Below are 56,285 nucleotides of genomic sequence, written 5' to 3' on the forward strand. Positions count from 1 at the left end.
GTCGGGAAGTCTCGGGAACAGCGTCCCCGCCGCCAGCGACGTTGCCGCCGTCGATGAACAGGCTTATACGCAGCTCCCCTGCCCCCGTCAACAACCTTCTGTCCGATTTTTTTGCAGCCGCTGATTATTTTTGCGGCTCCCGTGTGGATAAGCTGGCTTACAGGCCCGCAAAAGCCGCAGAAATCAGCCACGAAACGGGAAAAATGTTTATCAACAGGCACTTGCCGCGCCGCGAAAAATTCTTCGCAGGCGCATTCAAGCCCGTGTGGACTGCAGAAACAACGCCGTTCCGAGCCCTCCGGCGGCGGCAATCGCAGCCAGTCCTATGCCCTTGCGCGGCCCCCTGGCGAGGATATGGGCGAGCCGCACCGCCAGGATGGCGCCGGATGCGCCAATGGGATGACCACGTGCGAGCGCCCCGCCGCCCTGATTGACGCGCAGATCATCAAAGCCAAGGCCGAGTGCCCTGCGGCTCACCATCGCCTGAACGGCGAAGGCCTCCATCAGCTCCACAACAGAGATGTCTTCAAGGCTCATGCCGGTGCGGCGGAAGAGCTCCAGTGCCGCCTCATGCGCCCCCGCTGCCGGATTGCCCGGATCACCGCCGGTCATCACCCCCTGCCCCACGGCAGCCAGAGGCATCAGACCCCGGCGCTCTGCTTCCTTGCGGCGCATGATCACAAGGATCGCAGCTGCATCGGCTTCCACGGCGATGGTCGATGCTGTCAGCCCATGGGCGTTCCCACCCGCAAGCACGGGAAGCCGGGACTGCAGCCTTGCATCAAGCGGACGCGTGAAGGCATCCGCGTCAGGGCCCGCCAGCGCAACGGTTTCGGCTGCAAGGTCTCCGGCCGCCTGAGCCCGCAAGGCGGCCTGATGGCTGGCACGGGCATAGGCTTCCTGTGCTTCACGGCTGATTTGCATATGCAGCGCCAGCCTGGCTGCGGCCTCTGCCGGGTCCGGATCCGGAAACGGCGGCGGGGCAAAGGCCGGGCGGTCATAGGTGACAGGCACGCCGTCCTTCTGCAGCGGGCGGTGCACGCGGACCGGAGCGCGGGAGAAGCTTTCAACGCCGCCCGCAATGACCACATCCGCCTCCCCGGCCCGGATGGCGCGGGCCGCGAGGATCACCGCATCAAGCCCGGAGCAGCATTGCCGGTCCACGGTCATGGCACTGACGGTGTGCGGCAGGCCCGCGGCCAGGGCCACCAGCCGGGCAGGATTGCCGCCCGCGCCGAGCGCATTGCCAAGGATCACCTCATCCACCGCCTCCACGGGAAGCCCGGCATCAGTGAGGGCTGCCTGCAGCACGGGCGCGCCCAGTTGCGCCAGGTCCAGCCGCGCAAGGGCGCCGCCGCGCGGGGCCACGGGCGAGCGCCGGGCAGCCACAATCACGGGGTCATGCGCCGTTGTGCCGGTCATGGCCTCACCTCGTCTGCAGCCGGGCTCGAACGGCTTTTTCCAGCGCCGGAAGATCCGTCTTGCCGCCCGGCGTCAGGGGGAAGGCCTCGAACAGGAGAAAGGCACGCGGACAACGGGCACGGCCAAGGGCCGTCAGCACGGCGCGCCGCAGCAGGCTGCCGTCCTTCAGACGGTCAGCGGCTTCCGGTTCCGGCCAGATGGCGGCCACCAGTCTTTGCCCGCGCAGGCGGTCCGGCGCGCCGAAGACGGCGGCAGCCGTTACCCCGGGCACGGCGCGCAGCACCTTCTCCACCTCTTCGGGAAAGATATTGAGGCCGGAGCTGTTGATCATCCGCTTGTCGCGGCCGGCGAGATAGAGAAAGCCCGTCTCATCAAGCCAGCCCCGGTCACCGATGGTCAGCCAGCCGTCCTGCCAGCGCACTTCTTCCCCGCCGCCGCAGATATAGCGGTCGAACAGCAGCGGGCTGCGCACCCACAGATGCCCGGTCTCGCCACTCGGCAGAACGTGGCCCTGCCCATCGCGGATCTCGACCTCCACTCCGGGAAAGGGGCGCCCGACGGACGCTTCCGGCGCCGTGCCCTCCTGCAGGGAGATGAAGCTCATTTCGGAGGCGCCGTAGAACTCACAAGTCCGCACGCCGGGCAGACGGCGGGTCAGCACCTGCCGGTCCTCCGGCTGCAGCTTGGCGCCGCTCGACAGGACAAGCCGCAAGGACGGTGCGGCCTCCACTTCGCGCAAGATCAGCTGCAGTTGGGTCGGCGTCGCATAGAGTATGGTGGTGCCGCCTTGCGCCAGGCGGCGGGCCACGGCCCTCGGCTGGAAGCGCGGCATGACCTCAACACCCGCTCCGGCGCAAAGCCCTTCGACCGCCGCATAGAGATGCAGCGAATGCACCAGCCCGCCGCAGACCAGCACCTTGTCCTGAGGTGACGTGCCGAAGGCGGCAGCGCTCAGGCGGAAACTTTCCGTCCAGGAGCGGTGGGTGCGGGCAAAGCCCTTGGGCACACCCGTCGAGCCGGAGGTGAAGCCGGCATAGAAAAGATCTTCCGGCGCGGGAAAGGGCAGCGGCGTCCCTGCCGTTTCCTTCCGTTCCTCCGCCCCTGCCGTCAGCGCCGGAAAAGCGGCAGCATCAATGACAAGATCAGGCGCAGAGGCGGCGAGGATCTGAGCGCGCAGGGCATCGGGCCATGTGGTGTCGAGCATGAGGGCAATGCCCCCGGCCCGGCCTGCAGCAAAGAAGGCCAGCAGGGCCTGCAAGGGATCTTCCAGAAAGATACCAATGCGCGGCTGACGGGAGGATGCAGCAGGCAGGCACCGGTGCAGCTGAAGGGCCAGCGCTTCGACCCGGGCTTGCAGCGCGGCGAAAGTAAGACTTGCCCCCCCGCAGACAAGCGCGGTCTGGCCGGGGCGGGTGGCCGCGTGATGCGCCAGCGCCGCCCCGGTGAAACTCATGGCCGGCTCAACAGGGCGCGCGGCAGGCCGCGGGCAACCGTCTGCGCCACCACGGCGGTGATCGCGACCTTGATGAGATCACCCGGCAGATAAATGGCCGTGCCGGCCAAGGCCTTGGCGAAGGGCAGATCGGCCAGGATCATCAGGCCCGGAATGCCGAAGAGATAGACAACGCCAACGCCGCCCACAGCTGCCGAGAGGGCAGCGGCGGCAAGCACCGGCAGATTGCGGCTGCGCTCCATGATGAAGCCCGCGACGAAGGCGCCGATGGGCCAGCCGATGAGGAAGCCTGCGGAAGGTCCGGCAAAGACGGCAAGCCCGCCGCGCCCGCCAGCCAAAAGCGGTGCGCCCAGCGCCACGACGAAGAGGAAGAGCAGCATGGACAGGCCGCCGCGCACGGAGCCCAGCATCACACCGGCCAGCATCACGCCAAGGGTCTGCGCGGTGATGGGCACACCTGCCAGGAACGGAATGGCGAAGGGCGGAAACTGCCCCAGCACCGCAATCAGCGCCGCATAAAAGGCGATCTGCACCAATGCATAGTCTTTGCTTGCCATGATCCTGGCTCCTCTGCCCGTCAAAACTGCTTATTCACTCACCACCCAGTGACGGGCTTTTTAATGCGGCGGCGGCGCCAGTGCAAATCCGCAGAAGAGAGGATTGCATGCCGGAGGATGAGGAACGCTCACAAAAAAGCCCGGGGCACGTGCCCCGGGCTTGAGGTTTGGCCATATGGCCTGCTCCTGGGAGAGCTGGTCCGGATCAGAGGCGCTGGGAGCCCTGACCGAATTCCGGATAGGCTTCGACGCCGATTTCCACCTTGTCGAGGCCAAGAGCCTCTTCCTCGGGGCTGACGCGGATGCCGACGGTGGCCTTGAGGATCACCCACAGGACCAGCGAGGCAACGAAGGCGAAGGCACCGTAGGCGGCAACGCCGATCAGCTGCGTCACATAGGAGGTCTCGCCATTGGACAGCGGCACAACGAGAGTGCCCCAGATGCCGCAGACGAGGTGGACCGGGATGGCGCCGACAACGTCGTCGATCTTCAGCTTGTCGAGCAGCGGCACCACGAAGACGACCAGCGCGCCGCCGACGGCACCGATGAAGATCGCCTGTGCAACAGTCGGGTTCAGCGGCTCGGCGGTGATGGACACGAGACCGGCCAGCGCACCGTTGAGGGCCATGGTGACGTCGACCTTCTTGTAGAGGATCTGGGTCAGGGCCATGGCGGCGACCACACCACCGGCAGCAGCCATGTTGGTGTTGGCGAAGATGCGGGAGATGTCGGTCACGTCACCGATGGTGCCCATGGCGAGCTGCGAAGCACCGTTGAAGCCGAACCAGCCGAGCCACAGGATGAAGGTGCCGAGGGTGGCCAGCGGAATGGACGAGCCCGGCATCGGGATGACCTGGCCGCTGGAGGTGTACTTGCCCTTGCGTGCGCCGAGGACGATGGCACCGGCGAGAGCCGCCCAGCCGCCGACGGAATGCACCAGCGTGGAACCGGCAAAGTCGGAGAAGCCCATCACCGACAGCCAGCCGCCGCCCCACTGCCAGGATCCGGCAATCGGATAGATCAGGCCGGTCAGGACGACCGTGAACAGCAGGAAGGGCCACAGCTTGATGCGTTCGGCCAGGGTGCCGGAGACAATCGAGGCAGCGGTGGCGACGAAGACCATCTGGAAGAACCAGTCGGAGGCCGTCGAATAACCGGTGTCCAGCGCATTGCCGCCGACCGGATCGAAGGAATAGGGGCCGAAGGAACCCATGAAACCGCCGTCGACGCCGGTGTACATGAGGTTGTAGCCGGTGAGCCAGAACAGGATGCCGGCGATGGAATAGAGCGCAATGTTCTTCAGGCACTGCATCGACACGTTCTTGGACCGCACGAGGCCCGCTTCCAGCATGGCAAAGCCGGCCGCCATCCACATGACGAGGAAGCCGCCCAGAAGGAACAGCAGCGTGTTGAAGATATAGGCCGTGTCGGCGGCCAGGGCATAAGCCGGCGCCTCGGCGGCAGCAGCGGCGGTTTCAGTGGCAGCTTCTGCAGCCGGTGCAGCGGTCTGGGCCAGGCCCGGATCGGCCATCAGACCGAGGACCGCCATGCCGATTGCGGCATAAGCGAAAGACTTCTTCATGTTACTCACCCCTCAAAGCGCTTCTGTGTCGGTTTCGCCGGTGCGGATGCGAACCACCTGATCGATCGAATAGACGAAGATCTTGCCGTCGCCGATCTGGCCGGTCTTGGCGGCGCCGGAGATGACTTCCACGACCTTGTCGACGGACTCGCTGGAAACAGCGACTTCGATCTTGAGCTTCGGCAGGAAGCTCACCGCATATTCGGTGCCGCGGTAGATCTCGGTGTGGCCCTTCTGGCGGCCGTAGCCCTTGACCTCGGTGACGGTGAGTCCCTGGATGCCGATGCTCGTGAGGGCGTCACGCACCTCGTCGAGCTTGAACGGCTTGATGATGGCCATCACAATTTTCATGCTCGTTACCCGTTTCCCCTGCTTGTCACCGGTCCGGGACTGGACCGGTCTGGCCACCTGGCCCGCATCCTCTGCGCTTCAGGTGGAACCTGCGCTGAGGGCGGACCGGGCCGGCTTTCCCCTTCTCTTAAACAAGGACCGTGCCAACTTTGGCCGGGGGCAGGAAAATGCCCGATTTCCGCCAGATTCATGGAAGGGGACGCGGGGGAGACGGGCAGTTGACCGTTCAGGAGGCAATTGCAGAACGGCAGAGTTGCCTATTTTCTATTCAAATCTCAAAATTTGCACATAATGTAATCAAAACTGAAAATCAGAAACGCCACCGCTGCTTTTTAAGGCAGCGGTGGCGTCCTGTTTGAGGAGAAGACCCTTGGATGGAAGCAGAAAGACGTGTGCTGATCTCAGGCCGAAAAGCCGCCATCGGCCAGATAGGCGGCCTCTTCCGCCGTCGTCTCACGCTCGAGCACATGGTTGCGGTGCGGGAAGCGGCCAAAGCGGCGGATCACGTCGAGATGGACGAGGGCATAGAGATAGAACTCCTTGTCCCCGAGGCGGCGGAACAGATCGACGGATTTCTCCTGCCCGGCCATATCTTCCGCATGTTCGAACGGCAGGTAGAAGAAGGCGCGGGCATCCTTGGGAAAGGCTTTGTCGAAGCCCCTGGCCAATGCGGCCGTGGCAATGATCTGCGCTTTTGCATCGGTTGCGAAAGCGCGCTTGTCCTGCCGGTAGACGTTGCGCGGGAACTGGTCGAGCAAAAGCAGAAGCGCCAGCGTGCCATGCGGCGTTTCCTGCCAGTGATCCAGCGCGCCCGAGGCCGCATCATCCATCAGCGGCACGAAATGGCTGCGTATCTCCGCGTCAAAAGCATCACTGCGGGTGAACCAGGCCTCGCTGCCGGCCTCCCACCAGAAGTCAAGAACGGTGAGCGGATCAGCGGCGGAGGCTTGGGTGGGAGTGGGGGCGCCGGTCACGGGTGGTTTCCTTCTTGTTTGCAATCTTTCAGGTCTCTTCCAATGTCGGCCATTTCGGCGGTGTTTCAAGCCTTTGCGGCTTGACGCAGTGTTCACAGCAGGACAAGAGCTGAAGCCGGACGAAAAACCGCGCAGGGCATCATGACGGCACCAGACACATCGGAACCGGGACAGCATCTTGACCTCAGGGGCCTCAAGTGCCCGCTGCCGGTGCTGCGCAGCCGCAAGGTGCTGGCGGGTTTGAAGCCCGGCGCAGTGCTTGTGGTCGAGGCAAGCGACCCGATGTCGGTGATCGACATTCCGCATATGTGCAACGAGGATGGGCACGCGCTGCTGGCCCAGGAAAAGCATGATGACGCCCTGCGCTTCACCATCCGCCGGGGCGCACAGAAAAACGCCGGCTGATCAGGTCATCCGCGCGGCGATACGGTCCATTTCCGTGGCCAGCGCAATGTCCAGCGCCGTCAGCCCGCCTGCATCGTGGGTGGACAGTGTCACCTCCACCGTGCGGTAGACGTTCGACCATTCCGGGTGATGGTTCATCCGCTCGGCAGCCAGCGCCACCTGCGCCATGAAGCCGAAAGCTTCGACGAAACCGGCAAAGACAAAGCGGCGGGTGATGGCGTCGCGCCCCTCCACCAGCCGCCACCCGGTGAGCTGGGCCAGCGCTTTCCCGCGCTCCCCGTCCGTCAGACGTGCCGCCATCTGCATCTCCCGTCTTGAAATCCGCCGCGTCACGGGCATTTTCTCCCGCGTCCAACCGAATATAGGCCGGACGGCAACTCTGGCCAGCATTGCATCACACCAAGGCTCAGACGCCGCACGGGCTTGACCGGATCCCGATCTGTCAGGCTCATCAGAATCTGGATCACACAGGAGCCCAGCCATGACCTCTGTCCTCTTCGTCTGCCTTGGCAACATCTGCCGCTCACCGCTGGCAGAAGGCGCGTTCCGCAAGGTCGTGGAGGATCTGGGTGCGGGCGGACGGGTGCTGATCGATTCGGCCGGAACCGGTGGCTGGCATCAGGGTGAGGCGCCGGACCCGCGCTCCATCGCCGTGGCGGCCCGCAACGGCATCGACATTTCCACCCAGCGTGCAAGGCAGGTGGTGAAGGCCGATTTCAGCCGCTTCGAGCACATCCTCGCCATGGACAACAGCAATCTCACCCATCTGCGCAAGCTGAGCCCGGCAGAGGCCCCTGCCCGCCTCCGGCTGTTTCTGGAAGCAGAGGGAATGGATGTGCCGGACCCCTATTACGGCGGTCAGGCCGGATTCGAGACCGTCTTCCGCATGGTGATGAAAGGCGCGGAGGATCTTGCGGCAGAACTGGGGCTTGGGCGCAGGCGCTGACGCGCGTCAGCGGAACTTCGCCACAAAAGCCCGCAGCGCCCGGCCAATCCCGGCCAGAAGCGGCGGCACGGCGCGGCGCAGGCGCAAGCCGGCCGCAGACAGTCCGGCATCAAGCTGTGCGTCGCCTGCCCAGCGCGGCGTCTTCACATAGAGCAGCCAGTAGACCGACAGGAGCACCAGGAAGGTCAGCCCCCAGGCCAGCAGCGTGTCGGAGAGAAAGTGACCGCCGAAGGCCACCCGGTTCACCGACAACGCCAGCATCAGCGGCAGAATGGTCAAGACCACCGCCGGGCGCCAGCTTTTCGGCACCACGAAGGCCAGCGCCATCAGCCACATGCTGGCCGAGCCCTCGCCCGAGACAAAGGAACAGTTGGTGCTGCACCAGTCCGTCTTGAGCCACACCGGCATGAAGGGCAGGTCTCCGCCGAACTGCTCCACCATCACCGGGCGCGGACGGCCCCAGTTGTTCTTCAGGATGGTGTTGACCAGGATGCCCGGGCCCAGCACCAGCGTGGAGAGCAGAAAGACCGGCTTGCGCAGCGGCATCAGCGGCGGCAGCTCCGGCAGCAGCAGCTTGAGAAGCAGCACAAACCCGCAGATGACGGCCACCGTCTGCACCAGATAGGGGCCGAGATAACGAAGCTTCTGCAGGAAGGGCGAGGACGCCGCCGTAAAGCCTTCGCCGGGCGTGTAGAACAGGCCGCTGGCCAGAAGATCGAGCCCCGGCACGGCCAGAAACACCAGCGACACCACACCAATGAACGTGAAGGCTGCCGCAAACGGATGGGTACGGCACCAGCGCACACTGGTGCAGATCAGAGTGCGGGCACGGGCGAGGCCAGAAGGAGCGGCGTAATCAGTCATTCGGGCTCTCTAGCCTATTTTCTCAAGCTCGGCCAATATCTGCGTAACGGCGGGCGCTGTGAACGGACCAGATGTCATACCAACTCTCGATGAGCTTGCCTCATCAAGAGTTGGTCAAGCCTGTGCGGCGCCTGAGCAATTTCAAGGCGTGATACGTCAGCATCTCAACGCCTTGATATAAGAGGAATTTTCCATGCAGCAACGGCCGAGGCTCGATTTCTGGTTCGAATTTGCCTCCACCTACAGCTACCTCACCGCCATGCGCATCGAGACTGTGGCCAAGGACCGGGGCATCGATCTGGTCTGGCGGCCGTTTCTGCTTGGCCCCATCTTTGCCCGGCAGGGCTGGGACACGTCACCATTCAACCTGTTTCCGGCCAAGGGCCGCTATATGTGGCGCGAGATGGAGCGGATGTGCGAGGACATGGGCCTGCCGCTGACCGTGCCCGATCCCTTTCCGCAGAACGGCCTGATGGCGGCCCGCATTGCCCATGCCGGGCGGCTGGAACCCTGGATCGGCAGCTTCGTGCGCGCTGTTTACATGGCGGAATTTGGCGAGGGCCGCGATATCAGCGACGAAGGTCTTCTCGCCGGCATCCTCTTGGATCTGGGACTGGATGCAAAGGCCCTGCTTGCCAAGGCCCAGAGCATCGAGGTGAAGATCGGCCTGCGTGCAGCGGTTGCCGAAGCTGAGGCGGCCGATGTTTTCGGCGCCCCCAGTTTCGTCACCGGAGACGGGGAGCTTTACTGGGGCAACGACCGGCTGGAAGATGCCGTCGAATGCGCCCTGCGCCTCACCCGCTAACCTTCAGAGAACCACGATGCCCGAGTGCTTGGCCTTGTGCTCGGGCTCCACATGGATCGTCACCCTGGCGCCGGGCAGCGACTTGCCGATGGCCTGTTCGATCCGGTCACAGATGTCATGGGCGGCATCGACGCTCATTTCCCCCGGCACCACCAGATGGAAATCCACGAAGGTCAGCCGCCCCGCCAGCCGGGTGCGCAGGTCATGGGCCTCGATGGCCCCTTCCCCGTGTTCGGAGATCAGCCCGCGCAGCATGTCCTGCACATCGGTGGAGGCCGCTTCATCCATCAGGCCGCTGACGGAGGCTTTCATCAGGGTCCAGCCGGACCACAGCACGTTGAGACCGACAAGCCCCGCCAGCAGCGAATCCAGCTGCCGCCAGCCGGTCAGAAACACGAGAATCACGCCTACGAGAACGCCCACGGATGTCACCACATCCGTCATCAGATGCTGGCCGTCAGCCTCAAGCGCCGGGGAGCCGTTCTTGCGGCCAAAACGGATCAGCAGCACGGCCCAGCCGCAGTTGAGCACGCTGGCAAGACCGTTCACGGCCAGGCCCTTCACCGTGTAATCGGGCATTTCTGTCGCGTGATAGCCTTCCCAGGCCGCATTGAAGATCGACAGCGCCGCCAGCACGATCATCACGCCCACAAGAACCGCAGCGAAATACTCCGCCTTGTCATGGCCATAGGGGTGATTGGAATCGGCCGGCTTGGACGCATACCAGACGGCCAAAAGGGTGGCGAAGGAGGAGGCCACATTGACGATGGATTCCAGCGCATCCGAATAGAGCGCCACGGACCCGGTCAGCACAAAGGCCAGATACTTCAGCCCCAGAACGGCGGCCCCAACGATGACGCTGCCGAAGGCAACGCGCAGACGCAGGCTCATGGCTACCTCACGGATTGAGGGCGCGGCACTCCGCACGCCCGGTCAGGAGGCGGCGGCCTGGCTGGCGCGCCGTCCCGTTCGGGCAAGGCCTTAGGCATGTTTCAAGCTGAACGCAAGGGCAGTGCGCGAGGAGAAGCGCTAGATTCCCGTATCCCACAGGTTGGAGGCGGCGCCGATGATGCGCCCCGGCCCGCTGTCATCCTCCAGCTGAACAATGACCGCGCAGCGCTTTCCGCCCTTTTTCATCGGATGCTGCGGCAGGTTCAGCTCCAGCTGTCCGCCGGACCACATGCCCACCGCTTCCAGCCGCTTCACCACATTGACATAGGTGACCTGCCGCCCCTCATTCTCACCGCGGCCGACCTCCACTGTCTTGGAAGGCATGACATGGAGCAGGTAGACGGTCGCCATCTTCGCCCCTTCGGGCAATGCTCCGTCGATGGTGACTTCCAGCATGTCCGGCGTGGAATGAAGCGTCACCGAGGCCGTCATCTTCGTGGCGCGGCCAAGAGCGGCCTTCACCGCCGGCTCGTCGCCCCCCACCACATGCTCGCCACCGTTGATGATGATCTGCGGTGTATAGACCGATCTGTCGCCGCGGCGGGCGGAGTACAGCCGCTGGCGCTCGGAGTTTTCCGGAGTGGCAAGCGTGTCCTTCCAGCCCAGGTAATCCCAGTAGTCGACCGGCAGGGAAAGCGCGAGGACGCCGGTGTCCTTTGAAAGGTCCTGCAGCAGCTTGTCGGCTGGCGGACAGGATGAGCAGCCCTGACTGGTAAAGAGCTCCACCACGACCGGCGGCGCCTTGCCATCCGTGGCAGCCGCTGCCACCGGCAGAGCCATGACGGCAAGGCAAACCGCAGCCGCCAGCCGTGAAATCAGCATTCGCACAGGGCCCATGGCCGGGGAACTCACTCTTGTCTTCCGGATCTTGCTCTCGTCCAAAATACATATTCTGCGCCGCCGCGCGAGTCACGTCGCGGTGAGACAGAACAGCTGCGGAACGTGTCCTCAGCCGGAAAATGATGCCAATTGGCTTTGACCGGCGGGAAACAATGCCATTTTGACAGATGATGGCACGCAGCTATAAAATATCACGACATTTCATGAAGAGCAGAACATGCGCGGACAGCGTGCACCGCTGCCGGAAGAGGAAACGTCGGAAGATGGCGCGTGCACCCAAAGGCTCCGGACAGACCGGTGACGTGGAGCCCGATCAGGCGAAGCGGCGCAATTCGGTCAATCTGTTTGAACTGGCCTATGAGCGGCTGGAAGACCTGATTGTCAGATGCGAACTGAGCCCCGGCCGGTTTCTGTCGATCCAGGACCTGCAGACCCTGACGGGCATCAGCCGGACACCCGTGCATCAGGCCGTTGGCCGCCTGGCCGAAGATACGCTGATCCACATCCGCCCGCGCCATGGTCTTCAGATTGCGCCCATTGATCTGGCTCGCGAGCGGGTGCTTCTCCGGCTGCGGCGGGATCTGGAGCGGTTCGTCATCAAGCTTGCGGCAGAGAATGCCTCCCCGGCACAGCGAAACCAGATGCTGCATCTGGCCAAGGTCATCCGGGAGCGCCGTGCGACGATTTCGATCGATGACTTCAACACATTCGACCGGCGCATCGACACGCTCATTCTGGCCGCAGGCAACGAGCCTTTTCTCGTCCACACCCTGAGGCCCCTGCATACGATCTTCCGGCGGATCGGCTGGATTCATCACAATCACACCTCAGGCAGCCTTAGTCTCGATGGAACGGTTGACCACCATCTTGCGGTGCTCAATGCCGTGGCAAACCGCCATGTCGAACAGGCGGTGGCCGCCTCTGACGCGCTCATCGAATTCGTCAATTCGATGTTTGACGTGATGGAAAAGGAAATTGATCCCACCCTGCTCGACTGCAGCATCGAGCCGCTCATACCTGCGTAATATCAAGGCACTGAGATACCGGCGCACCACGCCTTGAAAAGGCCCAGGCCCCGCATGGGATTTGGCATAAGACAACTGCCCCCTTTCCTTCGCCCCGCCTTCCCGGCCATCTCTGGCGCTGGATGCCGGTCACTGCGGCGGACAGGTGGCAGACCCTTTCCAGACGCGGCAGCCCTGCAGCAGGAAGAAGACATAGCTTAATATTTTCAACTACTTGAACCGGCCTCTGGATACAGTTTGGCCGGAACCGGATCTGCAGATTGCAGCATTTGAAATTTTGTGATATTTCACGACATATCAATCAGACCTCCGGGAGGGAGGTCTTGTTGAAATGGGAGGAAATCAAATGACTATTTTCCGCACCGGTCTTGCCGGAGCAGTTGCGCTTGGCCTCACCGTAATAGCGCCAGCAGCCAGCCAGGCCGCAGACGCCACGACACTGCAATTCCAGACGCACCACAGTGCATCATCGCTTCAGGGCCAGGCGCTGCTGCGCTTCGCCGACCTTGCAAACAAGATGTCCGGCGGCACACTGCAGGTTAACATGCTCACGGACTCCTCCGTGGTGAAGGCATCGGAAGCCTTCGAGGCAGCGGCAACCGGCATTATCGACGGAGATGCAACCGGCGCCGGCTATGTCACCGGCAAGAACCCCGCATTCCAGTTTTATGGCGACGTGATGGGCGGCTATTCCACGCCCTACCAGATCCTCGGCTGGTACAAGAATGCCGGCGGGCTGGAGCTTGCCAACGAGCTCTACGAACAGTTCAACATGCATCTGATCGGCACCTTCGTCGCCACGCCGGAGTCGCTGGGCTCGACCACATCGCTCGCCGGCATTGAAGATCTGAAGGGCTGGAAGTTCCGCTCGCCCCCGGGCATGGAATCGGAAATCTTCCAGAAGCTGGGCGCCGCTCCCGTGGTCATGCCATTCGGTGAAGTGTTCACCGCCATGACCTCGGGCACCGTGTCCGGTGCCGATGCCTCGACCCTGGCCGTCAACAAGGGGCTCGGCCTCTATGATGTCGGCAAATTCGCAACCTACCCCGGCTTCCATTCCATGCCGATCGAGCATGTGACGATCAATCTCGACAAGTGGAACTCCCTGACGGACGAGCAGAAGCAGATCCTTCAGTCGGCAATCGACACGATTGCCATCGAGGTGGCAACCCAGTCGGAAATCAATGACAAGAAGGCCGCTGCCGAACTCACGGCCGCCGGGGTCACCCTTCAGGACTGGAGCGAAACCGACCGGCTGGCCTTCCGCAAGGTGGCTCAGGAAGTCTGGGCAGACTGGGCAACCCGCAGCCCGGAAGCTCAGGCTGCATATGATTCCCACGTGGCCTACATGAAGTCGCTCGGCATCCTCGACTGATCCGCCGCTGACTGCCTCAGAAGAAGCGGGCTGGCGGTTTCACAGTTGCCTCCCAGCCCGCCTCATCCGGTTCTGCCCGGGCCTTGCACAGGCTCAGGCAGATCTTTGCGGCCGCTCTTTGCCTTCAGCCAGACGAGGATATCATGCCGGCTCCATCCGAAAATCCTGATCCAAAGTTCTCCCCGAAGGCGGCGCTGCTGGCCTCTCCCCTTCTCGTGATCGTTGCCATCACGCTTTACGAGGTGGCGGCGCGCTATCTCTTCGGCAGTCCCACGGCCTGGGTCAATGAAATGGCCCTGTTCCTGTCCGCGCTCGTCTATCTGGTGGCGGGTGTCTACGTCATGGCGCTGGATGACCATTTGCGGATCTCGGTCATCTATGACGCCGTTCCGCGCCCCGTCCGCCGCGTCTTCGATGTCATCACCCTGGCCGCAACTCTGGTCTTCTGCGGTGGCCTTGCCTATTTCGGCGCACCGACGGCCTGGCGGGCCCTCGTCACCTTCGAGCGGTTCGGCACCGCCTGGAACCCGCCCATTCCGGCCATCGTCAAACCCTTTGTCGTCGTCGCGGCGGCCCTGATGGCTGTCCTTGCAATCATCAACTTCCTGCGCGCCAGCCGGCACCCCCGGCCCGGCAGCGGCCGGATCGATTGAGGCTGCCATGACCATTCTGACAATCTCGATCATCCTGCTCCTTGGCATCTTCGCTCTGATGGCCGTGGGCGTGCCGCTGGCCTTTGCCGCCGGCTCGCTGGCCATGGTGGTTGCCTATCTCAAGTTCGGCCTGCCGGTGCTCGCCATTGCGCACAAGACCGTCTACGGCCTTGCGACCGAATACAGTTTCCTCTCCGTGCCGATGTTCATCCTGATGGCATCGCTGCTGGAACGGTCCCGGCTGGCGCGCGATCTCTATGATGCGCTGAACAGTATTTTCGGCCGGATCCGCGGCGGCATCGGCTATGTCACTCTGGTGATTTCCGTCCTTCTGGCGGCGATCAGCGGCATCATCGGCGGCGAGATCGTGCTGCTCGGGCTTGTTGCCCTGCCGCAGATGCTCCGCCTCAAATACGACCGCAACCTTGCCATCGGTATCGTTTGCGCGGGCGGATCACTCGGCACCATGATCCCGCCGTCGATTGTGCTGATCGTCTACGGACTGACCGCGAATGTTTCGGTTCACCAGCTCTTCCTTGGGTCATTCCTGCCCGGCTTCCTGCTGGCGGCCTTTTATCTCGTCTATATCGCCATCCGCTGCTGGCTGGATCCTTCAGCAGCGCCCAAGCCCTCCGAAACCAGACAGGTTCCGTTCTCCTGGCCTGTCTTCCTGCGCGGCGTCCTGCCTACCGCCATCCTCATCTTCACCGTCTTCGGCTGCATCTACGGCGGCATCACCTCGATCACCGAGGCGGCAAACATTGCCGTTGGCATGACGCTGGTGATCATTGCGGTGCGCGGAGAACTGAGCCTGCCCATGCTGGCGCAAGCCCTCACCCAGACGCTGCGCGCCTGCGGCATCATCCTCTGGGTCACCTTTGGCGCCGCCGTCATGGTCGCGATCTACAATCTGTCCGGCGGGCAGAGGTTCGTGACGGAGCTGATCCTTGGGCTGAACATCTCCCCGCTTCTCACCATCCTGCTGATGATGACGATCTTCATCGTGCTCGGCATGTTCATGGACTGGATCGGCATCCTGCTGCTGTGCATGCCCATCTTCGTGCCAATCGTTGCTGCGCTCGGCTACGATCTGGTGTGGTTCGGCGTGCTCTTCTCCGTCACCATGCAGGTATCGTTCCTGTCTCCCCCCTTCGGGCCGGCCGCCTTCTATCTGCGCAGTGTCGCTCCCCCCGGCATCACCCTCCCCGTGATCTACAGGGCTCTGTGGCCGTTCATCCTGATCCAGCTGTTCATGCTGGGCCTGCTGCTGGCCTTCCCCGGGATCTCGCTTCTCCTTCCCAATCTCGCACGCTGATGTGCTCCGGAGCTTTCCGATGAAAATAACTGCAATCAAGACATACCGCCTCGAAGAGTTTGCCAACGTCCTGTGGGTTCATGTCGAAACGGATGCGGGCATCACCGGCCTGGGTGAAACCTTCTATGGCGCGGGTGCCGTCGAAGCCCATATTCACGACACCCTGGCCGGCCGCCTGCTCGGCAAAAACCCGCTGCACATCGAAGCCCTGCACAAGGAAATGGTGTCGCTGCCGATGGCCCAGTCCTCGACCGGCGCCGAATACCGGGCAGCCTCCGCCATCGACATTGCCCTGTGGGACATCTTCGGCAAGGTCTGCGGCCTGCCGGTGCACCAGATGCTGGGCGGGCAGTGCTGGGACAAGATCCGTGTCTACAACACCTGCGCCGGCTACCGCTATGTGCGGACCAACAACATCAAGCCGGTCTCCAACTGGAACCTTGGCGATGACGAAGGCCCCTATGAGGATCTCGTCGGCTTCATGACCCGGGCGGACGCCCTGGCGGAGAACCTGCTGGAACAGGGCATCACCGCCATGAAGATCTGGCCGTTCGATCCCCATGCCCAGGAAACCCGCGGCCAGTACATCACCGCCGAACAGATGAAAACCGCCATCGAGCCCTTCGAGAAGATCCGCAAGGCCGTTGGCGACAAGATGGAGATCATGGTCGAGTTCCATTCGCTGTGGAACCTGCCCACCGCCAAGAAGATCGCCAAGGCGCTCGAGCCCTATTCCCCGACCTGGTACGAAGACCCGATCCGGATGAACTCGGCCCAGGCGCTCGGCGAGTTTGCCGCCTCGACGGATGTCTGGACCTGCGCCAGCGAGACCCTCGGCTCACGCTGGCCCTACAAGGACATGCTCGACCAGAACGCCACTCACGTGGTCATGGTGGATCTGTGCTGGACGGGCGGCCTGACGGAAGGCCGCAAGATCGCGGCACTGGCCGAAACCTGGCACCGCCCCTTCGCCCCGCATGACTGCATCGGCCCGGTTGGCTTCGCGGCGGCCATTCACATGTCCTTCAGCCAGCCCAACACGCTCATTCAGGAGTCCGTGCGCGCCTTCTACCGCGGCTGGTACAACGAGCTCGTCACCGCCGTGCCGAAAATCGAAAACGGCTATGTCTATCCGATGGAAGGACCAGGGCTTGGCGTCGAGCTGCTGCCCTCCTTCTTCAACCGCCCGGATCTGAGCGGCCGCACCTCGGTCCTCTGAGCCTGACTGCCAGCGTTGCAACACGGAACCTGCCATGACCCTTTTTGACCTGACCGGGCGTACAGCCCTCGTCACCGGCTCTTCCCGCGGCCTCGGGCTCGCCATCGCAACCGGCCTCGCGCAGGCCGGCGCTTCGCTGATCCTGAACGGCGTCGATACGGGCCGCCTTGAGGCCACCGCCGAAACGCTGCGGGCCGCCGGGCACTCTGTCCGCACGGCCGCATTCGATGTCACGGATGAGGCAGCCGTCACCGCTGCCTTCGAGCCCTTCGACCGGGACGGGATTGCGATAGACATTCTCGTCAACAATGCCGGCATCCAGCTGCGCAAGCCGATCGTCGAGCTCTCCACGGCGGAATGGCAGAAGGTGATGGACACCAACCTCACCAGCGCCTTCGTGGTGGGCCGGGAAGCGGCAAAACGCATGATCACGCGCAAGAGCGGCAAGATCATCAACATTGGCTCGCTGACCAGCGAGCTGGCCCGGGCAACCGTTGCCCCCTACACGGTGGCCAAGGGCGGCATCAAGATGCTGACCCGCGCCATGACGGCGGAATGGGCCGAACACGGCATTCAGGTCAATGCCATCGGCCCGGGCTACATGCTCACCGACATGAACGAGGCCCTGATCAACAACCCGCAATTCGACGGCTGGGTGAAGGGCCGCACCCCGGCCCGCCGCTGGGGCAAGCCCGAGGAGCTGGCCGGCACCGCCGTCTATCTGGCGTCTGCTGCTTCCAACTACGTCAGCGGCCAGATCATCTATGTCGATGGCGGCATGATCTCGGTCCTCTAGAGCCAGGAAAATCATCATGCGCGCTATCGTCGCTCATCAGCCCCATGACCTTCGCATCGAGGAGCGGCCTGCCGCAGCAAGGCCTGGACCGGGCGAAGTTCGGGTGCAGATCACCCGGGGCGGCATCTGCGGCTCCGACCTGCATTATTATCACCATGCCGGGTTCGGAACGGTCCGGCTGAAGGAACCGATGATCCTCGGCCACGAGGTTGCCGGGCGCATCGTGGAGACAGGCAGCGGGATTACCTGCGTGGCGGCGGGTGATCAGGTGGCGGTCAATCCCAGCATGCCTTGCGGGCATTGCCACTTCTGCCTGAGGGATCAGCGCAACCAGTGCCTCGACATGCGGTTCTTCGGCAGCGCCATGCGCTTCCCGCATATGCAGGGGCTTTTTCGCGATGAAGTGACGCTGCCGGTAGAGCAGGTCTTCAAGGTTCCGGCAGCGCTCGACCCCGGCCTTGCCGCCTGTGCCGAACCGTTTGCCGTCTGCCTGCATGCGGTCGCAGGCGCCGGATCGCTCCTCGGCAAATCCGTGCTCGTCTCCGGCTGCGGCCCGATCGGCAATCTGGTGATTGCCGCCGCAAGGCATGCCGGAGCGGCAGAAATCACGGCTGCGGACCTTGCCGGTGCCCCGCTCGCCATTGCCGCAAGTCTTGGCGCCAGCCGGACCTTGAACCTTGCCGAAGCACCGGAGGCTCTCGCCCCATTTGCCGAGCGCAAGGGCCTGTTCGATGTGGTGTTCGAATGCTCCGGCAGCGCCCGGGCGCTGGCCACGGCGCTGGAGGTTGTCCGTCCCGGTGGAACCCTCATCGCCGTGGGCCTTGGCGGCGATATCCCGCTGCCGCTCAACCTCGTTGTGGCCAAGGAAGTCATCCTCAAGGGCAGCTTCCGCTTTGATGCGGAATTTGCCTGGGCCGTGCAGCTCATCTCCAGCGGCGCGGTCGATCTGTCCCCGCTGATTTCCGCAACACTTCCCGCCGGAGAGGCCGATGCCGCCTTCAGACTGGCCTCCGACCGCAGTCAGTCGATGAAAGTGCAACTGGCTTTCAACAACTGACCAGCCCCTTGCCACTGCCTATCCGCCCAGAATGGACCCTTCCCATGAAAATCGTGTTCCACGGCCAGAATGCCTGCAGCTTCGTCCCGGGCTTTACCAATTTACTCTCTGAAACGCATGAGATCATCCAGCTGCCGGATTCTCTGGCCGCAGAGCAGGACCGGCAGGCTTATGCCTCTGCCGATGTGATCATCGGTGTGCAACTGACGGCGGACATGCCGGTTCCGGCATCGCTGAAGCTCTATCAGCTGCCGGGCGCAGGCTATGACGGCATCGATCTGAGCCATATTCCGGAAGGCGCGGCCCTGTGCAATTGCTTCGGTCACGATGCGGCCATCGCGGAATATGTAATGGCTGCCCTGCTGCTGCGCCATGTGCCGCTGGCCGATGCGGACCAGCGTTTGCGCAAGGGGGACTGGGCCTACCGCTCCGGCGGGACAGATGCGCTGCGCACCGAGCTCGGCGATCAGACCATCGGCCTGATCGGCTTCGGCCACATCGGCAAGACGATTGCCGCCCGCGCCAAGGCTTTCGGCATGGAGGTCATCGTCGCCAACCGGTCCACACCGCAGGACACGGACCTGTTCGACCGCCACTATCCCCTGTCCGCCTTGGCTGAGTTTGCAGGCGCGGCGGATGTGATCGTCAACACCCTGCCCTTCACACCGCAGACGGCGGGTCTGGTCGACGCGTCCGTCATCGGCGCGATGCGGCCGGAGGGAGTGATCGTCAACGTCGGGCGCGGCCCGGTCATTGACGAAAAGGCTCTCTATGACGCCCTCGCGGAACGGCGAATTGGCGGCGCCATCATCGACACATGGTATGTCTATCCGGACGGCAGCACGCCCAATCCACACCCCTCTGCCTATCCGTTCCATGAGCTGGCTAACGTGGTGATGACGCCGCACATGTCCGGCTGGACCCATGGCACGGTCAACCGCCGCCGCGTGGCCATGGCAGACAACATCAACCGGCTGACCGCAGGCAAGCCGCTGGAAAACACCATCCCTATACGGTGAGACAGAGGCAGCAGAACCTGCGTTCCCCGCCGCGGACACACCAACGCCGCCCCTGCTAACCGGCAGCGGGCGGCGTTCTTGTAATCAGAACCCTGAAATCAGCTGCCGCCGGCCAGAACCCGTTCCAGCTGCGGCAGGAACACGCGTTCGTAGCTTTCGGGCGAAAGCGGGCCGATGAACTTGTAGCGGATCACGCCCTTGCCATCGACCACATAGGTCTCCGGCACACCATAGACGCCCCATTCGATGGCCGCGCGGCCACCGGCATCGGCGCCCACCTTGTCGTAAGGGTTGCCGAGCGCGCCGAGGAAGCGGCGGGCGTTTTCGGGCTGATCCTTGTAGTTGATCCCATACATGCGGAAGCGGCCGTCCTTCGCCATTTCCTCCAGCACCGGATGCTCCTGACGGCAGGGCACGCACCAGGAGGCGAAGACATTGACCACGGACACGCCGCCATCCAGATCAGCCGCCGCGATGCCGGGCACGGGCACGCCCTTGTCCATCAGGCCTTCCACCGCAGGAAGCTCCATGCGGGGGGCAGGCTTGTTGAGCAGGGCCGAAGGCAGTTCGGACGGATCGCGCCCGAAGAACATCTGGAACAGGAACAGCACCGCCAGCGCGGCGAAGATCACCAGCGGCAGCAGTGCGAAAACGGGAATGCGGCGGCGCGCGCCTGCATCCGGCTTGGCGGTGGAAGACTGGTCCGGCGCGCTCATTGGCCCTGCGTCCCTGCTGCCGTGCGGCGGCGCACCCCTTGCGCCTCCAGCGCCCTGAGATCCGCATTCAGCCGCCGCCGGTCCAGCCACACCCAGCCGGTCAGGCCGAGCACGACGCCAAGGCAAATGGCGAAGGAGGCAATGATGAAGCCCGCGTGGGGGCCAAGGTCGAAGGCAGCCATGCTCACCTCACTCTGCCGCGACAGGGGTTGCGGCGCTGGCGCCCGCCGGGCGCACGGCGGCAGCCCGCATGCGCAGCGCCCGCACCCGCCGCCGCAGGATTTCGTTGATCATCGCATGGGCATGCAGCACCAGGAACAACAGCGTGAAGGCCGCCGCCATCACCATCAGGGGCCATAGCAGATCCGGGTGGATCGTCGGCCCGTCCATGCGGATGACGCTGGCCGGCTGATGCAGCGTGTTCCACCAGTCGACGGAGAATTTGATGATGGGCAGGTTGATGACCCCGGCCAGCGTCAGCACGGCCGCCGCCTTGCCCGCCCGGATCGGGTCATCCATCGTCCGCCACAGGGCCATGAGGCCCAGATACATGATGAAAAGCACCAGAACCGAGGTCAGGCGCGCATCCCACACCCAATAGGTGCCCCACATGGGCTTACCCCAGAGCGAACCGGTGATCAGCGCCATGAAGGTGAAGGCAGCCCCCAGCGGCGCTGCCGCCTTGGCCGAGACATCGGCCAGCGGATGCTTCCACACCAGCGTGCCAAGAGAAGACAGGGCCATGACCGAATAGCACATCATCGACAGCCAGGCGGCCGGTACGTGGATATACATGATCCGCACCGTGTCGCCCTGCTGGTAATCCTCCGGCGCCACGAAGAAGGTCATGTAGAGCCCGATGGCAAACAGCAGCACACACAGGCCCGTTGCCCAGGGCAGGATGGCCCGGGCAAGGCTCATGAAACGGGTCGGGTTCGCCAGATCAACAAGTGCCATGGAATGGTTCTAATCCCTCTCACCCGCCGCTGCAATGCAAGGCCGCAGGTCCGCTCTCTATGCCTCAAGGGTTTTCGCATTGCCTTGCGCTGGGTCAAGCCCCCATCTGACCGCAATCACGAAAGCGTCATGCCCTGACGGGTTCAATCCGCCGCAAAGCGCAGCGCGGCCGCAGCCGCCACCGGCCCGAGAACGGCGGAGAACAGCGTCAGCGCGCAGAGAATGAGGAAGGGCGTCATGAAGGGCACCGGGTCATTCACGGCAGCATCCGCCGCGCTCACGCCGAAGATCAGCACCGGGATCGTCAGCGGCACCACCAGCACCGCGAGCAGCAGCCCGCCCCGGCGCAGCGACACGGTCAGCGCCGCGCCGATTGCCCCGATCAGCGTCAGAGCGGGAGTGCCAACCAGCAGCGTCAGCGTCACCGCCCCCATGGCCACCGGCCCGAGATTGAGGAAAACGGCCAGCACGGGCGCAGCCAGCACCAGCGGCAGGCCGGTCGCCACCCAATGGGCAAGGCACTTGCCCAACACCACCAGTTCCAGCGGCTGGCCGGCCATCAGCATCAGATCGAGCGAACCGTCATCCCGGTCGGCCTGAAACAGCCGGTCGAGCCCCAACAGCGCCGACAGCAGCGCCCCGATCCACAGGATCGCCGGGCCGATGCGGGACAGGAGATTGAGATCGGGCCCGACGCCAAAGGGAATGACCGTGACCACGGCCAGAAAGAACAGCACGCCGATCAGCGCCCCGCCGCCAACCCGGATGGCCAGGCGGAATTCGCGGGCAACGAGGGCAAGGAACCAGCCGTTCATGCCTCATCTCCCTCATCTTCAACCTCATCTCCCTGCTCTGGCGCAGCCAGATGCAGCGCATCGGCGGGATGCAGCGCAAGTTCGGAGTGGGTGGCGGTGATGATCTGACCGCCTGCGGCCAGATGCGCGTTCATGAAACCGAGAAGCTGCGCTTCGGAGGCCTTGTCGAGGGCCGAGGTCGGCTCATCCATCAGCCAGATGGGGCGCGGCGTCACGAACAGCCGCGCCAGCGCCAGCCGCCGGGTCTGGCCCGCCGACAGATAGGCCGCGGGCAGGTTCGCCGTATGGCCGATGCCGAGTCTGTCCAGAATATCCAGCGGCTGCAGCACCTCGCCGTCAAAGCCCTCCGGCCGGGCCGGGGCCATGAAACTGCGCCAGAACTCAAGGTTTTCCAGCACGCTCAGGGCGCGCTTCACCGCGCTTTCATGGCCGAAATAATGCGCGTGTTCGGCAAGGCTGCGCTCGCTGGCGCCGCCTTCCAGCGTCAGCTTGCCCTCGCTCACCGGCACAAGGCCCGCCAGTGTGCGCAGCAGTGTCGACTTGCCGACACCATTGGCCCCGGTGATGACCAGCGCCCGGCCCGCCTCAAGCTCAAAGCCCAACCCGGCAAACACCCGGCGCCCGCCCCGGTCCACGGCAAGTTTGTCGGCAATCAGTTTCAGGGGACAGCTCCGCGCTTCATTCCGGTCCTTGTTAGGATGCCCCCCGGACGATGGCAAGCAGCTAGAACTGCGTAGAGGCGGTCTGCATCATTCATCACCCTCAACTCTCGCAGGCCGTGTTTACATGGGAACCATAAGTCCGGCCCCAGTTCCTCTCCCCCCTTGAGGGGGAGATGCCCCCGGCAGGGGGCAGAGGGGGGTAGCGGATCATCCGTTTATAGGAGAGTTCCAGCCGTACTGAGGCACTGCCACCCCCCTCTGTCTGCTGACGCAGACATCTCCCCCTCAAGGGGGGAGAGGGGCGCTGCGACCAAATGCGGGTGCCTTTCCCAGCTGAAATCGGGGCAAGTTGCAGCCTGTTTCGTGCACGTGCCAAAAGAAGGAAAGAGTCGGAAACTCTCACGAAAAACACAACGGCCGCCCGTCCGGGTCAGATCCGATAGGATCCTCACCGGACGGGCGGCCGCTGAAAGTCAGGCCATCAGAGGCTCAGATGCCTCTGGCGGCTCAGAAGTGAACCGAGCGCGCCGTTGCCAGCTTTTCGACCGGCGGGGAGAACTTGGTCAGGTCAATCCCTTCCACGGCCTGCTTGTACTCGTCCACATTGGGCGTGCGGCCCAGAACGGCGGCGAGCACCACCACGGGGGTGGAGGCGAGCAGGGATTCACCCTTCTTCTCGGTGCTGTCTTCCACCACGCGGCCCTGGAACAGGCGGGTGGAGGTGGCCAGAACCGTGTCACCCTTCTCGGCCTTTTCCTGGTTGCCCATGCAGAGGTTGCAGCCCGGACGCTCCAGATAAAGGATGTTTTCGTACTGGGTACGGGCCTTGCTCTTCGGCGCGCTGTCGTCGAATTCGAAGCCGGAGTACTTCTGCAGCACTTCCCAGTCGCCTTCGGCCTTCAGCTCGTCGATGATGTTGTAGGTCGGGGCTGCCACCACGAGCGGAGCCTTGAACTCGACGGTGCCATGCACCTTTTCGAGGTTCTTCAGCATCTGCGCGACGATCTTGATGTCGCCCTTGTGCACCATGCAGGAACCGACGAAGCCCAGATCGACCTTCTTCTCCCCCCCGTAATAGGACACGGGGCGGATGGCATCGTGGGTGTAGCGCTTGGACACATCCGGGTTGTTGACATCCGGGTCGGCGATCATCGGCTCATCGATCTGGTCGAGATCGACAACGACTTCGGCGAAGTACTTGGCGTTCTCGTCCGGAGCCAGCGCCGGCTTTTCGCCGGAGCGGATTTCGGCGATGCGCTTGTCGGCCTTGGCGATCAGGCCCTTCAGAACCTGGGCGTCATTGTCCATGCCCTTGTCGATCATCACCTGGATGCGCGACTTGGCCAGTTCCAGCGAGCCGATCAGCGTCTCGTCATCGGAGATGCAGATGGAGGCCTTGGCCTTCATTTCTGCGGTCCAGTCGGTGAAGGTGAAGGCCTGATCGGCCAGCAGCGTGCCGATATGCACTTCGATGACGCGGCCCTGGAAGACGTTGTCGCCGAACTGGCTCAGCATCTGGGCCTGGGTGGCATGCACCACATCGCGGAAGTCGACGTGATCCTTCATGGAGCCCTTGAAGGTCACCTTGACGGAATCGGGGATCGGCATGGTGGCTTCGCCGGTGGCAAGAGCCAGCGCCACGGTGCCCGAGTCAGCGCCGAAGGCGACGCCCTTGGACATGCGGGTGTGGCTGTCGCCGCCGATGATGATGTCCCAGTCATCCACGGTGATGTCGTTCAGCACCTTGTGGATCACGTCCGTCATGGAGTGATAGACGCCCTTCGGGTCACGGCCGGTGATCAGGCCGAACTTGTGCATGAAGCTCATCAGTTTCGGGATGTTGGCCTGTGCCTTCAGATCCCAGACCGAAGCCGTGTGGCAGCCGGACTGATAGGCGCCGTCCACCAGCGGCGAAATGACGGTGGCCGCCATCGCTTCCAGTTCCTGCGCGGTCATCAGACCGGTGGTGTCCTGCGAGCCGACGATGTTGACGCGCACGCGCACGTCGGAACCGGCATGCAGCACCTTGCCCGGCGCAACGCCAACCGCATTGCGGTTGAAGATCTTCTCCACCGCCGTCAGGCCCTGGCCCGGATGGGAGACTTCCTTGGCCGGAGAGAACACCAGCGGCGCTTCAACGCCCAGCGTTTCGGCCGCAAAGGTCTGCAGCTTCTTGCCGAAAACGATGGCATAGGAGCCACCGGCACGCATGGATTCCATCTTCTGCGGACGGAAGGAGGCGGACAGATCGGCCAGCTCTTCCTTGCCGTCTTCGCTGTAGAGCTTCTTGGCCTTGCTGTTGATCTTCAGCACGGTGCCGGTGTCGACCGAGTACTTCTGCACCAGAATCGGGTTGCCGGCGTTGTCGATGACCGGCTTGCCCTCGTCATCCAGCTTCTTGACCCAGTTCTTCAGGTCGACGCCGATGCCGCCCGTCACGTCGACGGTGGTCAGGAAGATCGGCGAGATGCCGTTGGTGCCGGCCACGATCGGGGCAATGTTGACGAAGGGAACGTAGGGGCTCGCCTGCTTGCCGGTCCACAGCGCCACGTTGTTGACGCCCGACATGCGGGAGGAGCCGACGCCCATCGTGCCCTTTTCGGCGATCATCATGACGCGCTTGTCCGGATGCTGCGCCTGCAGGGCGCGGATCTCGGCCTGGGCGGCTTCGGAGATCATGCACTTGCCGTGCAGCTCGCGGTCCGAGCGCGAATGCGCCTGGTTGCCCGGCGACAGCAGGTCGGTGGAGATATCGCCTTCTGCGGCAATATAGGTGACGACCTTGATCTCTTCCTCGACCTCGGGAAGCTTGGTGAAGAACTCGGCCTTGACGTAGCTCTCCAGAATGTCCTTGGCGACCGGATTGCCGGCCTCGAAGGCGGCCTTCAGACGGTCGGTGTCGGCGGCATAGAGGAAGACCTGGGTCTTCAGAACTTCGGCAGCGTCACGGGCGATGGAGGCATCTTCGCCCAGCGCCAGATCCAGAAGCACCGCGATGGACGGGCCACCCTTCATGTGGGACAGCAGCTCGAAGGCGAAGGCGCGGGAGATTTCCGGCACCACCTCGGTTCCCAGGATGATCTCCTTCAGGAACCGGGACTTTTCGCCAGCGGCGCTCGTCGTGCCGGGAATGGTGTTGTAGATGAAGAACTGCAGCGAATCGGCGCGATGCGCGCTGCCCGTGTCCTTGATATTGGCAATCACTTCGGCGAGGAGCGCGGCATCCTCGATCGGCTTGGGGTGAAGGCCCTGACCCTTGCGGGCTTCGATCTCGGCGAGATAGTCGGTGTAAAGGCTCATGGTGATCCCGGAATCCCTTGTTGGTCAGTGCCAACCTCCGGATCGCGGTCACTTCTGGCGGGCCGGGGCAAGCGGGCTGAGTGTTATTTTTCAGCGCGGTATACAATAGTATGCAATGTCATTCAAGCGCTTTCCATCACCCATAAACTGAATGCGGGCCTTTGTCCTTGACCCCTGTTGCCCTTTGAAAAATAAACCCAATATCTGATGTCAAAGCCTTTCACTGCGAGGCGTCCCGAAGGCCGGCCCAAAAGGTTGAAACAACGCCTGCAGACCGGTTCCAGTTGCAGATGCTGCGGGCATGACTCGCCGCAAAAGCCAAAACCGGCTATAGGGGCAGCATACAGCAGCCTCCGGCCTGCCCGCCTGCGGGCAGCGGCGGGGACTGTGCGGCACCAAAGGCGAGGCCCGGCAAGAGGCCAGTCAGATCCGGCAGCGGCCGGGACCAGAGATCTTTAATCCTCCGGGCAGGCACCATCCCCCTCGCCGCGCCCGGTCTTGAGAGGAGAGTGCTCGACGTGACCCAATCCCTCGACAGCTTCAAGTCCAGGAAAACCCTTGAAGTCAACGGCCAGACCTACACCTATTTCTCCATTCCGGACGCCGAGAAGAACGGCCTTGAAGGCGTCTCCCGCCTGCCGAATTCGCTGAAGGTGGTGCTGGAGAACCTGCTGCGCTTTGAAGACAACCGCACGGTGACCGCTGATGACATCCGCGCGGTGGCCAAGTGGCTCGTCACCCGCACCTCCGAACACGAAATCTCCTACCGCCCGGCCCGCGTGCTGATGCAGGACTTCACCGGCGTTCCGGCCGTGGTCGATCTTGCCGCCATGCGCGATGCAGCGGTGAAGCTCGGCGGTGATCCGAAGAAGATCAACCCGCTGGTGCCGGTGGATCTCGTCATCGACCACTCGGTGATGATCGACTATTTCGGCACAAAGGATGCCTTCTCGAAGAACGTGGAGCTGGAATACCAGCGCAACGGCGAGCGCTATGAATTCCTGCGCTGGGGCCAGTCGGCCTTCGACAATTTCCGCGCCGTGCCGCCCGGCACCGGCATCTGCCATCAGGTGAACCTCGAATATCTGGCCCAGACCGTCTGGATCAGGGAAGAGAACGGCGAAACCATCGCCTATCCGGACACGCTGGTGGGCACCGATTCCCACACCACCATGGTCAACGGCCTTGCGGTCCTCGGCTGGGGCGTCGGCGGCATCGAGGCGGAAGCGGCCATGCTCGGCCAGCCGATTTCCATGCTGATCCCGGAAGTCATCGGCTTCAAGCTGACCGGCAAGCTCAATGACGGCATCACCGCGACCGACCTTGTGCTGCGTGTCACCGAGATGCTGCGCAAGAAGGGCGTGGTCGGCAAGTTCGTGGAATTCTACGGCCCCGGCCTCGACAACCTCAGCCTTGAGGATGCCGCCACCATCGCCAACATGGCCCCGGAATATGGCGCGACCTGCGGCTTCTTCCCCGTCGACCGCGAGACCCTTGCCTATCTGAAGGCCACCGGCCGCGATCCGCAGCGCGTTGCTCTTGTCGAGGCCTATTCGAAGGCACAGGGCATGTTCCGCGATGCAGCTTCCCCCGATCCGGTCTTCACCGATACGCTGGAACTCGACATCTCCACCGTCGTGCCCGCTCTCTCCGGCCCCAAGCGCCCGCAGGACCGCATCAACCTCGATGCCGTCGCCGCAGGCTTTGCCAAGACCATGGCCGACGAGTTCAAGAAGGCGGACGAGCTGTCGCGCCGCGTGCCCGTCGAAGGCCGCAGCCATGACCTTGGTCATGGCGATGTGGTCATCGCCGCCATCACCTCCTGCACCAACACCTCGAACCCGAGCGTGCTGATCGGCGCGGGCCTCGTCGCCCGCAACGCCCGCAGAAAGGGCCTCAAGGTCAAGCCCTGGGTGAAGACCTCGCTGGCACCCGGCTCGCAGGTGGTGACGGATTACCTCCTCAAGGCCGGGCTTCAGGACGATCTCGACGCCCTCGGCTTCACCCTCGCCGGCTATGGCTGCACCACCTGCATCGGCAACTCCGGGCCGCTGGCGCCGGAACTGTCGAAGGCGATCTCCGACAATGACCTCGTCGTCAGCGCCGTGCTCTCGGGCAACCGCAACTTCGAGGGCCGTGTCAACCCGGATGTGCGCGCCAACTATCTGGCCTCGCCGCCGCTGGTCGTCGCCTATGCCATCGCGGGCAACATGAACGTCAATGTTGCCACGGACCCGCTGGGCGAGGATCAGGACGGCAAGCCGGTCTACCTCAAGGACATCTGGCCCTCGACGGAAGAAATCACCCAGATCATCCGTTCCTCGATCGACGATGACATGTTCCGCAAGCGCTATTCGGACGTGTTCAAGGGCGACGAGCACTGGCAGGCAATCAAGGTGGAAGGCGGCATGACCTACAAGTGGCCGGTCTCCTCCACCTACGTGGCCAATCCGCCCTATTTCGAGGGCATGACCATGGAGCCCAAGCCCCTGACGGATATCGAGGGCGCCGCCGTGATGGGCCTGTTCCTCGATTCCATCACCACCGACCACATCTCCCCGGCCGGCAACATCAAGGCCAGCAGTCCGGCAGGCACCTATCTGTCCGAGCATCAGGTTGCCGTTACCGACTTCAACTCCTACGGCGCACGGCGCGGCAATCACCAGGTGATGATGCGCGGCACCTTCGCCAACATCCGCATCAAGAACCAGATGGTTCCGGGCGTGGAAGGCGGCGTCACCATGAAGGACGGCCAGCAGAAGTGGATCTATGACGCCTGCATGGAATATCAGGAAGCCGGCATCCCGCTGGTGATCTTCGCGGGCAAGGAATATGGCACCGGCTCGTCCCGTGACTGGGCCGCCAAGGGCACCACACTGCTCGGCGTGCGCGCCGTCATCGCCCAGTCCTTCGAGCGCATCCACCGCTCCAATCTTGTCGGCATGGGAGTCATTCCGCTGACCTTCAAGGAGGGCGAGAGCTGGCAGTCCCATGGCATCACCGGCAAGGAGCGGGTGACGATCAAGGGCATCGCAGACATCACCCCGCGCCAGATGATGAACGTGGAAGTGACCTACGAGGACGGCACGGTGAAAAACATCGAGTGCCTGTGCCGTGTCGATACGCTGGACGAGCTGGAATACATCAAGGCCGGCGGCATCCTGCACTACGTCCTGCGCAACCTCGTGCGCAGCTGACCATTTTTAAACGCAAAACGGAAAGGGCCGCTCCGCATGGGGCGGCCCTTATCTTTGCGCCGCCCCTCCATCGTCATACCGGACGCAGCGAAGCGGAGATCCGGTACCGGTGAGTCGAGGCCTACCGGTTCGAACGCAAACTTGGATGCGAACACCTTATGCGGTGAAAGGCTCAACCCGCCAGCCAAGCCAACTTGCACCCCGGCTCACCGGTCCCGGCTCGCGCTTCGCTTGGCCGGGATGACGAAGGAGAGAAATGGTACCACTCCCCCCTACCCCGCCCTCTCCTCCAGCCGCAGCTTATGGCGGGTGCGGGCGAGGTTGAGGGTCTGGTAGAGCTGCGAGGGGGAGATGGGCTTGGGCAGCACGTCATCGAACCCGGCCTGCCGCAGCTTGCGGTCGCCCACCGATTCCAGCGCGGCCGTTACGGCGATCAGCGGCAGACGCGCGCCATCCGGCCCGAGGCGCAGGGCGGCGGCGGTTTCGATGCCGTCCATGCCGGGCATGTGCAGATCCAGCAGCACCCCGTCATAGGCGGTTGCTGCCGCCATGTTCACGGCCTGCTGGCCGGTGCCGGCCGCATCACTGGTCATGGCAAAGGATTCCAGCAGCGCGGCCAGCAGGCGCCGGTTGGTTTCGTTGTCATCGACGATCAGCACATGCGGCCCCGGCTGGGCAGTGCCGCCCTCCGGCGTCCCGCTCCCGCCCGGCAGCGGCAGATGCACGGAGAAACGGCAGCCGCCGCCCGGCGCATCGTCCAGATCCAGCCGCCCGCCAGCTGCCTTCACCACCTCCGCAGCCCCCCAAAGGCCAAGGCCCGAGCTGCTGCCATCCCCGGCACGGCCGGCCGTGCCGCGCGTGAAAGGGCGGAACAGGCGGCGGCGCTCCATGACGCCGATCCCCGGCCCCGTGTCGGTGATCTCCAGCAAAAGGGTACCCGCCTCCTCACGCAGCACCGCCCGCACCTGCCCGCGCGGGGTGTAGCGGATGGCATTGTCGAGGAGCACGGTTGCCGCACGGCGCAGGGCCAGCTGCAGCTCCGGCGGACAGAAAAGCGGCGTCTCCGGCACGCTGACGGCAAGAGGCAGGCCTTTGGCCTTGGCTAGAGGCTCGAACAGACCGGCGATTTCCAGCACCATCCGCCCGGCATCTGCACCTTCCGGCTCGGCCTGCGCAGCCTTTGGCAAGGGTGCAAGACCGGCTGCCGCGCGGCCCTCGTTCAGCACTCCGGCGGTCATGTCTGCGAGGCCATCGATGGCAGCAATGAGCGTTGCCAGGCGTACCTGCTGCAGGGGGCTCAGCGGCTCCATGCCGATCAGCTCCGCCGTCAGCCGCATGGCATTGAGCGGCGTGCGCAGGTCATGGGCCATCAGGGCGAGCCGCTGGCTTTCCGGACTGCCCTTCTCCTTACCCGTCATGCTGTTCCCCTGCTGCCAGCTTCATAAGGGCTTCCGGTTGACCGGCAAGCCGTGCCTCTTCTACAGTTGTGCTTGTGATGCGGCTGCGCCGCCCGCCTGAATCGCGCTGTATCATCCCATTGTGTCACGGTGCCCTGGGCTGGTCCATGCGCCGTGCACCCGCCGTCCTGCCTTGTCCGCAGCCCTCTGCTGCGCGCCGCTCTGAAATCCGTCCCGGATGCATTCTGGAACCCGCCATGTTCGAGCAGATCCTGACCATCGTTGTCCCCGTTTTCGTGCTTGTCGGGCTCGGCTATCTGGCAGCACGCACGGGCCTGCTGTCCCAGTCCGTGGGCGAAGGGCTCGGCCAGTTCGTCTTCGTGGTGGCGATTCCCTCGCTCATCTTCAAGACGCTGGCAACGGTCTCGATGGATCACGGCTTTCCCTGGGCGCTGTGGGCCGCCTATTTCAGCGGCGTTGCCCTCACCTGGGCCATCGCCACGCTGATCGTGCGCAAGATTTTCGCCCGTGATTCGCGCGCCGGCGTGATAGCCGGCGTTTCCGCCGCCTTTGCCAACACCGTCATGGTCGGCATTCCGCTTGTGTCTTCCGTACTGGGCCCGGATGGCCTGCTGCCGCTGGTGCTGCTGATTTCCGTGCATCTGCCGGTGATGACCATCGTCATCGCCGTGCTGATGGAGCGGGCGGCCGCCGCCGATGGCGCAGGCGGGTCCCAGTCACTCCCGGTACTTCTGAAAAAGATCCTGGCCAGTCTGATGTCGAACCCGATCGTCATCGCCATCCTCGCCTCGCTGGTGTGGCGGGTGTTCTCCCTGCCGCTCACGGGCATCCCGGCGGATGTGATCAACCGGCTCTCCTCCACCGCCCTGCCCGTCGCCCTGTTCTCGCTGGGCATGAGCATGGTGCTCTATGGCATCCGCGGCAATCTGGCCCCCGGCATCATCCTGAGTGTGCTGAAGGTCCTGGTGATGCCCGCCATCGTGCTGGTGCTCTGTGCCTATGTCTTTGCCCTGCCGCCGGTCTGGACAGCGGCCATGACGCTGACGGCCGCCTGCCCGACCGGCGTCAATGTCTACATCTTCGCCACCCGTTACGGCACGGGGCACGCCATGTCGGCCAATTCCATCACCCTCACCACCGCCGCAGCCGTCGTCACCTGCGGGCTGTGGGTGCTGGCGCTGGACATGCTGGGGCTAATCTGACTTCAGATGCCGATCCGGCGGCGCACATCTGCCACCGTCCACCCGGCAGCGCGCAATTCCCGCAGGGCCGTATGTCCTTCCGATTTCGACAATTTGCGCCCGTCCGCCCCCAGGATCAGCCGGTGATGGTGATAGCGCGGCTCCGGCAGGCCGAGCAAAACCTGCAGCAGCCGGTGCACGGCAGTGGCGTGGAACAGATCCTGCCCCCGCACCACATGCGTCACCCCTTGCAGGGCATCATCCAGCGTGACGGAAAGGTGATAGCTCGTCGGCGTGTCCTTGCGGGCAAGGATGACATCGCCCCAGGCAGCCGGATCAGCCGCAACCGTGCGGCCCTGCCCTTCCTGCCCTTCTTCCTGCCAGAACAGCGGCTTGGTCAGAAGGCTCACCGCCTTGCGCATGTCGAGCCGGAGGGCAAAGGGCGCGCCGGATGCCCGGCGGCGGGCAATCTCCGCCTCATCCAGCAAGGCTGCATCGCCGGGATAGAGCGGCGCCCCGTCCGGATCCCGCGGCCAGGGTTTTCCCTGCGCCTCCGTCTCTGCAACGAAGCCCCGGATCTCGGCACGGGTCAGATAGGCCTCATAGATCAGCCCCATCCCCTGCAGCCGGGCAAGAGCTGCGGCATATTCGCCGAAATGCCCGGACTGGCGGCGCGGCGGCTCTTCGTAGGCAAAGCCGATCCAGTGGAGATCCTCCAGCATCGCCGCTTCCAGTGCGGGCGTGCAGCGGGCGGTGTCGATGTCCTCGATCCGCAGCAGCATCCGCCCGCCCGCCGCTTGCGCAAGCTGCCGGTTGAGCAGCGCCGACAGGGCGTGCCCCAGATGCAGATAACCGTTGGGGGAAGGCGCGAAGCGGAAAACGGCGGTCATGACGCGTTATGGCAGGGATGCCGAACCGGGAAAAGCCGGTCCGGGCAGATAGCCCGAACCGGCGAAGTTTAGCTTAGCGCGCGATTTCCGCGAGCAGGCTTGCAGCGACCGAGAACTTGGAAACGCTGATCGTGCCTTCCAGAATCTCGCCCACCGAGCGGGTGGTGCGGGCAACGATGGCCTCATGCCCGGCCAGCCAATGGGCAAAGCCACCGGCCCTCAGCGCTGCCGCCGTCAGCTGGCGGTGCGCATCGGAGAGGGTCGCCAGGGCCCGGTCGAGCGCCAGCCCGTCGTAATAATCCGCGACCACCAGGTTTCGTGCCCGGATAGCCATTTCGGCAATACCGAAATGCGCCGCCACCTCGAAGAAGGTGGAGGCTGCCGCATCCAGTTCCGCACCCGTGTCACCGGCGATGAGCACGATATCCGGAATGGTTGCTTCCACCGGCAGCCAGGTGATGCGGCGGGCCAGCGGCTCCGGCACACCCTTGGACACGTTCTCCTCCACCGCGGCGGCCAGAAGCGCTGCCTGTGCGGGCGTGACGGCCTTCTCAAGATGCGGCCGCATCGCGTCAATCCCGGCCCGGAACCGCTCTACCACCGCCGCAATACCGTCCTTGAAGGAGACATGGCGGCGGAACCAGACGACCTGATCCAGGAACATGTTCTGCACCTCGGCATAAAGATCGAGCTGCACCTTGCCGTCGATCCTGGTGTCGAGCGCGTCGATTTCCTCGTTGAGCTCCGTCAGGCCGTAGCTGTTGCGCACGGCAACGAAACCGCAGGCAATCTCGGCGGCGCTGGCGCCCGTCTGGTCGGCGATGCGGGTGATGAAGGTCGGCCCGCAGCGGTTGACCATGGAGTTGGCCAGCATCGTGGCGATGATTTCCCGCCGCAGCCTGTGGCCCCGGATTTCCTCGGCATAGGCGTCCGCCATCTGGTCCGGGAAGTAGCGGAAAAGTTCGCGCGCCAGATAATCGTCATCCGGCACGCCGCTTTCCAGCAGCGCGTCATAGAGCGTGATCTTGGCATAGGCCAGCAGCACGCCAAGCTCGGCGCGGGTGAGGAACAGCCCGGCTTTTTCCAGCTCGGCCAGCGCTGCATCATCGGGCAGGAACTCGACCTGCCGGTCGAGATGGCCCGCCTGCTCCAGCTGGCGCATCATGCGGCCCTGATAGCCGAAGTCCTCCAGCCCGCGCTGCTCCGTCATGGAGATGGCGAGGGACTGCAGGTAGTTGTTGCGCAGCACCAGCTCCGCCACCTCGTCCGTCATCTGCGCCAGAAGCACGTTGCGGGCGGGAATGTCGAGCTTGCCCGACTGGACGGCCGCGCCCAGCGCGATCTTGATGTTCACTTCCATGTCCGACGAATTCACGCCGGCGGAATTGTCGATGGCGTCCGAGTTGGAGCGCCCGCCCCGGCGGCCGAACTCGATCCGGGCGCGCTGGGTCATGCCGAGGTTTGCGCCCTCGCCGATGACCTTGGCCCGGATCTCGCGCGCGGTGACGCGGATGGCGTCGTTGGCCTTGTCGCCCGCATCCGCATCCGTTTCCGTGCTGGCGCGGATATAGGTGCCGATGCCGCCGAACCACATCAGATCAACGTTGAGCTTCAGGATGGCGGTCATCACCTCCTGCGGCGTGGCCTTGGCCCGCGGAATACCAAGCAGCTGCTGGGCTTCCTCGCTGAGCGGAATGGACTTCAGCTGGCGCGAGAACACGCCGCCCCCGGCGGAAATCAGGCTCTTGTCATAGTCCGCCCAGGACGAGCGGCCCATGTCGAACAGGCGCTTGCGCTCGGCAAAGCTCGAGGCCGCATCCGGCGTGGGATCAATGAAGATGTCGCGGTGATCGAAGGCCGCCACCAGCCGGATTTCCTTCGACAGCAGCATGCCGTTGCCGAAGACGTCGCCCGACATGTCGCCCACACCCGCCACGGTGAAGGGCTCGCTCTGGATGTCGCGGTTCATTTCGCGGAAGTGGCGCTTCACCGCTTCCCAGGCGCCGCGTGCGGTGATGCCCATCTTCTTGTGGTCATAGCCGGCCGAACCGCCCGAGGCGAAGGCATCGCCCAGCCAGAAATCCCGGCTCGTCGAAATGCCGTTGGCCGTGTCGGAGAAGGTTGCCGTGCCCTTGTCGGCGGCCACCACCAGATAGGGATCATCCTCATCATGGCGCACCACTTCCAGCGGCGGCAGGATCTGGTCACCCTTGAGGTTGTCGGTCACGTCCAGCAGCGAGCTGACGAAGATCTTGTAGGCTTCCGTGCCTTCGGCGAACACCGCCTCGCGGTCACCGCCCACAGGCAGGCGCTTGGGCACGAAGCCGCCCTTGGAGCCAACCGGCACGATCACCGCATTCTTCACCTGCTGCGCCTTCACAAGGCCCAGCACTTCGGTGCGGAAATCCTGCGGCCGGTCGGACCAGCGCAGGCCGCCGCGCGCCACCTTGCCGAAGCGCAGATGCACGCCCTCGACACGGGGGCTGTAGACCGAGATTTCCCGGAAGGGCTTGGGCTGCGGCATGTCGTCGATGCGGCGGGAATCGATCTTGAAGGCGAAGGTCGGCTTCGGCTTCCCATCCGCATCCAGCTGGAAGAAGTTGGTGCGCAGGATCGCGTCGATGACATTCTGGAAACGCCGCAGGATGCGGTCATCGTCCAGGCTGACGACCGCGTCGAACTCGGACGACAGCTCGTTTTCGATCCGCGCCGCATTGAGCGTGCGGTCTGCCTCGCTGAGCGCCGGATTGAAGCGCACATGGAACAGCTCGACCAGCTTGGCGGCAATGGCCGGGTAGTTGTTGAGCGTGGTCCACATGTAGTCTTCGGAATAACGGATCCCCACCTGCCGCAGGTATTTCGACAGGGCGCGCACCATGGCGATGTCGCGCCAGCCGAGGCCGGCCGTCAGCACCAGCGCGTTGTAGCCGTCGCTTTCCGCCTGCCCCAGCCACACGGCCATGAACAGGGCTTCGAGACGGCCCTTCAGATCGGCCGAAAGCTCGATGCTGCCGCCCTTGGCCGCTTCCAGCGTCATTTCATGCAGGTAGCAGAAGGGCATGCCGGCCGGTGTGATCCGGTAGGTACGCTCGTTGATGACCTTGAAGCCCATGTTTTCCAGCAGCGGCACGCGGGCCGACAGCGGGATCGGAGCTTCCAGATGGAACACCTTCAGCGACAGGCGCGTATCCGGCGCGCCGGAGCTGCGGAAGAAGGTGATCGTCGCCTGGCGGCCCTCCGACAGGCTTTCGATCTTCTGCACGTCCGCCAGCGCATTTTCCGCGTTGTAGACTTCCTTGTAGCCGCCGTGGAAGGCGAGCGCATAGCGGTCCGACAGGCGCTCGGCCACTTCCGGGCTGAAGTGTTCCTTGAAGGCATCCATCAGCCCGTCCGGCCAGGTGCGGATGATGGAGGCAACGGCCTTTTCCAGCTCGTCCTGCGCCACCGAAGGCGTCTTGCCGCTGGAGCGGCCGATGATAAAATGCACCCGCGCCATCGGGCCTTCCGGATAGGTCACATACCAGGCGGACAGGTGGCCATCGAAGACATGGGCAAAATAGGTGCCGATGTTGAGGCGCACTTCCGTGGTGTAGCGGTCACGCGGCACGTAGCAGAGGATCGAGACGTAACGGTCGAACTTCTCCGGCCGGGCCAGCACGCGGATGCGCGGGCGCTCATCCAGCTGCAGGATCGCCATGGCGAAGTCGTAAAGCGTTTCGTGATCGATCTGGAACAGCTCGTCCCGCGGGAAGGTTTCCATCACGTTGGTGAGGGCGCGGCCCGAGTGGCTGTCGGAATCAAAGCCCGCCTTGGCCAGAACGCTGCTGACCTTGCGCCGCAGGAAGGGGATCGTGCCCGTCGGCTCGTTATAGGCGGTGGAGGCAAACAGGCCGACGATGCGCAGCTCTCCGGTCATCTTGCCGGCGGCGTCAAACATCTTGGTGCCGACATAGTCCATGTAGACGCGCCGGTGCACACGGCTCTTCACATTGGCCTTGGCGATGATCAGCGGGTCCGGGCGCATCAGGAACTCGCGGATCTCCGGGGTGATCTGCACGAATTCACCACCGCGGCGCAGGACGCGCATGTCCGGATCGGCCAGAAGCCCGAGGCCGGTGCTGTCGATCGGCGTCAGCTCGCCCTCGCCCGCGCCGCCGTCAAAGGTATATTCGCGCATGCCGAGGAAGATGAAATTGTCATCGGCCATCCATTCAAGGAACTGGATCGCTTCCCACAGCTCGTTGCTGGAGCCGTCGGCCTGCGCGGTCTTGTAGGTGTTCACCGCCTTGGTCAGGCGCTTGCGCATGGCCTTCCAGTCGGCAACAGCGGCGCGCACGTCATCCATGATGCGTGTCAGGCGCTGCTCCAGCCCGGCGCGGGCCTCCTCATTGACGATGCGGCTGACGTGGATATGGATCACGCTTTCCTGATGGTCCTCCCGCGCGGCGCCGCCCTTGTGGCCGCTGAAAGACACGAGCTCGCCCTGCGCGCCGCGCTCCACGTTGTAGATCGGGTGCAGCACCAGATGGACGGTCAGCTTGCTGTCATGCAGCTCGGCCATGACCGAATCCACCAGGAAGGGCATGTTATCATTGACCAGTTCGATGACCGTCACCTCACCGGCCATCTTGCCCTTGGTCTTGAAGGACGGGTTCGTCACGCTGATCCGGCTGGTGCCCCTCGGGTGGGACCTGAAGTCCTGGAACGTGGCACGCGCGAAAGCGGCCAGCTCGTCCGCCGAGTAGGCGACAAGATCTTCTGCAGCACCCTGCTGATAAAGTTCAGCGGCAAAATCCGCGAGGCCGGCCCCTGCCGTCTCCGCCTTTGACGTCAGAATTTTGCTCACCTCTTCAATGAGCTTTGCCTTCTGGATTTCCCGTGCTTGCGCCATCTCTGTCCTCCTGACCCGCGAATCAGCGGCGGCATGCTAGGCTGCCAATGCCGCTTAAAAAATGGCATTCGGGAGGATTCACTAAAATGACGAACAAAGATGTAATGGCGCTAAATTTGCCGGTCGAGGGCGAGTTGAGCGAAGCGACGCAGGGATACTTTGCAAAGTGTGAGGAAAAAATAGGATTTATTCCAAATGTGCTGCGCGCCTACGCCTTCAACGACACAAAATTGCGCGCCTTCACCGACATGTATAACGATCTGATGCTGGGCCCCTCAAGCCTCTCCAAGCTGGAGCGGGAGATGATTGCCGTGGCCGTGTCGAGCGTGAACCGCTGCTTCTATTGCCTGGCTGCCCATGGCGCCGCCGTACGCCAGCTCTCCGGCGATCCGGTGCTCGGCGACATGCTGGTGATGAATTACCGGGTTGCGGATCTGACGGCAAAGCAGCGAGCCATGCTGGACTTCGCCGTGCATCTGACCGAACGCCCCGCCGAAGTGGTGGAAGCCGACCGGCAGGTGCTGAGAGATGCGGGCTTTACCGACCGGGACATCTGGGACATTGCCGCCCTTGCCGCCTTCTACAACATGTCGAACCGCATGGCGGCAGCCACCGAGATGCGGCCGAATGATGAGTATCACTCAATGGCCCGTTGAGAACGCCGACAGCGGCCAAGCCCCGCTTGCCCGTGACAGGCTGGCGGAATGTGTGTAAAACCCGCTCCATTCTTCTGTCCTTGCAAATGAGGGAGCGGGCGCAATGGTGGCGCGGATTTTCATTGATGGCGAAGCCGGCACGACGGGTCTGCAGATCCGCGAGCGTCTCGCTGTACGCCGCGACATCGAGCTGCTGTCCATCGCCCCGGAACAGCGCAAGGACATGTCCGCCCGCGCGGACATGCTGAACAGCGCCGATGTCGCCATCCTCTGCCTGCCCGACGATGCAGCGAAGGAAAGCGTGTCGCTGATCACCAACGGCACCACCCGCGTCATCGACGCCTCCACCGCCTATCGCGTGGCGGATGGCTGGACCTACGGCTTTGCCGAGATGGACAAGGGCCAGAGCGCGGCGATTGCCGCCGCCCGCTTTGTCACCAATCCCGGCTGCTGGCCGCAGGGCGTCATTGCCGCGCTGCGTCCGCTGGTGGCCGCCGGGCTCGTTCCGGCGGATTTCCCCGTCACGGTCAACGGCATCTCCGGCTATTCCGGCGGCGGCAAGTCGATGATTGCCGACTATGAGGCGCAGGGCGATGCGGCCAACGTGTTCCTGCCCTATGGGCTGGCGCTTGGCCACAAGCATCTGCCGGAGATGAAGACCTATTCGGGCCTTGCCGATGCGCCGCTGTTCGTTCCGGCGGTCGGCAACTACTACAAGGGCATGATCACCAGCGTGCCGCTCAATCTGGCGCGCCTGCCGAAGGTGCCCACCGGCGCTGAGCTGCATGCCGCCATTGCCGATCACTTTGCCGGTCAGGTGAAGGGTTTTGTCGAGGTCGCGCCGCTGTCGCCGCTCGACAGGGCGTCGGAGCTGAACCCGCAGGCCCTCAACGGCACCAACATGATGCGCGTCTATGTCTTCGCCAATGACGCGCGTGCGCAGGCCGTGGTCATCGCCGTCTATGACAATCTGGGCAAGGGCGCCTCGGGCGCTGCCGTCCAGAACCTCAACATCATGCTGGGCGCAGACCCAGCAGAAAGCCTTGCCGCCTGAGCGCGGCAGGGCACAAGAACAACAACATATTCAGAGAGCCTTTGGAGAGACCGCCTTGCAGAAGTTCACCTCCCTCACCGGTGTTGCGGCGCCCCTGCCGATCATCAACATCGACACCGACATGATCATCCCGAAGCAGTATCTGAAGACGATCAAGCGCACCGGCCTCGGCACCGCGCTGTTCTCGGAGCTGCGCTACAACGAGGATGGCTCGGACAACGCCGAATTCGTTCTGAACAAGCCGTCCTACAAGGGTGCGACGATCCTTGTGGCGGGCGACAACTTCGGCTGCGGCTCCTCGCGTGAGCATGCCCCCTGGGCCCTGCTCGATTTCGGCATCCGCTGCGTGATCTCCACCAGCTTTGCCGACATCTTCTACAACAACTGCTTCAAGAACGGCATCCTGCCGGTCGTCGTTACCCGCGAAGAGCTGGACAAGCTGCTGGATGACGCCTCGCGCGGCGCCAACTCCACCCTGACGGTGGATCTGGAGGCCCAGGAAATCCGCGGCCCGGATGGCGGCGTCATCTCCTTCGAGATCGACCCCTTCCGCAAGCACTGCCTGATGAACGGCCTCGACGACATCGGCCTGACCATGGAAAAGGCCCCGTCGATCGACCGTTTCGAAGGCGCCACCTCCGAAAGCCGCCCCTGGGCATAATCGCCCGCAGCATGGCAAGATGATCCGGAAGGCCGTCCGCAAGGGCGGCCTTTTGTCTTGCAGACCCTGCCTCTTTCACGCAGGCTTGAAAAATCCTGAAACGCAGACACCTCGTAAAGAGATACAAGGCTGCATCAGGATTTTCCGGAGCGATTGACGAAATGAACAATGTGTCAGGCCTCCGCCCGGTGGCGGCGTTTCTGCCCTGGACGGACCGGCAGGGGCGGCTGTCGGGTCTGAAGCTTGCGGTCTTCCTCATCGCCATCGCTCCGGCGCTCTGGTATCTCACCCGCACCGCCATGGGGCTGGTGCAGCCGGAACCGGCGCGCCAACTCGTCTTTGTCAGCGGTGACTGGGCCATGCGCTTTCTCGTGGCAACGCTGGCCGTCTCGCCGCTGCGGCGCATCAGCGGCTGGGGCAAGCTGGCAGGCATCCGCCGCATGCTGGGCCTGACGGCTCTGGCTTACGGGCTCGCCCACCTGACGCTCTATGTGATCCGTGAAAATCTCGACCTGTGGCGCGTCACATCGGAAATCGTGCTGCGCTTCTATCTCACCATCGGCTTTGCCGCGCTGGCGGCACTTGTGGCGCTGGGAGTGACCTCCACCGATGGCGCCATCCGCCGCATGGGACCACGCTGGCACAGGCTGCACAAGCTGGTCTATCCGGCGGCTGCGCTGGCCGCCTTTCATTATTTTCTGCAATCCAAATCGGATGTGAGCCAGGCCACCCTGCTGGCGGGGCTGTTCCTGCTGGTGATGATCTACCGGGGGGCCGCACGCCTGAAATTGCCGCTCGCCTCACCGCTGCTGCTGGCCGGGCTGGCCCTGCTGGCTGGCCTTGGGACGGCGGGCATCGAATATCTCTGGTATCACCTTGCCACGGGCGTTCCGGCGGAGCGGGTGTTCCTTGCCAATTTCAACTGGCAGCTCTTCACCATGCCCGCGCAGATCCGGCCGTCCTGGTGGGTGGTGCTGGCCGGCCTGTTGACCGCGCTGCTGCCGCTGATCAGCACAAGGCTGCTGCCGCAACCGGTGCGGCGGCGGAACTGAAAGCCTATTCGCCTTTCACGCGGGCCTTCAGCTCATCCATGATGGTGTTCAGTTCAGCCATTTTCTCGCCGATGGGGGCGAGACCGGCGACGGTGGTCTGGAAACGCGCGGCATAGCTGTCGAAGAGGCGGCGGGCGAGTTCGGGGAACTCCTGCACCATGCGCTTGAACAGGGCACGGCGGATGCGGATGACGCGCACCGGGCCGATGCAGACCGCACGGGCCGGGCGGCGGGTTTCCACCAGCATGGCGGTTTCGCCCAGCAGCACGCCGGGACCCGCCATTTCCACTTCCATGAAGCCGTGGGTGCTCTTGCGCTGCAGGCTGACGTTGCCCTTGGCAATGACGATGCCGCTGTCGGCCCGCTCGCCCTCGTCGAAGACAAAGGACCCGGAAATCAGGTCCATGCCCTCGGCGCTGAAGGCAAGCAGGCGCAACTGGTCGTCGGAGAAATCCGACAACATGGGAATCTGCCGAAGAATCGCGATGTCCTGAACGAGGCTCATGCCTCAGTGTTATGCCGCAAATGGCTCACGGCACAAGCTTATATCCACCGGCTTCCGTCACCAGAAGTTCGGCATTGGAGGGGTCACGCTCGATTTTCTGCCGCAGGCGGTAGATGTGGGTCTCCAGCGTGTGGGTGGTGACGCCGGAATTATAGCCCCAGACCTCATGCAGCAGCACGTCGCGGGTCACCGCCCGCTCGCCCGCCCGGTAGAGGAATTTCAGGATCGAGGTTTCCTTTTCCGTCAGCCGCACCTTGCTGCCGCGGTCATCCACCATCAGCTTGGCGGCGGGGCGGAAGGAATAGCGGCCGATGGTGAAGGTCGCGTCCTCGCTCTGCTCGTGCTGGCGCAGATGGGCGCGCACCCGGGCGAGCAGCACGGCGAACTTGAAGGGCTTGGGCACATAATCGTTGGCCCCGGCCTCAAGGCCAAGGATCGTGTCGCTGTCCGTGTCATGCCCGGTGAGCATGATCACCGGGGCCTTGAACCCGGCCTTGCGCAGAAGCTTCACCCCCTCACGCCCGTCGAGATCCGGCAGGCCCACATCCATCAGCAGCAGATCGACCTGCCCGGCCTTGGCAGCGGCAATGCCATCCGAGGCGGTGGAGGCCTGCTGCGTGGTGAATTCGTCATAGAGCGAGAACTGCTCGACCAGCGCCTCGCGCAGGTCATTGTCGTCATCCACGATGAGAATGGTGCGTGCGTTCATTTGCAGTCCTCGTTCCCTTGCAGCATTTTTGGCCGGATCGGTTGCGGCCCCTATGTGCTTTTCATGCAATGACGGATAGGTGGGAAAAAATCATCGTGATTTTTAGTCTCTGCCGTCAATTCTGCTTCACATCCACTTTACATCGGATTGATGGCACTGGATCAACGGTACGTTATGCAATTGGGACTGACCATGACCTCTCCTGCCTCCTCTGCGGACAAGCGACTCACCGTGCGTTCCCTGCCGGGCCATCCAACGCGCGGCACGCTGACGCTGGGAAGCCTGACCGTGCCCTGCGCTCTCGGCAAAGGGGGGCTGACGCTGCGCAAGCGCGAAGGCGACGGCGCAACGCCCATCGGCCGCTTTGCCGTGCTGGACGTGTTCTACCGGCCCGACCGGGGACGGCGGCCGGAGACGGCCCTGCCCGTCACGGCGCTGAGCCCGGACGATGGCTGGTGCGATGACCCGCGCCACCCGCGCTACAACGCCCCCGTCCGCCTGCCCTTTGCCGCCGGCCACGAGAAGATGTGGCGGCAGGACGGGGTCTATGACATCGTCGTGGTGCTGGATTACAACCTGACGCCCGCCGTCAAGGGAAAGGGCAGCGCCATCTTCTTCCACCTCGCCCGGCCCGGCTACACGCCGACCGAGGGCTGCGTGGCAGTGGCAGAACCTCACATGCGCCGCTTGCTGAAGGCCCTGCGCCCCGGCGCGGTGATGGACATCCGCCGTTAGGCCTGTTGGCCGAAGCTACAGGTCGAAACTCTGGCAATCCACCGCCATTTCCGCCATATAGGGGGAAACGGGGTCCGCTGACCCTGGACCTCCCGGCACAAACCTTCTGCAGCACGGCTTGCAGAACCTGACAGGCACAGCGCCGATGCGCAGACCGTTTTTGAAGATGAATGGCCTTGGCAACGATTTCGTTGTCTGGGATGCCCGCGAGGCACCGCTGCGGCTGAGCCCGGAGGTGATTGCCGCGCTGGGAGACCGTACGTCCGGCATCGGCTTTGACCAGATGATCACCGTCGAGCGCTCACCCTCCGGCGCAGATGCCTTCATGCGCATTCACAATTGCGACGGATCGGAAGTCTCTGCCTGCGGCAACGCCACCCGCTGCATCGGCCGCCTGCTGATGGAGGAAAAGGGCGTTGATGCGGTGAGCATCGAGACCCGCGCCGGGTTGCTGCTGGCCCGCAAGGTGGAAGACGGCCCGCGCTCCGTCACCGTCGACATGGGCGAGCCGCGCTTCAACTGGACCGAAATCCCGCTCGCCGAGGAATTTGCCGACACCCGCGCGGTGGAACTGCAGATCGGCCCGATTGATGATCCCATCCTGCACACGCCCGCCGTGGTCAGCATGGGCAATCCGCATGCGGTCTTCTGGGTGTCCGATGTGGACGCCTACGATCTTGGCCGCATCGGCCCGCTGCTGGAGCATCATCCGCTGTTCCCGGAAGGGGCAAATATTTCGCTGGCGCAGGTGATATCCCGCAAGGAAATCCGCGTGCGGGTGTGGGAGCGTGGCGCAGGCCTCACCCGCGCCTGCGGCACCGGCGCCTGTGCCGTCGCCGTGGCCGCTGCCCGTGACAACCGCGCGGACCGCACCTCCACCGTGCATCTGCCCGGCGGACCGCTGACGATCAGCTGGCGCGAGAGCGACAATCACGTGCTGATGACCGGCATGACGGAAGTTGAATACGAGGGTGAAGTGGACTTCGAGGCCATGACCTTTACCCGCACCGGACCGGGGGATGCAGAGCTGGATGCCGCTGCCCCCGCCATGGAGACCGCACTGTGAGCATTGATGTCGTCACCTTCGGCTGCCGGCTGAATTCCTATGAATCGGAAGTGATGAAGCGCGAGGCGGAAGCTGCGGGCCTCAAGGATGCCATCCTGATCAACACCTGCGCGGTCACTTCCGAAGCGGTGCGTCAGGCGCGTCAGGCCGTGCGCAAGGCCCGCCGCGACAATCCGGAAGCCAAGATCATCGTCACCGGCTGCGCCGCCCAGACCGAAACGGCCAAGTTCTCCGAAATGGAGGAAGTGGATCTGGTTCTGGGCAACTCGGAAAAGCTGGAGCGCGCCTCTTATGGCCGCATCGCCCAGTTTGGCCTTGATGCCAGCGAGAAGGTGCGCGTCAACGACATCATGAGCGTGCGCGAAACCGCCGGTCACCTGATCGACGGGCTGGAAGGCCGTGCCCGCGCCTTCGTGCAGGTGCAGAACGGCTGCGACCACCGCTGCACCTTCTGCATCATCCCCTATGGCCGGGGCAATTCGCGCTCCGTGCCCATGGGCGTCGTCGTTGATCAGGTGCGCCGCCTCGTGGAAAACGGCTACCGCGAAATCGTCATCACCGGGGTGGACATCACCTCCTATGGTTCGGATCTTCCCGGCACGCCGCGCCTTGGCTCGCTGGTGGCCAAGATCCTGAAGCTGGTGCCGGAGCTGAGGCGGCTGCGGCTGTCATCCATCGATTCCATCGAGGCCGATGACGAGCTGATGCGCGTCATTGCCGAAGACGAGCGGCTGATGCCGCATTTCCACCTGTCGCTGCAGGCAGGCGACGACATGATCCTGAAGCGCATGAAGCGGCGGCACCTGAGGGCCGACACCATCCGCTTCTGCGACGAGGTGCGGCGCCTGCGCCCGGATGTGGTCTTCGGCGCCGACATCATCGCCGGTTTCCCGACCGAGACGGAAGAGATGTTCGCCAACACGCTGGCGATTGTCGATGAATGCGGGCTGACGCATCTGCATGTCTTCCCCTTCTCGCCCCGTCCGGGCACTCCGGCCGCGCGCATGCCGCAGCTGGCCAAGGGCCTGATCAAGGAGCGCGCCGCCCGGCTGCGCCTTAAGGGCGAGGCGGCGCTTGCGGCTCATCTCAGCGCGGAAGTCGGCCTGCTGCGCCCCATTCTGCTGGAGCGCGAGGGACTGGGGCGGACCGAGCAGTTCACACAGGTGGAGGTGGATGGCGGCGAGGCCGGGCAGATCATCGAAACCCGCATCACCGGCCACACCGGGCGCCATCTTCTCGGCGCGCTTCTTTCACAGGCCGCCTGAGGGCGGGATAGACTTCAGCGGCAGGACAGGTTCATGAGCGAGAAGAAGCGCGGCTTTCTGGGCCGTTTGTTCGGCGGCAAGGACAGCGCCGGCACGGCTGCCGGAGAGCTGAAGCCGGAAACGGAAATCCTGGCAGGCGAGGATACCGCCGCACCAGCCCCTGAGGCTGAGCCGGAAGCCGCTGCCGAAGTGACCGTTGAGGCGGCTAGTCCTGAAGAACAGCCGGAACCTGAGGCAGCAGCGGCAGCAGAGCCTGAACTGGTGGATGAGCTTGAGGATGAGCCGGCGGAAGAGGCAGCGCCCTCCGCTCCCGTCCCCGCTCCTGCGCCGGTTGCCATGACCGAGCCGCAGGAAAAGCTGTCCTGGTTCCAGCGCCTGCGCAAGGGCCTCGCCCGCTCGTCTTCGGCGCTGACCGAAGGCATTTCGGCGATCTTCACCAAGCGCAAGCTGGATGCGGGGATGCTGGAGGATCTGGAGGACATTCTCCTTCAGGCGGATCTGGGTCTCGAGACGGCCGGCGCCATCACGGAGCGCCTGTCGGAAGGGCGCTTCGACAAGGAAATCTCGCCGGAGGAAGTCCGCAAGATTCTGGCCGAAGAGGTGCGCAAGGTGCTGGAGCCTGCCGCCCGACCGCTGGACCTTGACCGGGGCCACCGCCCGCATGTGGTGCTGATGGTGGGCGTCAACGGCACCGGCAAGACCACGACCATCGGCAAGCTGGCAGCCAAGCTCTCCGCCGAAGGCAAGACGGTGATGCTGGCGGCGGGCGACACGTTCCGCGCCGCCGCCGTCGAACAGCTGAAGATCTGGGGCCAGCGCACCGGCGCCGAAGTGGTGGCCCGGGAAGCAGGCGCGGATGCCGCCGGACTTGCCTTTGATGCCCTGCAGGCAGCGAAGGACAAGGGCGTGGACGTGCTGCTGATCGACACCGCCGGCCGGCTGCAGAACAAGGCCGAATTGATGGCGGAACTGGAAAAGGTGGTCCGCGTCATCCGCAAGCAGACCCCCGATGCCCCGCATGACGTGATCCTGACGCTGGACGCCACCACGGGCCAGAACGCCATGAACCAGGTCGAAATCTTCGGCAAGGTGGCCGGCGTCACCGGCCTCGTCATGACCAAGCTGGACGGCACCGCCCGCGGCGGCATCCTCGTCGCCATCGCCGCAAGGCACAAGCTGCCGGTGCATTTCATCGGCGTCGGCGAAGGCATCGACGATCTCGAGCCCTTCTCCGCCGAAGACTTTGCCGAGGCGATTGCCGGACTGGCGCGGTAGGGACCGAAGTTTGACCGCTTCGGCACGGCCTCTCCACCCCTCTCCCTTGTGGCTACCGGATTCACACATCAGGTTCGGACACTGCCCGCAATGATGCATCTGATTTGTGGCAGGGCCTCGCCGCCCCCCTCCCCCTCGTGGGGAGGGGTAAGGGGTGGGGGGCTCTGAGCCTGCAAGGGTTTGAAAAGCAGAACTTTTCCTGAAGAGGCTGGCGAGGAGAAACTATCTGTAATCAATGGATACTCTGCCAGCCGGAAAGGCCCTCCCCCCCACCCCTAACCCCTCCCCACCAGGGGGAGGGGAGCTGAAACGCCTTGCCAAAGGAGCAAAACCGCCACCAGCTGCCATGCTGCGAACGGCTTCAGGCATAATGTTTGAAGCCAGCTCCTCAAGGCGGAAAGCCCCTGAGCCTCCCACCCCTCACGTCGCTACGTTGACGGCGTGATGCTCGATCTGGCCGCCGTGGTCCTCGTAGGCGTGGCGGACGACGGCGGGGGGCTGATGGTCGCGGGTGGCGCGCTGCGGCAGGGAGCGGCTAGCCGAAAGGGCGCTATGCGGCCCGGCCGGCTGGCGCAGAGCCCGTTCGGCAGCGGCCCTGTAGGCGGCAATGCCATCCAGCGTATGGCTGACTTCCTGATTTGTCTCGACCAGAACGGCCGGTTCCTCGGCCTGCGGTTCGGCACTGGCGCCAGCCGGCAGATTGCCTTCGCCCGTCAGAGCCTCTTCAAAACCCTCGCCAGACGGCTGCTCGCCAGACTGCTGGTCGTTGTGCTGCTCGTGTTCCCGCTCGCGGCGGCGCTGATCGCTATGCTCCGTGGCATGAACGATACCGGATGGCGGTAATACCCGTTCCAATCCTGATGACATGGGGCCCTCCTGGCCTTTCTGCTGCCTGTGGCGGCCTGCCGGGCCTTCTGGCCCTCCGTCTCTGCCCCTTTTCAGCGGGGCATGGCCGAATCATCTCAACAAAGAGTTAACGATTCTTTACGCAAGGTAAACGGCAAAAACCGGGCGCTTTGCCCTTCCCTTTTGCAGAACTGCTGCTAAAAGGCCCCGTTCGCCCTTCGGGCGGTCAACCGGTCGCAGCCTACCCGGTTCTAGCGAAAACAAGGGACACATCTTTGAAAACGCTTGTCGTCTGTTCCGGCGGAATGGATTCCGTCACCCTTGCGCACAAGGTTGCGCAAGAACACGAGCTGATCGGGCTCGTTTCCTTCAACTACGGCCAGAGGCACCTCAAGGAGCTGGATTTTGCCAGAGCCTGTGCGGAGGATCTGGGCGTCGAGCACATCGTCATCGACATTTCCGGCATCGGCCGCCAGCTGTCCGGCTCGGCCCTGACGGATGACGTGGCCGTTCCCGATGGCCACTATGCCGAAGAAACCATGCGCATCACCGTGGTGCCGAACCGCAATGCCATCATGCTGGCCATTGCCTTCGGCATTGCCGCCGCGCGCGGGGCCGAGGCGGTGGCAACTGCCGTCCACGGCGGCGATCACTTCATCTATCCCGACTGCCGCCCCGGCTTTACCGAGGCCTTCGAGACCATGCAGCGCCAGGCGCTGGCGGGTGTCGCGGATGTGCGGCTCTACACGCCCTATGTCCACACGGACAAGGCCGCCATTGCGGCTGAAGGCGTGCGTCTTGGCGTCGACTACACCCGCTCCTGGTCCTGCTACAAGGGCGGGGAGATCCACTGCGGGCGTTGCGGCACCTGCGTGGAGCGGCGCGAGGCCTTCCATATGGCGGGTGCGGAAGATCCCACCACCTATGCCGACCCGGATTTCTGGAAGGAGGCCTGCGGTGTTTAGGATCGCCAAGGAGTTTCACTTCTCCGCCTCCCACCAGATCTTCGGCCTGCCCGATGACCACCCTTGCGCCCGGCTGCATGGGCACAATTATGTGGTCGAGGTGGAGCTGATGTCCGAGACGCTGGACAGCGTTGGCTTCGTGCGGGACTACCGGGAGCTTGGCCCCTTCAAGGCCTGGCTCGATGACACTCTCGACCACCGCCACCTCAATGATGTGCTGGGCAACGACAATGTCACCGCCGAGCGCATGGCCCGGCTCTTCTACGACTGGTGCAAGGCGCGCTGGCCGGAGGTGAGCGCGGTGCGCGTGCGCGAGACCCCCAAGACCATGGCCGAATACCGCCCGAAAGGCAGCTGCGGCTGCGGGTGCGGCGCATGAGCGGCGAGACCCTGCGCATCAGCGAAATCTTCGGCCCCACCATTCAGGGCGAAGGCGCGCTGATCGGCATGGCCACCGTCTTCGTGCGCACCGGCGGCTGCGATTTCCGCTGCTCCTGGTGCGACACGCTGCATGCGGTGGACAGCGCCTACCGGGACACCTGGACGCCCATGAGCGCGGACGCCGTGATGGACGAGGTGCGGCGCCTGTCCGGCGGCGAGCCGCTGATGGTCACCGTTTCGGGCGGCAACCCGGCCATCCAGCCGCTGGGCCGGCTGATTGAGCTGGGCAAGCGCGAGGGCTACCGTTTCGCACTGGAAACGCAGGGCAGCCTGTCGCGGGACTGGTTTGCAGGCCTTGACGTCCTCAGCCTCAGCCCCAAGCCGCCGTCCAGCGGCATGGCGTTTGACCGCAAGGCACTGGCCGATGCGGTGGCCGCCGCTGGCCCCAATACGGCGATTGCGCTGAAATTCGTCGTCTTTGACGAAGCAGATTACGGCTTTGCCAGAGAGGTGGCGCGCGCCTATCCGCATCTGCCGGTCTATCTGCAGCCCGGCAACCACACACCGCCGCCTGCCGGTCAGGAGGATGCGGTGATCGACATACCCGGCATCATGGCGCGGCTGCGCTGGCTGATCGACCGGGCCGCCAATGACCGCTGGTTCGAGGCCAGCATCCTGCCGCAACTTCATACCCTCATCTGGGGCAACCTTCGCGGAGTGTGACCATGAGTGACAAGACCATCTATCAGAACCTGACCCAGCTCGGGTCGTCCACCGCCCTGCCCCAGAAGCCGGAAGACGCCGTGCTGGAGCGCGTGCCCAATCCGCAGGCGGGCACCGGCTACATGGTGCGTTTCGTGGCGCCCGAGTTTACCTCGCTCTGCCCGATCACCGGTGCACCGGATTTCGCCCATCTGGTCATCGACTATGTGCCCGGTGACTGGCTGGTGGAAAGCAAGTCGCTGAAACTCTTCCTCGGCTCGTTCCGCAACCATGGCGCCTTCCACGAGGATTGCACCGTGTCGATAGGCAAGCGGCTGGTGGACTTCCTCTCACCGCAGTGGCTGCGCATCGGCGGCTACTGGTATCCGCGCGGCGGCATCCCGATTGATGTGTTCTACCAGACCGGCCCGGCACCTGAGGGTGTGTGGATCCCCGATCAGGGCGTGCAGCCCTACCGCGGACGGGGGTGATTCCACCCCTACCTCCGTCATGCCATGACTTGATCATGGCATCCACGCCGTTGCGCTCCTGAACTGGAAATAACCAAGATAATAGAACGGCTTATCAAAGCAACCACTGCGCGGGCAGGCCAGGGAATGGATGCCATGATCAAGTCATGGCATGACGAATACGGAGAGGGCGGCGAAAATTTCGGACCATTACCCCCGTCTCTTCCCCCGTTCCGCCGCTCCAAACCCGTCAGCGCCACCACGGGCAACAAGGGCTTCGCCCACGTGGTCGGCCATGGCGAGGGCCTGAAGGGCAAAGGGAGCAAGAAGCCGCCAGCTGCTGCGCTTGCCCGTGCGGGCCTGATAGGCTTCCCGCTGGGCAGCGCTCAGCGCCAGCAGCACCGGCACGAAGCGCAGAACCAGCGTGACGGCCAGCGCCGGGCGGCGCGGCGAGATGCCGATGAAGGTCAGCGGCCGGAACAGGGGCGCAACCGCCTCCAGCATGTCATCCATACGCGTTGTCATGGTGACGAGATTGGCCAGCATCACCAGCAGCAAGAGCCGCAAAAGCACGATGACGCCGCCCATGAGCGAGCCGGACAGCCAGTGCAGCGCCAGCAGCACGGCAAACAGCGGCAGCAGCGGGCGCAGGAGCGAGAGCTGCTTCAGCGCGGTCCGGCCCAGCGCCGCATAGACGGCCAGCACCGCGCAGCCGCCAGCCGCGAGAACAACGGCATTGTCCACGGGGAAGAACATCAGGCTGGCGGCGGCCAGTCCGATGAGTTTCGCGCCAGCAGGCAGGCGGTGGAGAAGGCTGGTTCCGGGCAGGTAAAGCGAGATCACGCGTGCCTCACAACAGGCCGGAGACGGCGGCGCGCCGCTCGATATCATCCACATAGGCGGGCAGCACCGCGCCGGGCTCACCGTCCATGCGGATCTGGCCGTCCTGCAGCCACAGCACCCGGTCGAAATCGCGGATCAGTTCCAGATCATGGCTGACCATGATCAGCTTCTGCTCCAGCCCCCGGATCAGCGACATGATCTGACGGGTGGCGAGGCCATCGAGGCTGGAAAAGGGCTCGTCAAAGACGATCAGCCCCGGCTGCATCACCAGCACCGCCAGAATGCAGATGAGCTGCTTCTGCCCCTCGGACAGATCGAGGAAAGGCCGCTCCGCCAGATGGGCGCAGCCATGGGCCTCCAGAAAGCGCCGGGCATTGAGCCGGGCGTCCTGCCGGGGCTGGCCAAGCTGGGTCAGGCCGAAGACGATCTCCTCCTCCACCGTCGGGAAGATCGCCTGATGGTCCGGGTTCTGGAAGACAAAGCCCACATGGCGCGGCAGGTTCGCCCGCGCCTGCCGCGTGTCCGCGCCGTAGATCTGCAAGCTGCCGCTGTCCGGCAGCAGCAGGCCGTTAAGCAGGCGCACGAAACTGCTCTTGCCAGACCCATTGAGCCCGATCAGCGCAATCCGCCGCTCGCTCAAGGTGAGATTCAGCCCGTCCAGCACGGTCTTGTCCCCGCGCTTTAGGCTCACCTGATCAAACACGGCATAGTCGGCCCGGCGCGGGTCGCAAGCCGTCTCCGTCTTGCCGCTGCCGGGTTTGAGGCGCCAAAAGGCCATGGGCGGTGATCCGTTCCCTCTGTTGCGGCCTGCATATTCCCCGCCGCTGCGGCAATGTCAAAGGCTGATGCCAGTTCCAGCTTCTAAAGCGGCTGGCTGTCGCGGCCCTCGCGGGCGGCCTTATACCAGGCCCAGAACAGGCGGGCGGCGACACCGCGCCAGGGAGCCCAGGCTTCCGCCAGCTCATCCAGCGCACGGGGGCTGGGGCGGTCCGGCAGAGCAAAGGCATCGCGCACCGCATTCTGCAGGGCAATGTCGCCGCTGGGGAAGATATCCGGATGGCCGGCGCAGAAAAGCAGATAGATATCCGCCGTCCAGCGGCCGATTCCCTTGACCTGGCACAGCTCTTCCCGCGCCACATCGGCCGGAACACTGGCCAGTGCCTGAAGATCCAGCCCGCCACCGACGGCATCCGCCAGCGCCCGAACGGCGCGGATCTTGGGCCGGGACAGCCCAGCGCCGCCCAGCGCCTCCTCTGTGTGGGACAGCAAAACATGCGCTTCCAGCGGATCAACGAGAGCAGCGAGCCTTGCGCCGATGGCATTGGCACTGGCAACGGACACCTGCTGCGAGATGATGATCTGTACCAATGCTGCAAAGCTTGGCGGCCTGCGGCGCAGGGGCACTTCGCCAGCAAAGGAAATCACGGCGGGCAGGCGCGGATCGGCGGCGGCAAGGGCTGCAAGGCCAGCAGCGATATGCTCCGGCGTTTCGATGATCATGCTCATGGCTTCGTTCCTGCCCTGATCCCTCGTGTCAGCGCGTCGAAGATCCTTGCATAGATTTCTTCCACGCGCTGCGCCTCCTGCGGGCCGAGCCGGTGAAAATGGCTGAGGCCCGGCGCCGCATTCACCTCAAGAATGGCATAGGAGCCGGAAGATGAGGAGATATCCGGGCAGAGGAGATCAAGACCATAGAGCCGCAAGCCCACGGCCTCGCCCGCCTTGCGGGCTATCTCAGAAAAATACGGGCTGATCGCACCGGTCACATCCACTGCACTGCCGCCGGAAGAAAGGTTCGCGTTGGGCAGAAGCGCCACGGCTGCGCCGGCTTCCGGCACGTGGGTGAGATCGAGGCCGCAGGTCGCGAGAAAGGCGAGAATGCGCGGATCATCCGCCGCAATCTTCGAGCCCTTGCCGCCCGCGGCAAAGCCCTGCGTTGCCCGCGTGATCAGTGCCCGGAGGGAAGAAACGCCATCGCCGGTTACCGAGAAGGGCCGCCGCTCGAAGACGGCCAGCACCTCCCCATCCAGAACCAGCACCCGGTAGTCGCGTCCCCTCACCTCTTCCTGCACCAGAATCCGGTCATAGGACGCGCCCAGAACGGTCAGCGCGGAGGAAAGCTCCTGTTCGTCCTGCACCCGCAGGATGCCGCGCCCTTCCGAATCATCATTCGGCTTCACGAACAGCGGAAAGCCCGTCTCACGGGCAAAGGCGAGCGCTTGCGTCTCCCCGTTCAGCCTTGCGGCAACGGCCGGGTTTTTCACCTCGATGTCGCGGATGAAACGCTGCGAACTGATCAGCACTCCGCGCGGCACACGGAGGCCGGCCGCCTCCAGAAAGAAGGCGCCATAGGCCTTGTCGCGGGCGATGGCGGAGGCGGCGGCGGGATTGAGATCAAAGCCCGCCCCCTTGAAGAAGGCGCGGCGCCCGCCCGGTGCCTCCACGTAGCCAGCATATCCGTAGGCGGGTTCGGCAAAAACGGTCAGCCCATGCTCTGCCGCATGGCGCCGCAGAAGCACCAGCGCCAGAGGCTCACGGCGGGAAGGATCGGAAGTCATGCTGCGGCGGCGCCCTGAAGCGGGCAGCCGCTGCGCGCGGCCGGATCAGTTCCGGCTCTGGCGGGCGGCTGCCAGATAGTCGATGACGAAGAGCTTCGGATTCGAAGGCCCGTTCGCGGTCACATTATAGATTGCCACCGACGTGTCCATGCCTTGCGAATCCGTCACGGTCCACTGCTTCAGATCGAAGGTCTGGGCATCGAAGATCAGCGTCAGCTTGCCAGAATTGAAGGTGGTGCGGTCCTCGACCACAACAGTCACGAGATCGGGCTCCACCACCACGCCCACCACATTGGTGTCCTTGGTCAGGTCGATCTGCTCGGCCAGCAGGAAGCGCAGCGGCGTTTCATTCAGCGGCCAGATGTCCTGCGTCTGCACCTTGCGGTCCAGCACGGAAACCGACTTGCCATCGGCGATGATGTCAAGCTGTGCGGGCGGGTTGTAGTAGAAGCGGATCTTGCCCGGACGCTCCAGATAGAACTTGCCTTCCACCTGCCCGCCCTCGGGGCCGAACTGCACGAAATCGCCATGCATGGTCCGCACCGAGTTGAAGTAGGTGTTGACCTCGTTCAGCGTTTCCTGGTCCTGCGGGCTCAAGGGCGCCTTCTGCTGCGCGGCGGCAGGCGACAGGGCGGCTGCCACGCTCAGCATGATGGCCGCAGTCCAGGACAGGAAGCGATGCGAACAGTTGGGCTTCATGGTATGTTCAGGGCTCCTTCGAGGCGGCCCGGCAGACACCCCGCGGCCGCTTCCCTCAATGTCTGATAGCCGTTCTAGTTCCCGCTTGTGGCAAGGTTGCGGCGGACGGGGCGGATCAATAATCCTCGTCCACCCCGTTTTTCACCAGAATCTCGCGCTTTCCGGCATGGTTGGCGGCGCTGATCACGCCTTCTTGTTCCATGCGCTCGATCAGCGAGGCAGCGCGGTTATAGCCGATGCCAAGACGGCGCTGGACATAGGAGGTCGAGACCTTCTTGTCGCGCAGCACCACGGCCACGGCACGGTCGTAAAGATCATTGCCCTCGTCGGAGCCGGACACCGCGTCATAGGGGTTGTCCTGCATCTCCTCTTCCTCGGTCACCGCCTCCAGATACTGGGGCGTGCCCTGAAGCTTCAGATGCGCGACGATCTGCTCCACCTCGTCATCGGCAACGAAGGGGCCGTGGACACGCTGGATGCGGCCGCCACCGGCCATGTAGAGCATGTCACCCATGCCCAGCAGCTGCTCGGCGCCCTGCTCGCCCAGAATGGTGCGGCTGTCGATCTTGGACGTCACCTGGAAGGAAATGCGCGTCGGGAAGTTGGCCTTGATCGTTCCGGTGATCACGTCCACCGACGGGCGCTGCGTGGCCATGATGATGTGGATGCCGGCGGCACGGGCCATCTGGGCCAGGCGCTGGATCGCGCCTTCGATGTCCTTGCCGGCCACCATCATCAGGTCGGCCATTTCGTCGACGATGACCACGATGAAGGGCATCGGCTCCAGCGGCAGATCCTCTTCCTCGTAGATCGGCTGGCCGGTCTCGCGGTCGAAGCCCGTCTGCACGGTGCGGGAGAAGCTTTCGCCCTTTTCCAGCGCCTGCTTCACGCGCATGTTGTAGCCGTCGATGTTGCGCACGCCCATCTTCGACATCTTCTTGTAGCGCTCTTCCATCTCGCGGACGGTCCACTTGAGCGCCACGACCGCCTTCTTCGGGTCGGTCACCACCGGGGTGAGAAGATGCGGGATGCCGTCATAGATCGACAGTTCCAGCATTTTCGGGTCGATCATGATCATCTTGCACTGGTCCGGCGTCATCCGGTACAGCAGCGACAGGATCATGGTGTTGATCGACACCGACTTGCCCGAGCCGGTGGTACCGGCGACGAGCAGATGCGGCATGCGGGCAAGATCCGCGATCACGCTTTCGCCGTTGATCGTCTTGCCCAGCGCCATGGCGAGCTTCGCCTTCGACTTCTCGAAATCCTCCGCCGCCAGCAACTCGCGCAGATAGACCGTCTCGCGCTTCTGGTTCGGCAGTTCGATGCCGATGGCGTTCTTGCCGGGGATCACGGCAACGCGGGCGGAAATCGCGCTCATCGAGCGGGCGATATCATCGGCAAGGCCGATGACGCGCGAGGACTTGATGCCGGGAGCGGGCTCCAGCTCATAAAGCGTCACCACCGGACCGGGGCGCACTTCGATGATCTCGCCGCGCACGCCGAAGTCTTCCAGCACGCCTTCGAGAATACGGGCATTCTGCTCCAGCGCATCGGCGGACAGGCCCGGCGTCTTGCCGGCCGGCTTGGGCTCGGCCAGAAGCCGCAGCGGCGGCAGTTCATAGACATCGGGCGCTTCCAGCAGCGAAGGCTGAGCCTCGGCCTGAACCCGGCGGCCCGGCTGCGGACGCGGCGCCTGCGGCACGACACGGGCAGCACCTGGTGCGGGGGCACCCGGGACGGCGCGGCCCTGATCGGGACTGGCGATGCCAACGGGACGGCCCAGCGGCGGGCGGTCCAGCGGCGCCTCTTCCCGCGCCCGGCCACGGCCACGCGGCGCAACAGGCATAGCCTCTTCCATGCCGTAGCCGTCATCGTCCATGTCGAACGGCGGCTCGTCATAGGCGGAAGCTTCCTCCTCGCCGTCGTAATAGTCTTCTTCCTCTTCCATCTCCGGCGCACGGCCCATCACGGGCCCGCGCGAGGTCACGCGGCGTGGTGCCTCACGGGTGCCGCGGGCGTCGGGATAGAGATCACCAAGGCCATCGTCCTCCTCACCGGGAACGAAACGGTCCTTCAGCGCACGGCGCAGCGAGCCGAAGCGGCTTGTGGGCGGAGCGGCATATTCGTCCTCCGCATCCTCCTCCACATACTCGTCTTCCTCTTCTTCGCGCGCACGGCGGCGGGAGAGGCCAAGGCCGGTCATG

Annotated in this window: 53 protein-coding genes (1 of these 53 running past the window's edge); 25 read left to right on the forward strand and 28 right to left on the reverse strand. The window is 64.1% G+C overall.

Translation table 11 applies throughout. From position 1 onward, the window contains the following. Positions 1–255: 255 nt before the first annotated feature. From ACVNHC_RS23545 to ACVNHC_RS23570, 6 genes are all read right to left on the reverse strand, one after another. Positions 256–1,422, reverse strand: coding sequence for a thiolase family protein (locus tag ACVNHC_RS23545; protein WP_457169783.1), 1,167 nt, complete (start codon positions 1,420–1,422; stop codon positions 256–258). Between the two features lie 4 nt (positions 1,423–1,426). Continuing rightward, complete coding sequence (locus tag ACVNHC_RS23550) at positions 1,427–2,875, reverse strand: AMP-binding protein (RefSeq protein WP_457169784.1); 1,449 nt, start codon at positions 2,873–2,875, stop codon at positions 1,427–1,429. Continuing rightward, positions 2,872–3,432: a biotin transporter BioY gene (locus ACVNHC_RS23555; RefSeq protein ID WP_050474133.1), complete on the reverse strand. Its 561-nt coding sequence runs from the start codon at positions 3,430–3,432 to the stop codon at positions 2,872–2,874. The genes ACVNHC_RS23550 and ACVNHC_RS23555 overlap by 4 nt, the downstream gene beginning before the upstream one ends. Positions 3,433–3,637: 205 nt before the next feature. After that, entirely contained in the window at positions 3,638–5,014 is a 1,377-nt protein-coding gene (locus ACVNHC_RS23560; RefSeq protein WP_050474132.1) for an ammonium transporter, read from the reverse strand. 12 nt (positions 5,015–5,026) lie between these two features. Continuing rightward, complete coding sequence (locus ACVNHC_RS23565; RefSeq protein ID WP_026355689.1) at positions 5,027–5,365, reverse strand: P-II family nitrogen regulator; 339 nt, start codon at positions 5,363–5,365, stop codon at positions 5,027–5,029. Positions 5,366–5,766: 401 nt separating this feature from the next. Next, a complete protein-coding gene (locus ACVNHC_RS23570; RefSeq protein WP_457169785.1) occupies positions 5,767–6,339 on the reverse strand; it encodes a DUF924 family protein in 573 nt (190 codons plus the stop codon). 141 nt (positions 6,340–6,480) lie between these two features. Between ACVNHC_RS23570 and ACVNHC_RS23575 the strand changes: the two genes are divergently transcribed. Further along, positions 6,481–6,744, forward strand: a complete 264-nt coding sequence (locus ACVNHC_RS23575) for a sulfurtransferase TusA family protein (RefSeq protein ID WP_122522658.1) — start codon at positions 6,481–6,483, stop codon at positions 6,742–6,744. On the opposite strand, the gene ACVNHC_RS23580 is transcribed toward ACVNHC_RS23575, so the two are convergent. Next, entirely contained in the window at positions 6,745–7,044 is a 300-nt protein-coding gene (locus tag ACVNHC_RS23580; protein ID WP_164477647.1) for a 4a-hydroxytetrahydrobiopterin dehydratase, read from the reverse strand. 181 nt (positions 7,045–7,225) lie between these two features. Here ACVNHC_RS23580 and ACVNHC_RS23585 point away from each other — a divergent pair, with 181 nt between their 5' ends. After that, entirely contained in the window at positions 7,226–7,690 is a 465-nt protein-coding gene (locus ACVNHC_RS23585; RefSeq protein ID WP_457169786.1) for a low molecular weight protein-tyrosine-phosphatase, read from the forward strand. Positions 7,691–7,696: 6 nt separating this feature from the next. Here ACVNHC_RS23585 and ACVNHC_RS23590 read toward each other — a convergent pair whose 3' ends face one another. Further along, the gene (locus tag ACVNHC_RS23590) at positions 7,697–8,554 is read right to left on the reverse strand and encodes a phosphatase PAP2 family protein (protein ID WP_457169787.1); all 858 of its coding nucleotides are present in this window, start codon (positions 8,552–8,554) and stop codon (positions 7,697–7,699) included. Between the two features lie 193 nt (positions 8,555–8,747). Here ACVNHC_RS23590 and ACVNHC_RS23595 point away from each other — a divergent pair, with 193 nt between their 5' ends. Continuing rightward, positions 8,748–9,359: a DsbA family protein gene (locus tag ACVNHC_RS23595; protein WP_457169788.1), complete on the forward strand. Its 612-nt coding sequence runs from the start codon at positions 8,748–8,750 to the stop codon at positions 9,357–9,359. A gap of 3 nt (positions 9,360–9,362) precedes the next feature. On the opposite strand, the gene ACVNHC_RS23600 is transcribed toward ACVNHC_RS23595, so the two are convergent. Together ACVNHC_RS23600 and ACVNHC_RS23605 are read right to left on the reverse strand one after the other, a co-directional pair. Next, positions 9,363–10,250: a cation diffusion facilitator family transporter gene (locus ACVNHC_RS23600; protein WP_050474126.1), complete on the reverse strand. Its 888-nt coding sequence runs from the start codon at positions 10,248–10,250 to the stop codon at positions 9,363–9,365. Positions 10,251–10,388: 138 nt separating this feature from the next. Continuing rightward, on the reverse strand, positions 10,389–11,132 hold the full coding sequence (locus ACVNHC_RS23605) for a DUF1223 domain-containing protein (RefSeq protein WP_457169789.1): 744 nt from the start codon (positions 11,130–11,132) through the stop codon (positions 10,389–10,391). Positions 11,133–11,413: 281 nt separating this feature from the next. Here ACVNHC_RS23605 and ACVNHC_RS23610 point away from each other — a divergent pair, with 281 nt between their 5' ends. The 8 genes from ACVNHC_RS23610 to ACVNHC_RS23645 all read left to right on the forward strand — a co-directional run bounded on the left by ACVNHC_RS23610 (position 11,414) and on the right by ACVNHC_RS23645 (position 19,609). Then, positions 11,414–12,175, forward strand: a complete 762-nt coding sequence (locus tag ACVNHC_RS23610) for a GntR family transcriptional regulator (protein WP_050474124.1) — start codon at positions 11,414–11,416, stop codon at positions 12,173–12,175. Positions 12,176–12,521: 346 nt separating this feature from the next. Next, entirely contained in the window at positions 12,522–13,550 is a 1,029-nt protein-coding gene (locus ACVNHC_RS23615; RefSeq protein WP_457169790.1) for a TRAP transporter substrate-binding protein, read from the forward strand. A 143-nt stretch (positions 13,551–13,693) separates the two neighbouring features. After that, on the forward strand, positions 13,694–14,203 hold the full coding sequence (locus ACVNHC_RS23620; protein WP_058898492.1) for a TRAP transporter small permease subunit: 510 nt from the start codon (positions 13,694–13,696) through the stop codon (positions 14,201–14,203). A 7-nt stretch (positions 14,204–14,210) separates the two neighbouring features. Further along, positions 14,211–15,518 carry a TRAP transporter large permease gene (locus ACVNHC_RS23625; protein WP_457169791.1) on the forward strand — a complete coding sequence of 436 codons (1,308 nt, stop codon included), beginning with the start codon at positions 14,211–14,213 and terminating at the stop codon, positions 15,516–15,518. A gap of 19 nt (positions 15,519–15,537) precedes the next feature. Beyond that, positions 15,538–16,737, forward strand: coding sequence for a mandelate racemase/muconate lactonizing enzyme family protein (locus ACVNHC_RS23630; RefSeq protein WP_050474120.1), 1,200 nt, complete (start codon positions 15,538–15,540; stop codon positions 16,735–16,737). A gap of 34 nt (positions 16,738–16,771) precedes the next feature. Next, positions 16,772–17,533, forward strand: coding sequence for an SDR family oxidoreductase (locus ACVNHC_RS23635; RefSeq protein ID WP_457169792.1), 762 nt, complete (start codon positions 16,772–16,774; stop codon positions 17,531–17,533). A gap of 16 nt (positions 17,534–17,549) precedes the next feature. After that, a complete protein-coding gene (locus ACVNHC_RS23640) occupies positions 17,550–18,590 on the forward strand; it encodes an L-idonate 5-dehydrogenase (protein WP_457169793.1) in 1,041 nt (346 codons plus the stop codon). 44 nt (positions 18,591–18,634) lie between these two features. Beyond that, the gene (locus ACVNHC_RS23645) at positions 18,635–19,609 is read left to right on the forward strand and encodes a 2-hydroxyacid dehydrogenase (RefSeq protein WP_457169794.1); all 975 of its coding nucleotides are present in this window, start codon (positions 18,635–18,637) and stop codon (positions 19,607–19,609) included. 98 nt (positions 19,610–19,707) lie between these two features. Here ACVNHC_RS23645 and ACVNHC_RS23650 read toward each other — a convergent pair whose 3' ends face one another. From ACVNHC_RS23650 to ACVNHC_RS23675, 6 genes are all read right to left on the reverse strand, one after another. After that, positions 19,708–20,325: a DsbE family thiol:disulfide interchange protein gene (locus ACVNHC_RS23650; protein WP_457169795.1), complete on the reverse strand. Its 618-nt coding sequence runs from the start codon at positions 20,323–20,325 to the stop codon at positions 19,708–19,710. Further along, on the reverse strand, positions 20,322–20,507 hold the full coding sequence (ccmD, locus tag ACVNHC_RS23655; RefSeq protein WP_457169796.1) for a heme exporter protein CcmD: 186 nt from the start codon (positions 20,505–20,507) through the stop codon (positions 20,322–20,324). The genes ACVNHC_RS23650 and ccmD overlap by 4 nt, the downstream gene beginning before the upstream one ends. Before the next feature lie 7 nt (positions 20,508–20,514). Continuing rightward, a complete protein-coding gene (locus ACVNHC_RS23660; RefSeq protein ID WP_058898484.1) occupies positions 20,515–21,282 on the reverse strand; it encodes a heme ABC transporter permease in 768 nt (255 codons plus the stop codon). A 143-nt stretch (positions 21,283–21,425) separates the two neighbouring features. Next, positions 21,426–22,097 carry a heme exporter protein CcmB gene (gene ccmB / locus ACVNHC_RS23665; protein ID WP_457169797.1) on the reverse strand — a complete coding sequence of 224 codons (672 nt, stop codon included), beginning with the start codon at positions 22,095–22,097 and terminating at the stop codon, positions 21,426–21,428. Beyond that, positions 22,094–22,759, reverse strand: coding sequence for a heme ABC exporter ATP-binding protein CcmA (gene ccmA, locus ACVNHC_RS23670; protein WP_457169816.1), 666 nt, complete (start codon positions 22,757–22,759; stop codon positions 22,094–22,096). Before ccmA ends, ccmB begins: the two co-directional genes overlap by 4 nt. A gap of 507 nt (positions 22,760–23,266) precedes the next feature. After that, complete coding sequence (locus ACVNHC_RS23675) at positions 23,267–26,059, reverse strand: bifunctional aconitate hydratase 2/2-methylisocitrate dehydratase (protein WP_457169798.1); 2,793 nt, start codon at positions 26,057–26,059, stop codon at positions 23,267–23,269. A gap of 518 nt (positions 26,060–26,577) precedes the next feature. Between ACVNHC_RS23675 and acnA the strand changes: the two genes are divergently transcribed. Further along, positions 26,578–29,256: an aconitate hydratase AcnA gene (acnA, locus tag ACVNHC_RS23680; RefSeq protein WP_457169799.1), complete on the forward strand. Its 2,679-nt coding sequence runs from the start codon at positions 26,578–26,580 to the stop codon at positions 29,254–29,256. Positions 29,257–29,528: 272 nt separating this feature from the next. Here the strand turns inward: acnA and ACVNHC_RS23685 are convergent, their stop codons facing one another. Further along, positions 29,529–30,674 carry a hybrid sensor histidine kinase/response regulator gene (locus ACVNHC_RS23685; RefSeq protein WP_457169800.1) on the reverse strand — a complete coding sequence of 382 codons (1,146 nt, stop codon included), beginning with the start codon at positions 30,672–30,674 and terminating at the stop codon, positions 29,529–29,531. Between the two features lie 236 nt (positions 30,675–30,910). Between ACVNHC_RS23685 and ACVNHC_RS23690 the strand changes: the two genes are divergently transcribed. Continuing rightward, positions 30,911–31,876 carry an AEC family transporter gene (locus ACVNHC_RS23690; protein ID WP_457169801.1) on the forward strand — a complete coding sequence of 322 codons (966 nt, stop codon included), beginning with the start codon at positions 30,911–30,913 and terminating at the stop codon, positions 31,874–31,876. 2 nt (positions 31,877–31,878) lie between these two features. Here the strand turns inward: ACVNHC_RS23690 and gluQRS are convergent, their stop codons facing one another. Both gluQRS and ACVNHC_RS23700 read right to left on the reverse strand, forming a co-directional pair. After that, positions 31,879–32,745: a tRNA glutamyl-Q(34) synthetase GluQRS gene (gene gluQRS, locus ACVNHC_RS23695; RefSeq protein ID WP_457169802.1), complete on the reverse strand. Its 867-nt coding sequence runs from the start codon at positions 32,743–32,745 to the stop codon at positions 31,879–31,881. A 73-nt stretch (positions 32,746–32,818) separates the two neighbouring features. Then, positions 32,819–37,636 carry an NAD-glutamate dehydrogenase gene (locus ACVNHC_RS23700; RefSeq protein ID WP_122522626.1) on the reverse strand — a complete coding sequence of 1,606 codons (4,818 nt, stop codon included), beginning with the start codon at positions 37,634–37,636 and terminating at the stop codon, positions 32,819–32,821. 86 nt (positions 37,637–37,722) lie between these two features. Here ACVNHC_RS23700 and ACVNHC_RS23705 point away from each other — a divergent pair, with 86 nt between their 5' ends. From ACVNHC_RS23705 to ACVNHC_RS23720, 4 genes are all read left to right on the forward strand, one after another. Then, entirely contained in the window at positions 37,723–38,292 is a 570-nt protein-coding gene (locus tag ACVNHC_RS23705; RefSeq protein ID WP_374630728.1) for a peroxidase-related enzyme, read from the forward strand. 103 nt (positions 38,293–38,395) lie between these two features. Continuing rightward, positions 38,396–39,346 (forward strand): N-acetyl-gamma-glutamyl-phosphate reductase, encoded by a 951-nt coding sequence (argC, locus tag ACVNHC_RS23710; protein WP_122522622.1) that lies wholly within the window; start codon positions 38,396–38,398, stop codon positions 39,344–39,346. 55 nt (positions 39,347–39,401) lie between these two features. After that, positions 39,402–40,007: a 3-isopropylmalate dehydratase small subunit gene (gene leuD, locus ACVNHC_RS23715; RefSeq protein ID WP_123195458.1), complete on the forward strand. Its 606-nt coding sequence runs from the start codon at positions 39,402–39,404 to the stop codon at positions 40,005–40,007. Positions 40,008–40,168: 161 nt separating this feature from the next. Further along, positions 40,169–41,059: a sulfite oxidase heme-binding subunit YedZ gene (locus tag ACVNHC_RS23720; RefSeq protein WP_457169803.1), complete on the forward strand. Its 891-nt coding sequence runs from the start codon at positions 40,169–40,171 to the stop codon at positions 41,057–41,059. A gap of 4 nt (positions 41,060–41,063) precedes the next feature. Here the strand turns inward: ACVNHC_RS23720 and ACVNHC_RS23725 are convergent, their stop codons facing one another. Both ACVNHC_RS23725 and ACVNHC_RS23730 read right to left on the reverse strand, forming a co-directional pair. Further along, positions 41,064–41,522 carry a Crp/Fnr family transcriptional regulator gene (locus tag ACVNHC_RS23725; RefSeq protein ID WP_208982748.1) on the reverse strand — a complete coding sequence of 153 codons (459 nt, stop codon included), beginning with the start codon at positions 41,520–41,522 and terminating at the stop codon, positions 41,064–41,066. A 67-nt stretch (positions 41,523–41,589) separates the two neighbouring features. Next, a complete protein-coding gene (locus ACVNHC_RS23730) occupies positions 41,590–42,273 on the reverse strand; it encodes a response regulator transcription factor (RefSeq protein ID WP_050474100.1) in 684 nt (227 codons plus the stop codon). A 192-nt stretch (positions 42,274–42,465) separates the two neighbouring features. Between ACVNHC_RS23730 and ACVNHC_RS23735 the strand changes: the two genes are divergently transcribed. From ACVNHC_RS23735 to ftsY, 4 genes are all read left to right on the forward strand, one after another. Next, a complete protein-coding gene (locus ACVNHC_RS23735; RefSeq protein ID WP_457169804.1) occupies positions 42,466–43,008 on the forward strand; it encodes a L,D-transpeptidase family protein in 543 nt (180 codons plus the stop codon). A 145-nt stretch (positions 43,009–43,153) separates the two neighbouring features. Then, the gene (dapF, locus tag ACVNHC_RS23740) at positions 43,154–44,074 is read left to right on the forward strand and encodes a diaminopimelate epimerase (RefSeq protein ID WP_374630738.1); all 921 of its coding nucleotides are present in this window, start codon (positions 43,154–43,156) and stop codon (positions 44,072–44,074) included. Beyond that, positions 44,071–45,339 (forward strand): tRNA (N(6)-L-threonylcarbamoyladenosine(37)-C(2))-methylthiotransferase MtaB, encoded by a 1,269-nt coding sequence (mtaB, locus tag ACVNHC_RS23745; protein ID WP_119396694.1) that lies wholly within the window; start codon positions 44,071–44,073, stop codon positions 45,337–45,339. The genes dapF and mtaB overlap by 4 nt, the downstream gene beginning before the upstream one ends. A 33-nt stretch (positions 45,340–45,372) precedes the next feature. Next, positions 45,373–46,614 carry a signal recognition particle-docking protein FtsY gene (gene ftsY, locus ACVNHC_RS23750; RefSeq protein ID WP_457169805.1) on the forward strand — a complete coding sequence of 414 codons (1,242 nt, stop codon included), beginning with the start codon at positions 45,373–45,375 and terminating at the stop codon, positions 46,612–46,614. A gap of 420 nt (positions 46,615–47,034) precedes the next feature. Here the strand turns inward: ftsY and ACVNHC_RS23755 are convergent, their stop codons facing one another. Continuing rightward, a complete protein-coding gene (locus ACVNHC_RS23755) occupies positions 47,035–47,481 on the reverse strand; it encodes a hypothetical protein (RefSeq protein ID WP_457169806.1) in 447 nt (148 codons plus the stop codon). Between the two features lie 254 nt (positions 47,482–47,735). On the opposite strand from ACVNHC_RS23755, the gene queC reads away from it, so the two are divergent. Genes queC through queF form a run of 4 tightly spaced genes read left to right on the forward strand, consistent with a single transcriptional unit; the run spans position 47,736 to position 49,999 of the window. Continuing rightward, positions 47,736–48,425 carry a 7-cyano-7-deazaguanine synthase QueC gene (gene queC, locus ACVNHC_RS23760; RefSeq protein ID WP_082206059.1) on the forward strand — a complete coding sequence of 230 codons (690 nt, stop codon included), beginning with the start codon at positions 47,736–47,738 and terminating at the stop codon, positions 48,423–48,425. Then, the gene (gene queD, locus ACVNHC_RS23765) at positions 48,418–48,804 is read left to right on the forward strand and encodes a 6-carboxytetrahydropterin synthase QueD (RefSeq protein WP_123195467.1); all 387 of its coding nucleotides are present in this window, start codon (positions 48,418–48,420) and stop codon (positions 48,802–48,804) included. Before queC ends, queD begins: the two co-directional genes overlap by 8 nt. After that, positions 48,801–49,529 carry a 7-carboxy-7-deazaguanine synthase QueE gene (queE, locus tag ACVNHC_RS23770; protein ID WP_457169807.1) on the forward strand — a complete coding sequence of 243 codons (729 nt, stop codon included), beginning with the start codon at positions 48,801–48,803 and terminating at the stop codon, positions 49,527–49,529. The genes queD and queE overlap by 4 nt, the downstream gene beginning before the upstream one ends. Before the next feature lie 2 nt (positions 49,530–49,531). Then, positions 49,532–49,999, forward strand: coding sequence for a preQ(1) synthase (queF, locus tag ACVNHC_RS23775; RefSeq protein ID WP_122522595.1), 468 nt, complete (start codon positions 49,532–49,534; stop codon positions 49,997–49,999). Between the two features lie 189 nt (positions 50,000–50,188). Here queF and ACVNHC_RS23780 read toward each other — a convergent pair whose 3' ends face one another. The 6 genes from ACVNHC_RS23780 to ACVNHC_RS23805 all read right to left on the reverse strand — a co-directional run. Further along, positions 50,189–50,821: a CbiQ family ECF transporter T component gene (locus tag ACVNHC_RS23780; RefSeq protein ID WP_457169808.1), complete on the reverse strand. Its 633-nt coding sequence runs from the start codon at positions 50,819–50,821 to the stop codon at positions 50,189–50,191. A 7-nt stretch (positions 50,822–50,828) separates the two neighbouring features. Continuing rightward, a complete protein-coding gene (locus tag ACVNHC_RS23785; protein ID WP_457169809.1) occupies positions 50,829–51,599 on the reverse strand; it encodes an energy-coupling factor ABC transporter ATP-binding protein in 771 nt (256 codons plus the stop codon). A gap of 83 nt (positions 51,600–51,682) precedes the next feature. Further along, positions 51,683–52,327 (reverse strand): DNA-3-methyladenine glycosylase family protein, encoded by a 645-nt coding sequence (locus ACVNHC_RS23790; protein WP_457169810.1) that lies wholly within the window; start codon positions 52,325–52,327, stop codon positions 51,683–51,685. Next, complete coding sequence (locus tag ACVNHC_RS23795) at positions 52,324–53,379, reverse strand: ATP-dependent carboxylate-amine ligase (protein WP_457169811.1); 1,056 nt, start codon at positions 53,377–53,379, stop codon at positions 52,324–52,326. Before ACVNHC_RS23795 ends, ACVNHC_RS23790 begins: the two co-directional genes overlap by 4 nt. 45 nt (positions 53,380–53,424) lie before the next feature. Continuing rightward, positions 53,425–54,078, reverse strand: a complete 654-nt coding sequence (locus tag ACVNHC_RS23800) for an outer-membrane lipoprotein carrier protein LolA (protein ID WP_058898462.1) — start codon at positions 54,076–54,078, stop codon at positions 53,425–53,427. A 115-nt stretch (positions 54,079–54,193) separates the two neighbouring features. After that, on the reverse strand, positions 54,194–56,285 hold the 3' portion of the coding sequence (locus ACVNHC_RS23805; protein ID WP_457169812.1) for a DNA translocase FtsK. The gene runs 791 nt beyond the window's last position; only the last 2,092 of its 2,883 coding nucleotides appear in the window; the start codon falls outside the window, past its right edge — the gene reads right to left on this strand; it ends in the stop codon at positions 54,194–54,196.

This window comes from Pannonibacter sp. Q-1 (assembly GCF_054073275.1).

Bases quoted from the DNA above. Each gene is read 5' to 3' on its own strand.
- ACVNHC_RS23545 (WP_457169783.1), bottom strand. From the start codon at position 1,422: ATGACCGGCACAACGGCGCATGACCCCGTGATTGTGGCTGCCCGGCGC.
- ACVNHC_RS23550 (WP_457169784.1), bottom strand. From the start codon at position 2,875: ATGAGTTTCACCGGGGCGGCGCTGGCGCATCACGCGGCCACCCGCCCC.
- ACVNHC_RS23555 (WP_050474133.1), bottom strand. From the start codon at position 3,432: ATGGCAAGCAAAGACTATGCATTGGTGCAGATCGCCTTTTATGCGGCG.
- ACVNHC_RS23560 (WP_050474132.1), bottom strand. From the start codon at position 5,014: ATGAAGAAGTCTTTCGCTTATGCCGCAATCGGCATGGCGGTCCTCGGT.
- ACVNHC_RS23565 (WP_026355689.1), bottom strand. From the start codon at position 5,365: ATGAAAATTGTGATGGCCATCATCAAGCCGTTCAAGCTCGACGAGGTG.
- ACVNHC_RS23575 (WP_122522658.1), top strand. From the start codon at position 6,481: ATGACGGCACCAGACACATCGGAACCGGGACAGCATCTTGACCTCAGG.
- ACVNHC_RS23580 (WP_164477647.1), bottom strand. From the start codon at position 7,044: ATGGCGGCACGTCTGACGGACGGGGAGCGCGGGAAAGCGCTGGCCCAG.
- ACVNHC_RS23585 (WP_457169786.1), top strand. From the start codon at position 7,226: ATGACCTCTGTCCTCTTCGTCTGCCTTGGCAACATCTGCCGCTCACCG.
- ACVNHC_RS23590 (WP_457169787.1), bottom strand. From the start codon at position 8,554: ATGACTGATTACGCCGCTCCTTCTGGCCTCGCCCGTGCCCGCACTCTG.
- ACVNHC_RS23595 (WP_457169788.1), top strand. From the start codon at position 8,748: ATGCAGCAACGGCCGAGGCTCGATTTCTGGTTCGAATTTGCCTCCACC.
- ACVNHC_RS23600 (WP_050474126.1), bottom strand. From the start codon at position 10,250: ATGAGCCTGCGTCTGCGCGTTGCCTTCGGCAGCGTCATCGTTGGGGCC.
- ACVNHC_RS23605 (WP_457169789.1), bottom strand. From the start codon at position 11,132: ATGCTGATTTCACGGCTGGCGGCTGCGGTTTGCCTTGCCGTCATGGCT.
- ACVNHC_RS23610 (WP_050474124.1), top strand. From the start codon at position 11,414: ATGGCGCGTGCACCCAAAGGCTCCGGACAGACCGGTGACGTGGAGCCC.
- ACVNHC_RS23615 (WP_457169790.1), top strand. From the start codon at position 12,522: ATGACTATTTTCCGCACCGGTCTTGCCGGAGCAGTTGCGCTTGGCCTC.
- ACVNHC_RS23620 (WP_058898492.1), top strand. From the start codon at position 13,694: ATGCCGGCTCCATCCGAAAATCCTGATCCAAAGTTCTCCCCGAAGGCG.
- ACVNHC_RS23625 (WP_457169791.1), top strand. From the start codon at position 14,211: ATGACCATTCTGACAATCTCGATCATCCTGCTCCTTGGCATCTTCGCT.
- ACVNHC_RS23630 (WP_050474120.1), top strand. From the start codon at position 15,538: ATGAAAATAACTGCAATCAAGACATACCGCCTCGAAGAGTTTGCCAAC.
- ACVNHC_RS23635 (WP_457169792.1), top strand. From the start codon at position 16,772: ATGACCCTTTTTGACCTGACCGGGCGTACAGCCCTCGTCACCGGCTCT.
- ACVNHC_RS23640 (WP_457169793.1), top strand. From the start codon at position 17,550: ATGCGCGCTATCGTCGCTCATCAGCCCCATGACCTTCGCATCGAGGAG.
- ACVNHC_RS23645 (WP_457169794.1), top strand. From the start codon at position 18,635: ATGAAAATCGTGTTCCACGGCCAGAATGCCTGCAGCTTCGTCCCGGGC.
- ACVNHC_RS23650 (WP_457169795.1), bottom strand. From the start codon at position 20,325: ATGAGCGCGCCGGACCAGTCTTCCACCGCCAAGCCGGATGCAGGCGCG.
- ccmD (WP_457169796.1), bottom strand. From the start codon at position 20,507: ATGGCTGCCTTCGACCTTGGCCCCCACGCGGGCTTCATCATTGCCTCC.
- ACVNHC_RS23660 (WP_058898484.1), bottom strand. From the start codon at position 21,282: ATGGCACTTGTTGATCTGGCGAACCCGACCCGTTTCATGAGCCTTGCC.
- ccmB (WP_457169797.1), bottom strand. From the start codon at position 22,097: ATGAACGGCTGGTTCCTTGCCCTCGTTGCCCGCGAATTCCGCCTGGCC.
- ACVNHC_RS23675 (WP_457169798.1), bottom strand. From the start codon at position 26,059: ATGAGCCTTTACACCGACTATCTCGCCGAGATCGAAGCCCGCAAGGGT.
- ACVNHC_RS23685 (WP_457169800.1), bottom strand. From the start codon at position 30,674: ATGACGGGTAAGGAGAAGGGCAGTCCGGAAAGCCAGCGGCTCGCCCTG.
- ACVNHC_RS23690 (WP_457169801.1), top strand. From the start codon at position 30,911: ATGTTCGAGCAGATCCTGACCATCGTTGTCCCCGTTTTCGTGCTTGTC.
- gluQRS (WP_457169802.1), bottom strand. From the start codon at position 32,745: ATGACCGCCGTTTTCCGCTTCGCGCCTTCCCCCAACGGTTATCTGCAT.
- ACVNHC_RS23700 (WP_122522626.1), bottom strand. From the start codon at position 37,636: ATGGCGCAAGCACGGGAAATCCAGAAGGCAAAGCTCATTGAAGAGGTG.
- ACVNHC_RS23705 (WP_374630728.1), top strand. From the start codon at position 37,723: ATGACGAACAAAGATGTAATGGCGCTAAATTTGCCGGTCGAGGGCGAG.
- argC (WP_122522622.1), top strand. From the start codon at position 38,396: ATGGTGGCGCGGATTTTCATTGATGGCGAAGCCGGCACGACGGGTCTG.
- ACVNHC_RS23720 (WP_457169803.1), top strand. From the start codon at position 40,169: ATGAACAATGTGTCAGGCCTCCGCCCGGTGGCGGCGTTTCTGCCCTGG.
- ACVNHC_RS23725 (WP_208982748.1), bottom strand. From the start codon at position 41,522: ATGTTGTCGGATTTCTCCGACGACCAGTTGCGCCTGCTTGCCTTCAGC.
- ACVNHC_RS23730 (WP_050474100.1), bottom strand. From the start codon at position 42,273: ATGAACGCACGCACCATTCTCATCGTGGATGACGACAATGACCTGCGC.
- ACVNHC_RS23735 (WP_457169804.1), top strand. From the start codon at position 42,466: ATGACCTCTCCTGCCTCCTCTGCGGACAAGCGACTCACCGTGCGTTCC.
- dapF (WP_374630738.1), top strand. From the start codon at position 43,154: ATGCGCAGACCGTTTTTGAAGATGAATGGCCTTGGCAACGATTTCGTT.
- ftsY (WP_457169805.1), top strand. From the start codon at position 45,373: ATGAGCGAGAAGAAGCGCGGCTTTCTGGGCCGTTTGTTCGGCGGCAAG.
- ACVNHC_RS23755 (WP_457169806.1), bottom strand. From the start codon at position 47,481: ATGTCATCAGGATTGGAACGGGTATTACCGCCATCCGGTATCGTTCAT.
- queE (WP_457169807.1), top strand. From the start codon at position 48,801: ATGAGCGGCGAGACCCTGCGCATCAGCGAAATCTTCGGCCCCACCATT.
- queF (WP_122522595.1), top strand. From the start codon at position 49,532: ATGAGTGACAAGACCATCTATCAGAACCTGACCCAGCTCGGGTCGTCC.
- ACVNHC_RS23785 (WP_457169809.1), bottom strand. From the start codon at position 51,599: ATGGCCTTTTGGCGCCTCAAACCCGGCAGCGGCAAGACGGAGACGGCT.
- ACVNHC_RS23790 (WP_457169810.1), bottom strand. From the start codon at position 52,327: ATGAGCATGATCATCGAAACGCCGGAGCATATCGCTGCTGGCCTTGCA.
- ACVNHC_RS23795 (WP_457169811.1), bottom strand. From the start codon at position 53,379: ATGACTTCCGATCCTTCCCGCCGTGAGCCTCTGGCGCTGGTGCTTCTG.
- ACVNHC_RS23800 (WP_058898462.1), bottom strand. From the start codon at position 54,078: ATGAAGCCCAACTGTTCGCATCGCTTCCTGTCCTGGACTGCGGCCATC.